The organism is Bacteroides intestinalis DSM 17393, from assembly GCF_000172175.1.
GTDB lineage: Bacteria > Bacteroidota > Bacteroidia > Bacteroidales > Bacteroidaceae > Bacteroides > Bacteroides intestinalis.
The window spans coordinates 3,054,241-3,111,911 of sequence record NZ_ABJL02000008.1 but is presented as its reverse complement, the minus strand read 5'-3'; the positions used below and the strand labels follow the sequence as shown (position 1 = coordinate 3,111,911).

Sequence of the window (57,671 nt, the reverse complement as noted above, 5' to 3'; positions counted from 1 at the left end):
CTGCCGGTTGATGGAGATGGAGTGGCGTTTCTGAAGTATCTTGCCGAACCTCTCGCTGAGGGTTTTGGCCGTTTCCCCTACGACCTGTCCTGAAAATATGTTGCCTACCGTGTTGATGATCACCTTCGCCTCCTTGTCGGTATAGTCACGGATAAGCTGGCTGAAATCCTGAAAGCCGAGCAGCACAGCGACCTTGTTGCTGCGTGCGGTGGCTATCAGGTTGTCCAGTCCCTTGATGAAGATGGTGGGTAGCTCGTCGATGATGATGGAACTCTTCAACCTGCCCTTCTTGTTGACAATCTTTACAATACGGCTGTTGTACAGGCCGAGCGCAGCACCGTAGATCGCCTGCCGGTCGGGATTGTTGCCTATGCAGAGGATTTTCGGCTCGTCGGGATTGTTGATGTCCAAAGAGAACTCGTCGGCGGACATCACCCAATAGAGTGCCGGCGAGATCATGCGGGACAGGGGAATCTTCGCACTGGCGATCTGGCCCATGAGCTGGTCGGCAGCTCCCGCCAGCCACGCATCGAGGAAGGGGCTGAGGTAGTTCTCCAGTTCGGGATAGGAGGACATGATGGGAAAAATCTGCTCGTAGGGCTTGTTAAGGAACTCGACGGCATGGGGGAAGGTACAATACCTGCCGTCCTTATACACCCGCAGGAACCAGATGATGGCGGCAAAGAGAATGGTGGGCGACTCGACGAAGAAATCGCCCTGCTTCGCCGCCCACGACCGGTTGAGGTTGAGCATGATGCTGTATGAACTCTCGTAAGCATCGGAGATGTCGGTCATGAACTTCGGATTGAGGGGATTGCAGCGGTGGCTGCGTGAGGGATCGTCGAAGTTTATGACATAGAACTTCGGCGGCACTTTATACCCCTCCAAATGACCGATCAGGTGGTTGTAAGCAATGGTGGAGAGGTCGGGAAACTTGAAATCGTAGATATAGGCGGCATAGCCTTTCTCTATCTGCTGTTTGATGTAGGAGTTCACCACCGCAAAGGACTTGCCCGAACCGGGCGTTCCCAGCACGATGGAGGCACGGAAAGGGTTCACGACATTGATCCATCCGTCGTTCCACTTCTTGCCATAATAGAACCGTGTCGGCAGATTTACGGAATATTCATTTTCGATAAGCCTTGTTTCCTGCATGAAACTTTCGTTCTCGTTGTTGAACACATCGTCCATGAGGTTCTGTTTGAGCAGGCGGGAAATCCATACACCGGCGGCGAGCAGGCAGAGATAGCCGACAGCAAGAGTGAATATATAAAAGGCGGTGCGTGCCAATAACGGTACGGGCAGGCAGAGCAGCCACCAGTTGAAAAAGAAGAGGACGACACCTGCGGAAAGGGCTGTCCAGATATGCACCCATTTGATTTTTTCCTCCTTTACACCCTTCGTGCCCAGACACGAGAGGGCAAGGAAGGTAACGGAGAAAAGCTTTGTCCAAAGGATGGAGCCGAACAATCCGGTCGTGCGCTGGAAGTTCAGCAGAATCCTGTCCACCACTCCGATATTGACGTTCCATTCCCGGATGGACGGATAGCAGAACCAATAGATATTGACAACTACGAATAATACGCTGAGGGCACGCATAAAGTCCATGACTTTCGCCAGTCCCCTGAGATCATCTTCTTGTGACATAATACTGAATTTAAAAAAGTTATCGTCTTGATAATTATGTAATACGGGTCAGTCCTGACGACCGTAACGCCGGCGGCATTTCTTCTTGTCGGGCTTCAGGAGCCTGGGATGCCGGGGGACATAGTTCAGCTCCGGCTCCATATCGGAAAGCAACCCTCCCGGAATTTTTTCCCCGTTTCCGGAAGCCACAGCGGACGGAACGGGCGGCAGAAGTGGCGACAGGGAATTTGGCGGCTGTTCCTGAAAGTGTCCGTTGAGCATGTTCGCCGAGAATTCCTTGCCCAGACGTGAGCCGTTAAGTACGGTGCGGCTGCGGTGGTCTATAAAGGTAACGCCGTAAATCCTGTCGGTTCCGTTGCGGCGGAGAACCAAGTCTATCTGTTCTTTCGCCAGGCGGTCACGGAAATCCCGTTCGTCCACGGACTGGCGCAAAGCGTCGGCCACTAACGGTCGAAGCCGTTCACGGCACGGATCGGACTTGATCTTTGCAGCGAATTCCTGCATCTTCTTATCCAGCTGCTGTGCACCGGTCATTCTGCCCAGCCGGGAGGACTTTATGGGAGTGGCCGCCGTTTCGCCGTTGCCGTCCAAAGCGGTATAGAGTATGCCGTGGTAGGTGCGTCCACCAATTTCCCCCTTCACTTCTTCCACACCTATATTATACAGGGAAAGCAGGGCACGGAGTTCGCCCATTGTGCGGAAACGGTAAAGTTGGATCAGGGGTTTGACCGTACAGGCGATCTGCCGTTTGATGTCCCCTTTGGCAACATCTACCGGCTTCAGCTGCCACTCTTCGCCTTTCTTCTGACCTTCCGCCGGATGCAGTCCGTATTTCTGTTCCAGAAGTTCGGTAATCTCCTTGCTGCGGCGGTATTCGAACTTGTCGGAAACCTTCCTTCCCTCACTGTCGACACGCAGGGAAACGATGTGGATATGATGCCGGCCGATGTCCTCGTGCTTGAAGACAAGATAGGGCTGGTTACCGTAACCGAGCTGCTGCATGTATTCCCTGCCGATTTCCGCCAGCTGGCTGTCGGTCAGCACGTCGTCGGGATGCGGATTGAGGGAGATGTGTATGACCGGCTTCTCGGTGCGGTAATGGTTCGGCATCCATTCGAGAAACTGCCGCATGGATTCATCCGGACGGAAGCGCCCGTCTTCGGGATAGCGGAGGAGATGTGCCGAAAGGACTTTTGCCCCGTCTTCATCGACCTTGTTCTGATTGTAGGCCAGTGCGCCGTACAAGTTCTTACCCACGCTGATCCTGGCTACCATGTGAGGCGAGTTTTTGGGAAAGTTCGACAATCCGGCGGTTCAGCTCTACGAGTTCAAGGGTGAGCTTTTCAAGTCTGTAGAGCAGTGCCAATGCTTTCTTTTCAGTGAAATGGATGTGCAATTCCTTGACTGCCTGATTGTAATTCACTCCTATGGCACGGAACTGCCGGAACAGTTCCGTGAGCTTGACTACATACTCCATTGTGGCACGGTCTGTCCGGATCACCCTGAACTCTTCGTTGAAGATCCGTGCTGCGATGAACTTGGATTTGGACAACAGACCGGACTGCTCAAACATGGTGAGAAACCGTGCATGGCCGGCTTCGTCCAGATTGACCGTCTCACGGCGGATGGCCGGGTTCGGCTTGGGTAACCTGCCCCCTTTTCCCCGTGTGCGGGGACGCTTTTTCTCGTTGTTCATATATACGTTTTTTATGTGGTACAATTCCACCGGGTGGAATTGCCTCCGTCAGCTCCCCCTCCCACAATTTGCGACTTCGGAGCAAATTGCAGCCCCCCTGCAAGGGCAAGCGTTTTTTGCTGCAAAACGGAGTGGTGCTGCAAAAAACACAGCTTGCTATGTTCTGGCGAACATAAATCTTTCCTCTTTGGAGAGGAAAGAGCGCTTTCGGGGAAAGCGGGGATTGGTGACCGACGGAAGGCAAACTGCCCATTCCCGGTTGGATGGCGCAAAGTTAGGAAGTGATATAATCAGTTGTATATCACTAACATTAGCCACATTATGCCAAATGGAAGCCACTTGTGCACACGGGTGGAACAGGAGGAAAAACGGGCGGCCGATGATGGCTGAATCAGCGGTTGAGGATGTGCCTGAATGGGATGCGTAATGACGGACTGAATGACCAACCGGTCAGATAACCAACCAGACGGTCAGCCGTTGCAACGTTGGTGCGGTCGGCTGGCTGACCAGCCAACCAAGCGGATAAAAGGCTGTCTGTCCGGCGGGATGATTAGGCAACCGATTATCTTCCTGTTTGTCCGACAGGCTATGCAGTCCGCCGGATTGTGTCATGTATGGTCAGACCGTCGGTCGGCCAATCAGACGGACAATACTTCGGTCGGTTGGCTGTTCAGTCAGCCATTCCACGTCAGGAGCCGGCCACTTGAACCCCGCCGTTCCCAAACCATGAATTTCCCTTCTTTTTCCTTCTTTATTTGCGGCGTTGATTCAAAAGTATCATTTGTAAACAAACTGCATCATGGAAAAAGAAACACTCTTTATCGCCTTTTCCACGCAAAAAGGCGGAGCGGGAAAAACAACGCTGACCGTGCTGGTGGCAAGTTACCTGCACTATGTGAAAGGGATGAATGTGGCGGTGGTGGATTGCGACTACCCGCAACACAGCATTGCCGAGATGAGAAAACGTGACCTGAAAACGGTCATGGAGGACGAGCATTACAAGCTGATGGCGTACAGACAACTGCAACGGATAAGGAAGAAAGCCTATCCGATAGCGGAGAGTACGGCTGAGGACGCTGTCACGAAAGCGGACGAACTGCTGGAAAAGATGCCGGAAACAGACATCGTGTTCTTCGACTTGCCGGGCACGGTAAACAGTACGGGCGTGTTGAACACGCTGGTGAACATGGACTATGTCTTTTCCCCCATTGCCGCTGACAGGGTGGTGATGGAAAGCACACTCCGCTTTGCGAGCCGGCTGAATGACACGCTGATCGCTACGGGCAAGACGAATATCAAAGGGCTGTACCTGCTGTGGAACATGGTGGACGGCCGGGAGAAATCGGAACTGTACAAAGTGTATGAACAGGTGATCGGCGAGCTGGGACTGAAAGTGCTGAAGACCTTCCTGCCGGACAGCAAACGGTTCCGCCGTGAGCTGACAGGGGGACATAGGGCATTGTTCCGTTCCACGCTGTTCCCCGCAGACGGTACGCTGGTCAAAGGCAGCAACCTGAAAGAGATTACGGAAGAGCTGTTGTCCATTATCAGGAAGTAGGCTATGGGAAACGAACGGAAAAAAATAAACCTGACGGACATTGACGAGAACTCCATAGTCGCCTCGTTCAAGGAAGGCCGGCCGGCGGACGGGCAGGCGCAAGCAGCCGGGAATAAGGGACAGTCCGGTGAAGAGAGCGGATATGTCCGTCTGTTCATCCACGAGTCACCGGTCTGCGCACGGCTTGGCAAGACAATCTATCTTCGTAAGGAGTTTCATGAACGGATTCAGAGGATCGTCCAGACAATCGGGAACAACGAGATGTCCATTTTCAGCTATGTGGACAATGTGCTGGAACAGCACTTTGCCGCCTATCAGGACGAGATCACGAAGGAATACAGAAAACGAAGTACCGAACTGTTTTAAACCCCGGAAACCATGTCAGCAATCTTATTCTTACTTATCGGTAGCTATCTGTTATGGATAGCCGCCTACCTCTTCCACGAGCGGAACAGTCGGAGGAAGAGAGCGGAAAAAGCCGGGCAGATCCTTACCCGGATGACGGTGGACGTGAGCGAGATTTTAGGCAAAAGTACATTTTCCCTTAGCCACTCCACGCCACAAACGCCCGAAAAAATTGAAAACGAAAAATCTGTAAGCGAAGCAGGTATTTTTGTACCGGAGAAGGAAAAGTACCCGAAAATAGTTTCTGCCGAGGAACTGGACAAGCTGTTTGCCGAAGGGGGTCCGCTGCCGGAAGATCTTGAACTGATGGAAGATATGGATGTCCCGTTGGAGTTCCGGGGAGAACCGGCGGATGACAATCCTCGGATAGACGATGACGAGCAGGACAGATGCCTGCCGGGATGCACGCCGCAAGCCACGGGCATCCGCTTCGAGGATATGGGACTGGCGGTGCGTGTGACGGTCAGCGGTGAAGCGGCCAGTGAAGAGGAAAAGCTTCAGGCCGGAAAGACACTGGCTGAACTGCGCAACACGCCGATGTTCGACAAGCTGACCTTCGGCGATGCGGAGCGTGAGGAACGTATCGACTCGCTGATAGAGCTGCATCTTGCGGCATGCCGCAGACGGAATAGCCCGGACAGCGAAGCGGCGACAGAAACCATACCGGACACTTTCTCCATAAATGATATTGTTTAACGAAGTAAAACGTACATGAAGGAAAGAGATTACGGATAGCTTGTCTATTCATTTTTCACGAGAAGAAACCCAAACAAATTTAATTAACAACGGGGGACGGCGGACTTTTCCATCTGTCGTGCCCACATTCAAATTCAATTATTTTATGAATACGAAACAACTTGTGTTCGTGGCGGTTATGTTAATCGCCACAGGCTCGCTCTATGCGCAAGGAAATGGATCGGCCGGTATCACGGAAGCGACGAAAATGGTCACAAGCTACTTCGATCCGGGAACGAAATTGTGCTACGCGATCGGAGCTGTGGTAGGTCTGGTCGGCGGGATTAAGGTGTACAACAAGTTCAGCTCCGGCGATCCGGATACCTCGAAAACGGCGGCGAGCTGGTTTGGTGCGTGTATCTTTTTAATCGTGGCTGCCACTATTCTTCGTTCATTCTTTCTCTAAGAACCGGATTCACCTATATATAATAATGTATATGAATTATGAACTGAACAAGGGAATCGGCGAGAGTGCGGAGTTCAAGGGACTCAAGGCTCAATATCTTTTTATTTTCGTCGGTGGGCTGCTGGCTCTGTTCGTGCTGTTTGTTATTCTTTATATGGCCGGCGTGAACCAGTGGTTCTGCATTGCTTTCGGCGTAATATCCGCATCCGTATTGGTCCGGCTGACTTTCCATCTGAACGGCAAGTTCGGGGAACACGGACTGATGAAGCTGCTGGCCAGGAAACAGCACCCCCGCTACCTGATCAACCGGATCAGTCCCCGGAAACTATTCACGATTAAAAAGAAGAACGTATGCGTAACACACTAAAGGCTGCCACATTGGAAAGCAAGTTTCCGCTTCTCGCCGTCGAAGCGGACTGTATCATCTCCAAAGATGCGGACATCACCGCCGTCTTTGAGGTGGATCTGCCCGAACTCTTCACGGTGACGGCAGCTGAATACGAGGCTATCCATGCGGCATGGGCAAAGGCAATCAAGGTATTGCCCAATTATACGGTGGTACATAAGCAGGATTGGTTTATCCGGGAGGATTACCGCAGCCAGACGGACAAGGAGAATCTAAGTTTCCTTTCCCGAAGCTACGAGATGCACTTCAACGAGCGTCCTTTCTTGAACCATAAATGCTATCTGTACCTGACCAAAACGACGAAAGAGCGCATGAGGATGCAGAGCAGCTTCTCTTCGCTGTGCAGGGGATTCATCATCCCCAAGGAGGTGGACAAGGATACCACCGCCCATTTTCTGGATACGGTGGGGCAATTCGCCCGTATCGTGAACGATACAGGGCTGGTACACCTAAGACGGCTCGTCGGTGATGAGATTACCGGCACGGAGAATAAGGCCGGACTGGTGGAGAAATATTTCTGTCTGTCAATGGAAAATACCACTGCACTGGAAGACATCGAACTCGGAGATGACGGCCTGCGTGTCGGTGACAAGCACGTTTCGGTACATACGCTCTCGGAACTGGATGCGTTGCCCAGCAAGGTGGGTACGGACTGCCGGTATGAAAGGCTATCGACGGACAAAAGCGACTGCAAGCTGTCATTCGCCAGTCCGGTAGGCCTGCTGCTCTCGTGCAATCACCTGTACAACCAGTATATCTTTCTGGATGACAGCGGCGAGAACCTGCAACGTTTTGAGAAGAACGCACGCAACATGCAGTCGCTCTCGAAGTACTCACGGAGTAACCAGATTAACAAAGAGTGGATCGATCTGTACCTGAATGACGCACATTCGTTCGGGCTTACCTCGGTGCGTGCCCATTGCAACATCATCGCATGGACGGACAATCCTATGGAGGTGAAGAATATGCGTAATGACGTGGGCAGCCAGATCGCTATGATGGAATGCAAGCCACGCCATAATACGGTGGACGCCGCCACGCTGTACTGGGCGGCGATACCGGGGAACGGCGCTGACTTTCCGGCAGAGGAGAGCTTCTACACGTTCATCGAACAGGCTCTCTGCTTCTGGGTGGAAGAAACGAACTACCGCAGCTCCGTTTCACCTTTCGGACTGAAGATGTCAGACCGTATCAGCGGAAAACCGCTGCACGTGGACATCTCCGACCTGCCGATGAAACGTGGCGTAACCACCAACCGCAACAAATTCGTATTGGGCGGTTCGGGAAGCGGCAAGTCATTCTTTATGAATCATTTGGCGAGGCAATATTATGAACAGGGCACGCACGTGGTATTGATCGACACGGGAAACAGTTACCAGGGGCTTTGCTCGCTGATACACCAGAAGAGCGGTGGAAAGGACGGTATCTATTTCACTTATACGGACGAAAACCCGATAGCGTTCAACCCTTTTTTCACGGATGATAAAGTTTTCGATATTGAGAAGCGTGAGAGTATCAAGACACTAATCCTCACACTCTGGAAAAAGGACAATGAACCGGCGACACGTTCGGAAGAAGTGGCTCTGTCCAATGCGGTGTCCCTGTATATCAGGCGCATCAAGGAGGATGAAAGCATCGTTCCCTCGTTCAACACCTTCTACGAGTTCGTGAAAACGGACTACCGGAGGATACTGGAAGAGAAAGAAGTCCGGGAAAAGGATTTCGACCTTGCGGGGTTCCTGAACGTGCTGGAGCCTTATTACCGTGGTGGAGAATATGATTTTCTGCTTAACTCCGACAAGCAGCTTGACTTGCTCGGTAAGCGGTTTATCGTCTTCGAAATTGATCAGATCAAAGATCACCCCATTCTTTTTCCGGTGACGACTATTATTATTATGGAGTTGTTTATCAACAAGATGCGTCGTCTGAAAGGGGTACGCAAGATGATCATCATAGAGGAAGCGTGGCTGTGACATGTAAGTCTTGTATATGATTGTTCAACTTTCATTCCACGAGTTGGGAATAGAACGATTGAACCTGTTGTTCCGTCAACAGTAGCCTATGGGAACGTGCGGTATTAAGCAATGAACCCGTGCGGTAACAGAACCAACAATGAAGCCCTTCCGAAAGGAGAAGTCTGAACCGTGAGGGGATGACAACTGCCGTTAGTATCGAACGACAGGGGAGCCAGGCTGAATGGTATGAATAACGTAATGTGAACCGTTGATAAACGTCGTAACTTCGAATGAGCTGCTAATGATACTGGGCTCTAACCCAAAAGGGATGCAGTCGGTTAACCTTCTCCATGCTAAGGTTACACGGACATAACGACTGCCGGCGGATAGACGGATTCTAACCCATTCGTTTGTCATATACAAGAAACATGGTAAACCCGTACTTCTCCTGTGTAACAGCAGGTAAGCAGACCGTAAGTGAAGCCGAATGGAGTGCGGGCAGAGGAATGCGGAGAAAGCGAATGCCGTTCTGTAATGGGACGGATAGAGGTTGAAACATCACCTCACACGAAAGTGGGCAGACTTCCGCATGGTGGATGTTTTACAAGAAACTTATAGAACTTATTAAAGGAGAAAAGCAAATGAACGAAATTAAAACATCGTGTGCATCTACTGACCGTAAATGGAGCACTTGGGAAAGCATAGACTGGAACAAGTGTGTGATAGCGGTTAATAAGCTACAAGCACGTATTGTAAAAGCTCAAAAGGCGGGCAAACACGGCAGGGTGAAATCCTTGCAGTGGGTGCTGACGCATTCGTTTTACGCTAAGGCTTTAGCCGTAAAGCGTGTTACATCAAACAGTGGCAGTGACACCGCAGGCGTTGACAAGGTGAAATGGTCAACTCCCAATGCCAGATTCAAGGCTATCGGTGAACTGAAAAGAAGAGGCTACAAGCCCCAGCCGTTAAAAAGGGTCAATATCAAAAAGAGTAACGGGAAATTACGTCCTTTAGGTATCCCGACAATGAAAGACAGGGCTATGCAGGCATTATACCTGCTTGCGTTGGAACCTGTATCGGAAACAACTGCGGACAGTAATTCCTACGGTTTCCGTAAAGAGAGAAGTACCGGAGATGCAAGGGAACAATGTTTTTGTGTCCTTGCGAAGAAAGCTTCTCCCGAATGGATTATGGAGGGTGACATCCAAGGTTGTTTCGACCACATCAGCCACGAATGGCTGCTGAACAATATCCCTATGGATAAAGTGATGCTGCGGAAATGGCTCAAATGCGGTTTCGTCTTCAACAAGGAGCTATTCCCCACGGAAGAGGGCACTCCACAGGGCGGTATCATTTCACCAACTCTTGCGAATATGACACTGGACGGACTGCAAACTATGCTTGCAGAGAAGTATCACAAGAAATTTGTAACCAGGAAAACGACGACCTACTATCCTAAAGTACATCTTGTACGCTATGCGGATGATTTTATCATCACGGGTAGAAACAAGGAAGCTTTGGAAGAAATCAAACCGTTAGTAGTGGACTTTCTCAAAGAAAGGGGATTAACCCTGTCGGAAGAGAAAACAAAGATTACACATATTGATGACGGATTTGATTTTCTTGGGTACAATATCCGAAAATACAAAGGAGTGCTTCTAATCAAACCGTCCAAAAAGAGCCTGAAGAAATTCATGCAGAAAATCCGAGGAATCATCGATTCCAATAAAGGAAGCAAACAGGAATCACTTATAAGGCTCTTGAATCCTGTGATAACAGGCTGGGTAAACTACTACAAGAATTGTGTGGCTTCTGACACATTCAGAAAAGCTGACTACCTGATATTTGAAAAGTTATGGCAATGGGCTACAAGACGACACCCCAAGAAAGGCAAATATTGGATTGCCGACCGATACTTTACACGGGTAAAGAACCGTAACTGGTGCTTCGTGGCAAACTTCAAGAAAGGCAAGACTGATGACAGGATTGCTCTGAAAAGGCTGTATGACACAAAGATTACCCGATATGTCAAGGTAAAAGGTGAAGCAAATCCCTTTGCCCCCGAATGGACAGAGTATTTTGAAAAGCGCAAGACTTACAAGATGCTACAGTCGCTCAACGGTAGAAAATCGTTGCTGTACATGTGGGAAAGACAGAACCATTTATGTCCCGTATGTGGTAAACCCATAGACAAGGAACATCCTTGGGGAACTTCCCAACAAACAGTCAACGGCAAGAAAGTAAATAATCTGCTACATGACAGTTGTAGAAGAAAAGTCATTCAAACTAATAAGATGTAACTATGAGCTGGTTTCTATTAAATAGAAATTTAACACTGCTTGAGCCGTATGATTGGAAACTTTCACGTACGGTTCTGAGGGGGGAAAGGGGCAGTAATGCCTCTGACCTACCCGGCAAGGCCATTGCCAAAGAAGGGATGGCGGACTATATCCGCTACCTGTTCAAGACTGTCCGCAAATTTTACGGAGAGGCGGTTGTTGTGACGCAGGAAGTCGATGACATCATTTCCTCTCCTATCGTGAAGGAGTCCATAGTGAACAACAGCGACTGCAAGATTTTGCTTGACCAGAGGAAGTATCTTAACAAGTTCTCGCAGATACAGTCCCTGCTGGGTCTGACGGACAAGGAAAAGGCGCAGATCCTGTCGGTGAATATGTCTAATGATCCAAGACGCAAATACAAGGAGGTCTGGTTTGGGTTGGGGGGTGTGCAGTCAACAGTGTACGCCACGGAGGTATCACTCGAAGAATACCTTTGCTATTCGACCGAAGAGAGCGAGAAGGTGGAACTGGAAGGGCTCACAAAGGAACTGGGCGGCAATATCGAACTGGCTATCCGAAGGCTTGCGGAAAAGAAACGGAATCAAAACAATGAAATACCGTAAGTGCTTATGGAGTATGAAACCTTGTTTCCGCTCTACTGGATATGCGGGGAGTGGAAAAGCAGCCGCAAGTCGCCGCCCGTCACCGTATTCCGTGATGGTGGTACATACAAGATTGCCCTGACCTACCACCTTGATGCGGTGGTGGTCGGCACGATCCACCAAAGCGGCGGCATCATCTGGGCGGATCTTCTGGGAAGGGTGCAGCTCGCTTATGACCGGGAGGAAGACCGTCTGGTGCTGGCTACCGAAGAGATATATGTACGTGCGGATGATTCATAAGAAAAAGGAGAACTCCGGTTCTCCTGTAAATGGAAAGAAAACTATCCGATTTATTTAACGTTAAAATTTTAAAAGACATGAAACGAATAATGGCTGTCTGTCTGGCCGGGCTGCTTTGTCCGACTATGGCGGTAAAGGCGCAATGGGTAACGTTCGATCCCTCGAACCTTGCACAAAGCATCGTGAATACGACCCGTAACGTGGTGCAGACCACGACGACGGCAGAAAATATGGTGAAGAATTTTCAGGAAACAGTCAAGATCTACGAACAGGGGAAGCGTTATTACGACGCTTTGAAAGCGGTCAACAATCTGGTGAAAGATGCCCGTAAGGTGCAGCAGACCGTTCTCTTGGTCGGTGAAATATCGGACATCTATGTAAATTCTTTCCAGAAAATGCTGACGGACGGGAACTATACGCCGGACGAGCTTTCGGCAATCGCCTCCGGATATGCGAAGATGCTGGAAGAAAGCAGTGGTATGCTGAACGAGATGAAGATCGTTGTGACCTCCACCGGCCTTTCTATGACGGACAAGGAGCGCATGGACGTGATAGACCGTGTGTACCGTGACGTGAGAAACCAACGCAATCTGGTCAGGTATTACACGAACCGGAACATCGGTATCTCTTACCTGCGTGCGAAAAAGAAGAATGATACCCAAAGGGTGCTGGACTTGTACGGAACGGACAATCAAAAATACTGGTGACATGACAGGCGAGGAAACTTTCGGCAACCTTCACGAAGTGTTGCGTAACCTTTATGACGAGATGATGCCGCTCTGTTCGGACATCACGGGTGTGGCTACCGGAGTGGCTGCGCTGGGTGCGCTGTTCTATGTGGCCTCACGGGTGTGGCAGGCTCTTTCGAGAGCCGAGCCGATTGACATTTATCCGCTCTTCAGACCTTTTTGTCTGGGGGTGTGCATCATGTTTTTCCCCACATTCGTTCTGGGGACTATCAACGGTATCATGAGTCCGGTGGTCACCGGCTGCCACAGTATCATGGAAGGCCAGACACTGAACATACGGGAGTATTCCGAGAAGCGGCAGAAACTGGAATACGAGGCGATGACGAGAAATCCGGAAACGGCGTATCTGGTCGATAACGAGGAATATGAACGCCAGATCGAAGATCTGGGATGGTCGCCTTCGGATTTGAAGGCCATGGCGGGCATGGCGGCGGAACGCCTCAAATACCAGGCCAGGCAGAGCGTGAGCAATTTCTTCCGCAGCTTTCTGGAACTGCTGTTCCAGTCGGTTTCGCTGGTACTGGACACGCTGAGAACCTTCTTCCTGATCGTATTGAGCATTCTGGGACCTCTGTCATTCGCCATATCGGTGTACGACGGCTTCCACAATACAATGATCCAATGGATTTGCCAGTATATCAGCATCTATCTGTGGCTGCCCATATCCGACCTGTTCAGCTCCGTGCTGGCAAGGATTCAGGTGCTGATGATCGAGAAGGACATCGCCGCACTAAGCGATCCCGCCTATGTGCCCGACGTGAACAATTCCGCTTACATCATCTTCATGCTGATAGCCATTGTGGGCTATTTCACCATTCCGACAGTATCCACATGGGTGATTCAGGCATCGGGAGCCGGCAATTACGGCAAGCAGGTCAACTCGTGGTCACTGAAGGGCGGACGTGCGGCTGCCGCCATCACCGGTGCTTCCATCGGGCATATAGCCGGCAAGTTAAGAGGAAGATGAACCAACGTAAATATTAGAGATGTATGGAATTTAAAAGTTTAAAGAATATAGAAACGAGCTTCCGGCAAATTCGCACGATGGGGATCGTGTTCGTTTCGCTCTGTGCCCTGGTTACCGGCTATGCTCTCTGGAGCTCCTACCGGTTCGCCGAACGGCAGAGGGAGAAAATCTATGTGCTGGACAATGGGAAGTCCCTGATACTTGCTCTTTCCCAAGACCTTTCGCAGAACAGGCCGGTGGAGGCGAAAGAACATATCCGGCGTTTCCACGAGCTGTTTTTCACCTTGTCGCCCGACAAGGCGGCTATCGAGTCGAATATCCGCCGGGCGTTGTTCCTGTGCGACGAGAGTGCGTTCCGCTACTACAAGGACTGGGAGGAAAAGGGGTATTACAACCGTATAATCTCGGCCAATATCAACCAGAGCATCCGGGTGGACAGCGTGGCGTGCGATTTCAACAGCTACCCGTATGTGGTGACAACTTACGCACGGCAGTCGCTCGTCAGGTCGAGCAACATCACGGAACGGAGCCTTGTAACCCGTTGCCGGCTGTTGAACTCGGTCAGGTCGGACAATAACCCGCACGGCTTCACGATGGAGCAGTTCAATATCGTGGAGAACCGGGATTTGAGAACCGTTGAACGATAACTTAAAAAAAGACAGGAAATGAACCGATTGAAAAAATGGATCAGGTACGTGCCTGACAGGATAGACGCCGGACTCCGCTATCTGTGCGGACGGATGTCGCCCGATGTACGGCTCGTCTGCGTGGTGGCCATGCTCACCGGCTTCGGCTGTCTGTCGATATACATGACGGTATCTTCGATATACCGCATCGGCAGGCATGAGGGGGAGCAGTTGCAAATGGAGCATATCAGGCGGATGGAACTGTACAGGGGGATAAACAAGGATAGTATAAACATTAAAAATCAGGTGGATTATGGAGAACCTAAAAAATCAGGAACGGCAACCGGCGAACGCTGCAACGTCTGAAAAAGCGGAAGAGAAAGGGCAAACGCCGAAACAGGGGAAGAAAGAGGCCAGACCTCTGACTCCGGAAGAGATGCTCAAACGAAAGAAGATGCTCGTGTATCCGTTGTTCTTTCTCGTGTTTCTGGGAGCGATGTGGCTGATATTCGCTCCTTCTGACAGCGACGAGCCATTAAGGGAGGGATTCAACGTGGATGTCCCGATGCCGGAGGACAAGGGGCTGCCGTCGGATAAAAAGACCGCCTACGAACAAAGTGCCTTTGAAAAGAAACAAAAGGAGAAAATGAACACGCTCCAGGATCTGGCGGTATCGCTGGAACAGGAAGAGCCGGTGGCGGACGAGGTATTCCTGACGGAAGAGGACACGGACAACGGCAGTCCGTCTATCCGTTCCTCCGCCAATGCCTATCAAGACATCAACCGGCAGTTAGGCAGTTTTTATGAAATACGGCCTGCGGAAGATGACCAGAAAACGCTGGAACTGGAATGGCGTATTCAGGAGCTGGAGCGTCAGGCGGAGGAAGAGCGCAAGGCCAGAGAAAACGGTGAGGAACAACTGCGGCTGATGGAGAAGTCCTACGAGATGGCGGCAAGATACATGCCGGGCGGTGGTGAAACCAAACAGGTCGCCGTGTCCTCCTCTACGGGTAAAATGCCGGTCTGCCCGGTTACGCAGGTAGCGGAACGGGTGGTTAGCCTGCTGGCCGCACCCTTGTCCGATGAAGAGTTCGCCAGACAGTACGGCAAGCCCAGAAACATGGGTTTCCACACGGTGGGGACAGTCCGGAGCCGTACGGAAAGGAACGGTATCCGTGCCTGCGTGTACAGGACGGTAACGGTTTCGGGCAGCGATGGTCAGGAGGTGGGACTCCGCCTGCTGGAGCCGGTGCAGGCCGGAGAGTTGTACATACCCGCCAACACGATACTGACCGGCACGGCGAAAATCAGCGGTGAACGCATGGAAATCACCGTTTCCTCGGTCGCCTTTCAGGGAACAATCCTGCCGGTGGAACTGGATGCTTATAATACGAGGGGCATGAAGGGCATTGAGGTCAGGGGATCGCAGGAGCTTACCGCCGTCAAGGAGATGGCGGCCAACATGGGTTCGGCAATGGGAAGCAGCATCAATATCTCCAGCAATGCCGGTGCACAGCTGGCTGCGGACTTGGGCAAAGGGGTGATACAGGGCGCATCGCAATACCTTTCCACAAAGTTCAGGAGTGTCAAGGCGACTTTGAAGGCGGATTACGAGCTATTGCTCGTGTCAAGACAATAAACGGTTAAAATCAATTTATTAATCAAGAAAAAACAACAAGCATGAAAAAAGTAATTTTAATGATGGCTTTTGCCATTGGTATGACCGGTGCGTATGCACAAAAGACCGTGAAAGTGGGAAAGACGGGAAATGACACGGAAGAAACGGCGGATTCCGGAGAAACGGGAACCACGCCGCTGCCGGATAAGGAGGACGCAAGGCGCAGCCCGTCCACCGGTGATTTGTTTGACGGGCTGACACGTCCGGTGACATTCGACCGGATGGTTCCTCCATACGCCTTGGAGGTGACATTTAATAAAACTGTACACCTTATCTTCCCGGCTGCTATCAAGTATGTGGATCTGGGATCGGCTGACATTCTTGCCGGCAAAGCGGACGGTTCGGAGAACGTGCTTCGGGTGAAAGCGGCGTTGAGGGACTTCTCCCGTGAAACGAATCTGGCGGTGATCACGGATGACGGCAGCTATTATACATTCAACGTGAAGTATGCGGACGAGCCGGCCAAGCTGAATATCGAGATGAAAGACTTCATCCATGATGGCGAGGCGGTGAACCGGCCGAACAACTCGCAGGAAATCTACCTTACGGAACTCGGCAGCGAGTCCCCGCTGCTGGTACGGCTGATCATGAAGTCCGTCTATGACAACAACAAACGTCTGGTGAAGCATATCGGCTGCAAGCGCTTCGGTATCCAGTATATCCTGAAAGGGATTTATACGCACAACGGTCTGCTTTATTTCCATATGGAACTGAAAAACGCTTCCAACGTGCCATTCTCCGTTGACTTTGTCACTTTTAAGGTGGTGGATAAAAAGGTTGCAAAACGTACCGCCATTCAGGAACAGGTTATCGTGCCGCTTCGTGCCTTCAACTATGTGACGGCGGTTGACGGAAAGAGCACGGAACGGACGGTATTTACCCTGCCCAAATTCACCCTTCCGGATGACAAGCAGCTGGTTGTTGAGATGAACGAACAGAACGGGGGAAGGCATCAGCGGTTTATTCTGACTAACGCCGAGCTGATCCGTGCCAGAGTCATTAACGAGCTGAAGGTGAAATAGTATGAAAAGGGTATCTGTTATTATATGTATGTTTTTGTACTTTGTCCTGACGGACAAGGCACATGCCCAACGTTGCCTGCCCGGTACAAAAGGGCTGCGTATTACCGCCGGCATGACGGATGGCTTTCACACTGCGGACAAACGTAACGAGCTGGGTTACCATTTCGGGATGGGAATGGACAGGTATGTGAACGGCTGCCATAAGTGGGTATTCAGTGGCGAGTATCTCCAGAAGTATTATCCATACAAGGACATACGTGTCCCGGTTTCCCAATTCACTGCGGAAGGCGGCTATTATTATAATTTCCTTTCGGATGCCAACAAGGTGTTTCTCTGCTATGCCGGCGGTTCGGTGTTGGCGGGATATGAAACCGTGAATTGGGGCACAGGCATGCTGTTCGATGGTTCACGCCTGTGTGTCGGGGATGCATTTGTCTATGGCGGTGCGGTATCGCTGGAGATAGAAACCTACCTTGCCAACCAGGTGGTATTGCTGTTCCATGCCCGTGAGCGTTGCCTCTGGGGAAATGACAGCGGACACTTTCATTTCCAGTTCGGGGTGGGATTGAAAATTATTTTGAATTGATAAAACAATAATAGAATGAAAAAGATGATTGAAAGCATGATTATAGCAGGTGGTATGCTGGTAGCCTTGTTATATATGACCGCCTGTTCTGACAAATTGGACGTTCAGCAGATGTATGAGTTTGATCTGGCGACCTTGCCGGTGCAGACGACAATCGTAAAGGGCGAGGAAGCGGAAATCCGTTGTCAGCTCGTAAGAAGCGGCGAGTATCAGGACACCAAATACTTCATCAGGTACTTCCAACCGACAGGCAAAGGGGAGCTTCGCATGGAGAACGGTACGGTTTTGTTGCCGAACGACCTGTATCTGTTACCGGAAGAAACATTCAGGCTCTATTACAGGTCATTTGGCACAGACCAGCAGAAAATAGACATTTACATTCTTGATTCCTTCGGTCAGGTTGTGCAAAAGTCTTTTGCCTTTAATAATGAAGCGGAAGATGAAAAGGAGGATACCGAATGATTTATGCCGGATATACCCCGAAAAAAAAGCAGCGATAACGCTGAGTAGAGAAACTGAATGAAAATCTAATAAGATAGCTCCCCTTACCGGTTTCCATTCCGGTAAGGGGAGCTTGTTCCTGTATTATTTCTTGTCCTCTTTCTTTTTAAGCCACTCGTTGCATTGTCGCCTGCACTCTTCCAATGTGGGCTTCACACAGGAGAAAAGTTCGTTGTCTGCCGTATCCCTATAATCATAGTGATAGAACGTGCGCCTTTTCCGTCCTACGGTCATTTGGAATTTTTCATATTTCTCACCCGTCTTGCAGGTTGAAACTCCGTTCTCGTTCATTTTTGTTGCCATAACTTATGATTTTATAGTTCGTGAATATTAAAACAGACTTAACTGTCGGGGCTGTGTGTATTTCCGCTTGATTTCCAACAGTTTTCCTTTCAGACTGCGGATAACCTTTGGGTTGTAATTGCTTCTGTCGGAAACAGACCAACGTTCCGCTTTGTTGTATTGTCGCTCCAACAGAAGGATTCCTTGTCGGACAGCTTCCTTATAATCTCTGACAGGTTCATCCCAAACGGACGGGTGGCTACCGCCTCCGGCTGTGCCGGTACACCAGTCGATGGCTACCGCATACGTCCCGTCAACGGATTGCCCGATATGGATCGTGTTGAAGGTGTCTAACTTGATTTCCTCTATTATCGGCAACATGCCATTTATCCAACCGTGTTCGTTGAACTGCTTGCCGACATAACCGAAAATCATCCCTCTTTCATACGTGCGTACATTGAGTATGATATGTCGTACACTCTTGCCAAAACTCTCGAAATAAGCGATTTGTTCCGTGTCATTACGGCGTACTGCCAACAAGTAACGGAGGACTGCACTACGCTCTACCCTGCAAGGGTTGTACTCTACAATCTCCTGCAATTTCTCTTCTCGTGTCATTTGGGATATTGGTTTCATATCATTTATGTATTAGAGGGTTAAAATGTTGCAATGAATAACCGGCTTTGGATGAACTGCATACTTCCTTTGGAAATGCGCTGGTTGCACCAGAAATGGTGTGAGCCGTAGCCGTAGGTGAAAAACTCGTCCAGTTCGGCCGTTTCCCGAAGTTTGTTAATGGATTGACGGAGTTCCTCTTCTGTCCGGCAAAAGAGAAGGGTGTTTACCAGTCGGATAAGGAGTGCAGGGATTTTTTCATCCCATGCACAAATTGTGGTTTCAAACGTTACGTTCATATTTTTCTGATTTATTCATTAGACAGTCATTTTCAAAATCTCTCTCCAGTATATCGGCTCCACCTCACTGAGAAGGAAATCGATAAAATCTTTTCTCGCTTCTTTGCACAATTCCTGGTAAAGCTCTCCAAAGGTGGTGATGTTGCCGTTCAGGTAGGTTTCCACCATGTACTCGAAAATGTTGCTTACCTCGTAATATCTGCACTGCTGTGCGACAGTCCTGCTGTATCGTTTCATAAGGCTTTATTTATAAAGATTTATAATGATTCTGTTCACCATCCGTGCTTTTCCTACGGTATAATAAGTACCGCCATAGGGCTGCTTGTCCCAATAGGCTAAAACAATCTCGGAGTTGTCAATCAGGTAGTCGTTCCTGTGGTGGAAGCAGCCTTTGCGGTAATCTTCTCGGAGAATGACCGTTTCATCGGCAGTTTTCATTATCCGGTCGTATAAGGACTTGTTCTCCGGCCGGTATCTGTTTGACTGCCGGCTGAACGGCACAACGGCAATGAGTCGAATGTCCGTGTATTCCGCTTTAAGGGCAGTTACCGCTTGGGCTGCAAGCAAATCGAAGCCTTCCGCCATTCCGCTTAGAAAGTAACGATAGCCCAGACTATACAACCTTTTCACTTGCGAAACTATATCCAGATAAAGATACAGCATACGGACTTGGAGGATACGCTCTGAACGGTGTCCGGTGAACGCTACTGATTTTGTAATATCCATTGTCATAACTGTGTGTATTAAAGTATTAATAACCAAATGATAATCCCGACTACGACAGCAAAGGAAAGAATGGAAACCAGATAACCCCATGCGAAGCGGATCACGTCCGTTATCAGTTCTTTTACGAGCCACAGACCGATAAACCACGCCAAAAGACTGCCACCGTACAGACTCCAACAGAAGCCTGAAAGAATGAGCCGAACCGACCAGCCAAACAATTTATGCAGAGGCAGATTGAGTCTGTTCTTATTTCCGTTATGTATTTCTCTTGCTGTTTTCATAATCACGACATTTTTTTTATGCATTGACGAGTTGAGCTGACTTATTTCATGTGCGTCAAAAGGTAGGGTTCAGGAAAAACAAGGTTTTTGGAAAAAATACCTCGTGCCATTTATGGCGCAGGGAAGATTTTTTTCAAAACCGGAACGGCTTGACCTTGTTTTTCCGTTAAGAACCCGAAGTACCTTTGCACTTGAATAAGTTAGTTTAATTCGTTCCTTTGCTTTAAATGTGGAGTGATGGCTACTGAAAACAGTGAGAGAAATACCCCGAAGGAAGTTAGCCTTAAACTTTGCTTAAAATCGTTGTGTTATAAATCCCTTATACATAAAGCGATGATTAATACGAAAAAATTCTACCTTTGTGTTAGCGCTGCAAATAGCATCGTGTAATGTGTTCGTTTACCGTAGTCCAGAAATCGCCAATTTCAAAAATACAGAGGTAAATGAACCGGGTAGGTTATATACTTTGACGTAACCTGTCGGTTCACTCTGTATTGAGCGTTTGGCGATGCTTTGGACTTGTGACTGGCAGCGTTACGTCAATTTAATATACTAACGTTATTGTTATGGATTTACAATCGACTCCCCTGAAAGGAGTAGTCCGGTCTTCAGAAGATGGGCTTTTCTATCTGTTTCCCATTCAGAGTCTATCTACATTGCAAGAGATGAAAGGGCATTTGACCTGTGCGATAGATGTCTTGAGCAATCCGGATGAAAGTGATGTGGAAAAGCGTTTGGACGCAGTTCGGACATTGAACAGCCTTGTGGCTGCATTGAGTGTTAATGACGGTGATCACTATGATGTGATAGATACTGCCTTTGAGGAGATCAGAGAGTAAAAAAACAGAGCGATATAATAAAAGCCTTCCTATTTCAAAACCGGAAAAAAGAAAGGTGTTGTACTGTCCAATGTGTGATTCATCGCGCTTGTTTGTACAACACTTTTCTGCGGTTTTGTATGGATGAAAGATTGTTCCGGTTCCGGAAGAATGGGAACGTTCTTTCTACTGATAATAATGTGGCTTTTATTCCGTTATTGGGGTTGGGGATTGAAATGTAAGAACTTCATCTGTTCCGTTATTAATCTGTTCCTGTTCACGCTCTTTACGCCGTATTTCTTTTTCCTTCTTTTTGGTTTTAGTCTTTATTTCCTGTTCTTTAAGGATTTGCTTTAGGGGCTTTACTACATCAGGACGTTCCTTTTTGAAACGTTTATAGAAGATCTCTTCTATAAATTCCGGTAAGGGGGCTTTCCACGGTTCTTGCCGGTGGTTGTCTATCTTGCCGAGTTTATCGGGATTGAGTCCAAGTTCACGGGCCATTTGTACATGGGTGTCCGATAGCCGGTGTCTCTTTTGGGCGGCTATCCATTTTTCGATTTGGGATTTCTTGATTGTCATATTACTTTTGATTTTCAGACTTTATTGTTTTACCTAAAAACAAACCGGTAACGGATTTTGCACCGAGTTGTATCAGTTTTCGTTTCATTTGCGTGAAGTTCTCGCCGGAAGAGATAATGTCATCTATTAAAAATACGTCCCGGCCTTTAAAATAATCGGGGTGAAAGATCAAGTTGGATAACTTGTCTTGTCCGTGAGTTCCTTTCATCTGCTCACGGTCTTCTTTTATCCATGTGGCACGAAATCCGTCCACGACTTTAAGCCGACGTGAGAGAAGGCTGCAAAAACGGGCGAAGCGGGTGATGTTCCGTTCACGGGTTGCCGCTGGTATGGGGATCAGCACGGCGTTGGCGGCTTTCTCCTTAAAGAACGGCATCCGGGCGATACAAAGCGAGAAGATCTTGGCGACAAGGGCTGCTTGTCGTCCTTCTTTAAATCTAAATACCAGATTGCTCGTCTTTCTGTCAGATACCGATATGTCCTTGCATCTGGTCGGGTAATAATCGTGGATATAGAAACACAAGGCTCCGTCGATACGCATCTTGCCTTTGAAATGGGTATTGTATGGGAAGAACCGGCGCACGAAATCGCTCTCGAAAGTAAAGTGGAGTATATCACGCCAAAGGGTGAGCGTGGTTTCATCCTGTACCCGATAGAGTTCTCCGTTGATACTTTCTTTATCCGATAAACCAATGCCGATTATCAGGTGGTCATTGAAAGTGTCTTTTGATACAATATACCAATCAAAAGATTGGCAGATGCTCACGATGTCACAGTTATTGGTGCAAAGGAAGTAGAAGGTATTGTCAGACCTTTGGATAATCAGAAACTCGCCGGACATTTCGGAAAGGCGAAAATAGTTGCTGATATGGGCTTCCTCCACCTCGCTGAAGGATACGGATATGGTGAGGTTTTCTATCATGACATTGTTATTTGGCGTAAAGATAGAAATTTCGGGAGAAAAAGAGGCCTTGCCCGTTGGATTTTCGGGTAAGGCTCGCTATTTACAGGTTTCTATGCACGTTAGTTATAAGAAATGGTAGTCCGGTTGCTGTCGGGATGGAAAACAACAAGGACTTCGGGCTTTTTCTCTTGCAGGCGTTTGTACTCGCACAGGGAGTTGAGTACCCACTCACGAAACAGCTTCGTGCAATAGGTGTTGATGCGGAAGCTGAGAAATATGATCGCTTCCAGATTATAATAGGTAACAATGCTTTTGTCCTGTTTCTCGGTTATGGTCACGTCGCCGTCGTAAAGCAGGCGGGATTTGAGGATGGAGCGCACATTGGCGTCTATTGTCTGAACGAACACTCCGAACAGACGGGCAAGTTCGTGCTTGGTCATCCATACGTTGCCGTTCTCTATCTTTACACTGACGATGGGTTGTTCATCCTTGTTTTCCAAACCGGTGATGGTGATGTATCCTCTATTTTCCATAAGGCGTTGTTTTTTAAATGGTGTGACAATATAATGATTTGTTTATTCATACAGCGTTTTGCGTCGTACCTTTTTGCATATTTTTTAGTTTTCGATCCAGCATATTCATGTCATGGCTCAACTTTCTGTCCACCACACGGGCATAAATCTGTGTGGTCTGAATGTTGGTGTGTCCGAGCATCTTGGATACGCTTTCAATGGGAACGCCTTTGGTAAGGCAGATTTCCGTGGCGAACGAATGCCGGGCGAGATGGTAGGTGATCCGTTTGTTGATTTGGCAAATTGCGGCTATCTCCGCCAAATATTCATTCATCTTCTGGTTACTGATTACCGGAAGCAATCTTCCATCTTTCAACTTGCCCTCGTATTTGGCGAGAATATCCAACGGTATTTGCAGTAGGGGAATGAATGATTCCACGCCGGTTTTACCCCTGTCTTTCATAATCCACTTCTTGCCGTCCACCCCGATCTTTATGTCCTCGCTTGAAAGCGTATAGATGTCACAGTAGGGCAAACCGGTATAACAGCTAAAGATGAAAGCGTCACGCACGTGTTCCAACCGCTTTGATTTGAACTCCTTATAATAGATCGTGTCAATTTCCTCCTGCGTGAGATACCCTCTGTCGGTCTTGTCAAAATTGAACCTGAAATTCCCGAAGGGATCAATGAAGCTCAATCCGCTTTTCTGGGCAAACAACAGTATCGTATGGAAACGTTGTACAAATTTCATGGCGGTATTGTTGCTTACCTCACATTCCTGACGCAAATAAAGGTAGAAGTTCTCGATGTGGGTGACGGTGATTTCCTTCACGGGAATGTCCGACAACTTGTATTCCTTTTGCAAGAACTCTATCATCCGCTGCTTGGTCAGTTCGTAGCGGGAATAGGTCTTTTGCGTGGCAGTCTTGCCGACCTTCTTTGCATACTGTTCATTGTGCTGGGTGAAGTAACTGATGAGTGTTTTCTCCTTTTCCTCCAATCCCAGGAATGCGTTCCTGATTTTTTCCGGCAGTGCGTAACCGTCCACGTTCATCATGCGTGTGTAGTGCATGGTGATGGCCGAACGTATCTCGTCCAGTGTCTTGTTAAGTGAGGATACCCTGAGGTTTTCTTTCTTGTCCGCACTCTGTTTGTTGATGACGGCTCTTCCCGTTTTCGTGTCCCAGTTATCGGGGTGTATATCCAACTTGCTGCTGAATTGCACCTGATCACCGTCCACCGTGATACGTACCATTATTACTACATGACCGTTTTTCTTCGGTTCGTTCTTCTTTAAATAGAAGAGTGTCTTGAATGTCGATTTCATACCGTAACTCCTTTCTTGTTGCAAAGTTAATTTGTTCATTCCGTAACGGCTATGACTTTCGACTGCCAATATTCGACAAATGAGCGACTTACCTATAAATTCGTTACGGTTTTTATCGTAACGGAAAACCGTAACGAATTAGTAACGATTAATCTTCACAGGGTGGCTTTTTGAGGTCTTTTTTCTGTCGTAGGCGGGTAAGAAAAAAGCTCCTTAAACCACTGGTTTAAAGAGCTTTGTCTTAGTTTGTCGGAGTATTTTCATTTCTTCTAAGTGATCCGCCTGGGGCTCGAACCCAGGACCCCAACATTAAAAGTGTTGTGCTCTACCTGCTGAGCTAGCGAATCAAACCTTTATTGCTGTTAAGCGGGTGCAAAGATAGGTACTTTTATTTAATTTGCAAGGAATATGAGGAAAAAAGTTTGCATTATTTTTCTTCTATACCTTCTACTGGTTGATCCTCAGTGGTTTCTGTCTTATAAATATTTTCTTGATTAATGATGTATCGTTGATAATAGGAGAGCATTAGAGTGGTCAGCGGCAAAGCTATAATCATACCCAACATTCCCATTAACGATCCCCAAATAGATAGAGAGAGCAGGATGATGGCTGGGTTCAAACCGGTAATCTTTCCCATGATGCGAGGAACGAGATAGCCATCTTGTATGATTTGTACCACTATGAATACAGCGGCAGCCGAAGCTATGATGATCCAGAAATTATCACCGGTATCCGCAGCTTTCAGAATGGCAAGCATGATGGTGGGGACAAAACCAATGATTTGTAGGTAGGGCACCATATTCAGTGCACCGATGAATAATCCCAAACCAATGGCTAGCGGGAAATCAATAATCAGAAAGCCAATGCTGAATAGAATGCCTACGCACAAAGCTACTAATGCCTGTCCGCGGAAATATCTGTTCATGCCGTCTTTTACATCATTCAGTATGCCGGTTACTGTTTTCCGATATTTCTTTGGCATCAGGTGTGCCCAGCCTTCGGAAATGCTTTCGTAATCAAGCAGAATAAATACTATATATAATAGGATAAGGAAGACGGTGAAGAACCCGAATAAGAGGTTGATAGACTCCGATATAAGCGACCATAACTTAGGAACGGTTACTTTAAGGGCATCCAATATATTCTCCTGGCTGAACATTTGCTCTAAGATGTGCAGGTCAATATTTTGCCGGATAAATTCGGAGAGGGTAGTGGGGACATTGCTTGCTGTATGAGTGGTGCTGAAGTATTCTATCAATAAATCCTTTACCCGCAGGAATTCCTGAATCATGGGCGGCACAAGCAGATAGAACGCAACGCTTCCTATAACAGTGAGAGTAAGCAAGGCGCAAAAGATAGATATTATTCTGTTTTTTAGCCGTAGCTTATGCTGGAAGAAGCTTACTAATGGGTATATCAGATAAGCAATAAGCCAGGCAAGGAAGAACGGAAGCAATACGCCGCTCAATCGCTTCAGGAGCATTAATACCCCAATGATGATAGCACCGAGAATGACAGCACGGATAAAGCTGTCGAATGTAATTTTCTTACGCTCCATAAGGCTTTTGCTTTTTTATAGTTTATTCACCGGCGGCAGTCCGGTCTCCCTTTATTGCCCGCAGATAACATTCCCGACAGAGGGGTTCGTATTCAGCTGTTTCTCCCAAGAGGACTTGTTTGTCGTTCTTGACAGTGCGGTGTGAGAAGGAGGCTAATTGTCCGCACTTCACACAAATAGCGTGGACCTTGGATACTTCATCGGCAATGGCACAAAGTCCGGGCATAGGGCCGAAGGGAAAACCGCGGAAGTCCATATCCAGACCTGCTACAATAACACGTATGCCATTATTGGCAAGTTCATTACATACATCAATCAGACCATTATCAAAGAATTGTGCTTCGTCGATACCTACTACATCGATTTCTGAAGTGAACAGCAGGATACTTGCCGATGAATCAATCGGTGTAGAGGCAATGGAATGGCTGTCGTGAGATACGACCTCTTCTTCCGAATAGCGTGTGTCAATGGCAGGTTTGAATATTTCTACACGCTGTTTGGCGAATTTAGCGCGCTTCAGACGGCGGATCAGTTCTTCTGTCTTACCGGAGAACATTGAGCCGCATATAACTTCAATTCTTCCTCTACGATTGGTTTCCTGTATATGGTCTTCCGAGAATAATACCATTGTTTTAAAATGTTTATTTTAGCCGCAAAAATAACACTTTTAATGGCTTTCCGATATTTTTTCATTATTTATTTCTACATTTGCGGCATTAACATTTGTGATGCGAAAGGAAATGCAGACATTATTGGACGACATAGAACTGGATATTCAGGAACTGAAATATTTAATGAAAGTTCTTGCAACAGACGCCAATCCTACATTGAAGGTGGTAGCTAAACGGAATATACAGCAGATGCGTGCGCGACTGGATGCTTTGCAGAAACAGCTGGACGAAACTCCCGTAGAGGTAGTTGTTATTCCTGAAGCTCCTGTCGCTTCAGTGGTTATTTCCGAGCCGGTCGTTGCTCCTGAACCGGTAAAGCCGACTCCTGTAGAACCGCTCGTTGTTGAAATCACCAAGCCGGTAGAGGTCGTATCTCCCAAGCCTGAGTCCGAATCCAAACCCGAGTCTGAACCGTCCGCAATAATATCTTCTGCATCGCCTATTTTAGCAGAACGGATAAAACCGGCTACTGATCTGCGGCATGCTATCAGTCTGAATGACTCATTTCGCTTTGCCCGCGAGATTTTTGGTGGTGATACCGCCCGTATGAATGAAGTGATACGCCAGTTGGGTGCTGCTCCTTCATTGGAAAAGGCATTGGAACTCTTTTCTTCTACCGTTAATCCTGATGAAGAGAATGAAACGGTGGTTGATTTTATAGAACTTCTTAAGAAATACTTTAGTTAAAGCAGTTACGGATATGGGAAAACTTTATGTAGTGCCTACTCCGGTAGGAAATTTGGAAGATATGACATTCCGGGCTATTCGTATTTTGAAAGAGGCGGATTTGATTCTTGCCGAAGATACGCGCACTTCCGGAATCTTACTGAAGCATTTTGAAATAAAGAACGCAATGCAATCCCATCATAAGTTTAATGAACATAAAATGGTGGAAAGTGTTGTTAATAGAATAAAGGCAGGTGAAACTGTTGCGTTAATATCGGACGCAGGTACACCGGGAATTTCTGATCCGGGCTTTCTGGTAGTGCGTGAGTGTGTTCGCAATGGTATTGAAGTACAATGTTTGCCGGGGGCTACAGCTCTTGTGCCGGCTTTGGTTGCTTCGGGTTTGCCGAATGAAAAATTCTGTTTCGAAGGTTTTCTTCCGCAGAAGAAAGGACGCATGACACGTCTGAAGATATTGGCAGAGGAACGCCGTACCATGGTGTTTTATGAGTCTCCCCACCGTCTGGTGAAAGCGTTGGCTCAGTTTGCAGAGCATTTCGGTGCGGAACGTCAGGCATCTGTATCCCGGGAGATCTCGAAGATGCACGAAGAAACGGTGCGTGGCAGTCTGACTGAATTGATTGAGCATTTCACAGCTAATGATCCGCGTGGAGAAATAGTAATAGTAGTAGCAGGAATAGACGATTAAATAACTTCATTAACCAACGTAAAACAAAAGCGTATGAAAAAGTTAGCAGTTTTAATTGTATGTGCGGCCGTTATGGCATCGTGCGATGGCTTGTCAGGTGGAAGTAAAGACCAACTGAAAGCTGAAAATGATTCTCTTTTGATGGAACTTACCCAGCGTAATGCTGAACTGGATGAAATGATGGGTACTTTCAATGATATCTCTGAAGGCTTCCGCCAAATCAATGCCGCCGAAAGCCGCGTAGACTTGCAGCGTGGTGCGGTTTCAGAAGGTTCTTTATCAGCTAAGCAGCAAATAGCCACTGATATTGAATTTATCCAGAAACAAATGCAAGAAAACAAAGAGCAGATCGCTAAACTGGAAGCTATGCTGAAAAGTAGCAAGAATAACTCTACCCAGTTGAAGAAAGCTGTAGAATCTCTGACCCAGGAATTGGTAACCAAAACCCAGCGTATCGAGGAATTGCAGGCTGAACTTGCCTCTAAGAATATTCGTATTCAGGAACTGGATGCAGCTGTGACTGGCCTGTCAACTGACAAAGAAGTGCTTACTGCCGAAAATGAAGCGAAAGCCAAAACCGTAGCTGAGCAAGATAAGGCACTGAACACAGCTTGGTTTGTTTTCGGAACAAAGAAAGAACTGAAGGATCAGAATATTCTGACAAATACCGGTCTCTTCCAGAAAAAGCAAGTGCTTAAGGATGGTGACATCAATAAGGATTACTTTACTCAGGTTGATATTCGTACAACGAAAGAAATTAAGTTGTATTCCAAGAGTGCAGATGTCTTGACTACTCATCCGGCAGGTTCTTATGCTTTGGAGAAAGATGATAAAGATCAGCTCGTTCTGAAGATTACGAATCCGAAAGATTTCTGGAACGTATCCAGATACCTGGTTATCCAAGTAAAATAACTTAATTAAATTATAAGAATGGCGGGGAAAGGTTATCCCTGCCATTTTCTTTTTATATGCAGTACAAGAATATTTTTTTCGACCTGGATGATACTCTCTGGGCCTTTTCTTTTAATGCCCGTGATACATTTGAGGAAATGTATCGCAAATATGAATATGATCGCTATTTTCGGTCTTTTGAACATTTCTATGAACTCTATGAGAGGCGTAATATCGAATTGTGGGCAGAATATGCAGATGGAAAAGTGACAAAAGAAGAATTGAATCGTCAACGTTTTCTCTATCCGCTGGAGGCAGTAGGAGAGGGGGATACGGCTTTAGCGAAAGCTTTTTCTGATGACTTTTTTGCGGTTATTCCTACAAAAAGCAGATTGATGCCCCATGCGCAGGAAGTGCTGGAATATTTGGCACCTAAATATAATCTTTATATCCTTTCCAATGGATTTCAGGAACTGCAATGCCACAAAATGCGTTCTGCCGGAATTGACCATTACTTCAAGAAAGTAGTTCTATCAGATGATATTGGTGTCCTAAAGCCATGGCCTGAGATTTTCCATTTTGCCATGTCGGCTACTCAGTCTGAACTGCGTGAATCGTTGATGGTAGGTGACAGCTGGGAAAATGATATAACGGGTGCTCAGGGTGTAGGCATGCATCAGGTGTTCTATAATGTAACGGGACGTACCGAGTTTCCATTTAAGCCTACTTATCAGATTACAGATTTGAAAGAGTTGCTCCAATTGTTGTGACATTGAGGGATTAGTTGTAATTTTGTCAGCGTAAACACATAATTTGCAGCTATGGATACTATTTTACCTTTCGCTTTGCTTTGTTTCACTTCTTTCTTTACGTTGACAAATCCTCTCGGGACTATGCCCGTCTTTCTGACTATGACCCATGGAATGACGGATAAGGAGCGACAGTCTGTAGTGTCTCGTGCTACATTAGTAGCTTTCATCACGATTATGGTCTTTACCTTTGCAGGTCAGTTCCTGTTCAAGTTCTTTGGGATCTCTACAAACGGTTTTCGTATAGCAGGTGGTGTCATCATCTTTAAAATCGGTTTTGATATGTTGCAGGCACGTTATACACAAATGAAATTGAAAGATGAAGAGATTAAAACTTATGCCGATGACATCTCCGTCACCCCTTTAGGGATACCGATGCTTTGCGGTCCCGGTGCCATAGCAAACGCCATTGTGTTGATGCAGGATGCCCATACTATCCAAATGAAAGGTGTACTGATTGGTATGATCGCCTTTATCTACTTGATTACATTTTTCATCTTGCGTGCCTCTACGCGACTGGTAAAGGTTTTAGGAGAAACGGGAAATAATGTGATGATGCGCTTGATGGGGCTTATTCTGATGGTAATTGCTGTGGAGTGTTTCGTGAGTGGGGTAAAGCCGATATTGGTGGATATTCTGAAAGAAGGAAGTTTAACTATATAATAATATAATAGAAAGGATGAATTCTTGATTGATCAAGTGAATTCATCCTTTTTATTTGTACGGATATTTAATGTTTTGGGTTGTACAATACTTTTAGACTATTCTTATCTTGTCTTATAATATATAGTCCACTTTGTGACAATGGAACGGTTATTTGTGTCCCTTTTACGCTCGTTATCTTAACTCCCTGACTGGAGAATATATCAATAAATTCGTTGGAATTTTCACTTGTGATCTCCAAACCTGTATTTGTAGGAATGACCTTTAACACTTCAGAAGATTCGGTTTGCCCAATACCTGTTTCTACATCTTTAATTGTGAAAACCAGTCTTAATTCACTGTTAGTAAATTGTTTCCAGGTGTCATCTTTACGGTAACTTCCTATAGCATAGTATTCTCCAGCTGGTAATTCGGGGTTTCCTGTGATAGTGATAGTGCTGGAAGTATTACTTGGTATTACAGTATAGTCGCTGATGCGCGTGTAAGGGAGCAATGCTCCGTTCTTACGTATATATATAGCAAAATCATCTTCATATTTTAAACCTTTATTTTCGATTTGTATTTTGAAAGATATATCTTTTCCCTCTACAGCTTCACCAATAAGTTCTGCAGGAGCAAGTTGATACAAATCGGAATTGTTTTCTATGCTGCTTAGTAGAATACTGTTAGCAGTAATCTCTACACTATAACAGATGCTTTTACCTTCAAGACCACGTAACATGCTTGGTACTTTTTCACCATCTTTTTGTGAGGCAAAATGAAGTTGATAGTTGCCGTTAGGTACAGTAGATGGAATTGTGCCGCTGAATGTAATACTATTCCAACCACTTCCTACGTCAATGTTGGAAATTGAAGTGGGTGTTGTAAGAAATGTGATGAATTCATCTCCTTGATATAGAGCTAATCCGATAATCCCACTCATAGGAGTAGAAGTGTTCCATATTTTGGTAAACTTTGCACTGATACTTTCATTTCTTTCATATTGCTTTTGTGTAATATCCATGCTTCCCTCTAATGTAAAGCCACTAATAACTTCTCCTGTTGTCTTCGGTTGTACAAGGAGCATAATATATTGCATATCATTATAGGCGCCACTTCCACTTCCTGTGCCGCCTGATCCTGGATTCAGGGAGCTTAAGGAATAATATCCATTTGCATATCCGCTCCATCCCCAGTTAAAATGATACATGTCATTCTCATCACAACCATCCAATACAAATGCATGACCTCCTGCGGTGCTTTGTCCACTGTATAGAACAGGGCGCCCGGCAATCAATTCTTTTTGAATCATATTTTTCCAGCGTCCTTCAGTATTATAATCACGTCCTTCAAAATATATATTAGGATTATACCCGAAGAATTTCGTCAGGGCATTATATTGTTTGAATATGCCTGCTCCACTACCACCAGCTGCACTTAGGTTATAATCCATATCCATAGCTACGCCGCAGTGGAGCATCAATTCGGCTACAGCTTTCTTTTGTTCTTCAGTTGCCGCATTTGTGTATTGAGGCAGCATCAGATCCCATTTATAGTTGGCCTCTTCAAAGTTTACGGAAAGTGATTTTTTTAAAGTTGCGGTTGTATAACTGTAACTTCCTGTTCCGTGTTTGGGATATTCATAATATTTCATTACCATGGCAAGTGCCGTAGCAGCACAGCCAGTAACAGTGAGTTCTCCTTTTTCTTCCGGACAATCCAGATTATAAGGATTTCCTTGGTCCCATTCTATTTTGTCCAATAGAGGTGTGACTACTGGAGGAATTACTCTTGTTGCCGAATTTTGAACTTCAGTTGGGTTCTTCACAGAATTGCCGTTTGTATTCATTCGTTTTATTTCAGCAGTATAGAAATCCAACCAATACCTAACGTTGGCAGGTAAATATTCATAATTCAGATTTCCTTTATCTGAATATGCTAGTACTTCCCGTGCACAATCATCCCCTGAAATGATGACGAATCCACTATCATTCCCTGTATTGATGATATAATAAGCAGGATAAATCATAGTTCGTGTCTGTATGTTTTGTCCATTTGTCAGTCTTAACTCCTTTGTATCAATGTGTTTCATATTGACATGAGAACGTACAAATGTGCGGGCAACTTCTAATGCTTGCTGCGGAGTGCGCGGAGCTGCAAAAAGCCGTCCTGAACAGACCAGGAAAGCCAGAATAAGGATGATAATAGCTTTTTTCATATTTTCAATCTTATTAATGATGAAAAGGCTATGCCATAAAAGTAGCATAGCCTTTTTCTATACATAAAGTCAATTATTCAAAGAACAATTTATTTTTTGACCATGTAGCATTCTGCATATACAGCCCAATAGCCTGCATACTCTCCGGAGTCGAATACACCTACACCGATAATTCCGTTAGGATCAAAGTCAATCCTGTCGAATGTTTCATTCCAAGTTCCTTCTAGGGATTTGGATAATGCTGCAGTAAGATCCATTGGACATACCCGTACTTCACCCACAAATCCAAAATTGTATTTTGCATAAGTCGGTCCTTGTACTACAGAAAGTGTTTCAGAAGCTTTATTATAATCTACAGTCCAAGGTATGGTTGCATCATATCCCTTTCCATCTGTAAATCCATTGAAGACATAACTCTTTTCTAGGTTTGCTTCATCTCCGCCATCAGAGATTGTTACAGTAAAGCTAACTGCACTACCGTCTGTTGCTTTTACAGCATTAAATGTCCAAGTGCCCATCAGTTTGAAATATGGATTCTTATCCACATCTTTTAGTATAACATTGCATGTAGAGGTTGCTCCTGTCTGTGCACCTTCTACATTTTCAATAGTTACTTTCAGATTACGGTCATCATTCTCAGTCATACCATCATCTAATAAACGAATCTCGCAACCAAAAGTATCATTGGCATCAGTAGGAATATAAACGGTTGTAGTGGTAACAATATAATGTTCGTTTACAATGGCACTGCCATCTTCAACTTTAAATGTTACTTTAATCATTCCATTTCGTTCGCCCTCAATTGTTAGAGGAACTTTTACTATACCGGCATTCTCATTGAACGTCACTTCTGATTGTGTAAATGAGACTGTCGTACTTGCACTGTTCATTGCTGGATCATCATCCGAACATCCGACAATAAAGATTGTCAATAAAGCCAATAAATATATATTCAAATATTTCATATTTCAAAAGTTAAGAATTCAACAAATTAATATCCGGGATTTTGTTGGCCTTTGATCTGCGGATTAACGTCTGTTTCCGATTTAGGAATGGGCCATACCATTCGGAAGTCATCAGCTGTTTTAGTTAAAGCTGTTGTATTGGTACCACCAGGCAATAAAACCAAAGCTGCGTCCTGAGTTGCATCTTCACGATTTACTCCTAATCCCCACCGTTTCAAATCTGTCAGACGAAAACCTTCGCCAACTAATTCTTTGTGACGTTCGTCTTGGATATCAGCTAATAAAGTGTTCGGGCTATTATAAGTAACATCTACATAATCTACAAGGCGACTAGCTCTTAGTAAGTTCAGATACTTTGCTCCGTTAACGATGTCGTTGTTACCTACATAGGCTTCAGCTGCAATCAGATACTGTTCTGAAATCCGGAAAGGCTTCGATTTATTAGTATAATGATTGTCAACGCTTACTACATTATAAATATCCGGATTACCAGGATATTTGTCGAATACGTAAATATCTCCTGTTGCACCGGTAGAAACTTTTAATGTGAAAGGAGCAAAATAAGCAGCAAAACGAATATCACGATCTTGTTCATAAAGGTCGATAAGCTTTTGTGAAGGAATGTAGTCCATTACTTGTGAAGAAGGATCATCTTTTTTATACTGTCCCCAGAAACTGGTTCCTGTGGCGCTTCCCAATTCATCTGCACTCATGTAAATTTGCCAAATTACTTCAGAACCAGTATCTTTTACCCACATATTACGGAAAGCTTCTCCTCCATCTTCCGAGTTCAATAAAGGGTATTTCCCTGTATTGATCAGCGAAGTCGAGTTACTGATAGCTGTTGTATAATCTTTCATTTGCAATGCAACGCGTGCTTGAAATGCTGTTACTATATCTTGCGAAATATAGTTTAAAACGTTTTGTGCTTGAGTAACTGTTTTACTTGCATTTACAAGTTTCTTAGCCTCTGTCAAATCACTGAGGATTTGTTCATAGGTTGCTTTCAAAGAAGAACGTCCCGGATAAGCACTTGCATCTGATGTCGGAGAATAGACCAATTGTAGGGGTAAGCCTAAATCACTTTCTGCAGTTGCAGGGTTGTAAGCTTTGCAAAAATACCCCACTAATTGAAAGTAGTTATAAGCTCTTGTGAAATATGCTTCACCAGCATAAGCTGCAATAAGTTCTTTATTTGCATCACTCAAATCGGTGACAGTACCATCCAGCACTTTATTGTAACCATCAATAAAGTAGTTACAACGTGCAATGTGTGCATAATGATTTTGCCATACACCTTCTACGTTGCCGTCTGAAGATTGGAAGTCCCAGCGATACTGATTACCATATGAATTGGAAAAACCAGCTGTGGCATGGAAATCATCGCATTGTAATTCAGGGGTTAATATGTACCCACCTGTCGTTATGGAACGATAGTAGGAATATATTCCGATACGTGCATTTGTAAAGTCGTTCATTGTTGCCAGGTATTGAGACTCTTCAACTGAGCTGTATGGGTATTTTTCCATATCGCAGGAAGAGAGACCTGTAACAAGCAATGTTGCTAATATGATATATATTTTCTTCATTGTTTTTATCTCTTTTGTAGTTAATGTTTAGAAAGTAAGTTCAAGGCCGAATGAGAATTGCTTCGTATTCGGATAGTTTCCTAATTGCATATTACTGTTGATTTCCGGATCGAATCCTTTGTATTTAGTAACAGTTAATAAATTACGTCCTACAAAGAATATTTTTGCATCTTCAATGAATCCAGTCTTTTTCATTATACGTTGAGGCATAGTATAACTTACTGTTAAATTTTTCAGACGCATAAATGAAGCATTCTCTAATAAATGAGAATCAAACTGCATAGGGGAGTCTGGAGTTGAGATGTTAGTTATATCACCGGGCTTTTGCCACATAGTCAACATTTCAGTGGTTTGATTGCGGCTGTTGGCCATTTGTGGATTCTCTGTAAACCAGCGTTCGTTATTTACCATGTACTGTCCAAGCATAAATGAGAAATCAGCGCTGACCGTTATACCTTTCCAAGCGAGTCGAGTACCGAAACCACCTGACCATGGAGCATAGCGTTGCTTTCCTAAAAAGACAGCATCATCTGCGGAATAAGTTTTAGTTAAATTCCCATTCTTATCATACCACGTATTGTAACCATCTCGTGGATCGACACCTGCCCATCTGGTATAATAATATTCTCCGTATGGTTTGCCTACCTCAAGTTTCAGACCGGTATTTGCTAATACATATTCGTCCAGTCCATTAAATAATTGAGTAATTTCATTCTTGTTATAGTTCACGTTAGCTGAGATAGTCCAGTCAAAACCGTTCACATCTCTTAATACATCTACATTTGCAGTAATATCTACTCCTCGGTTACGCATATTTGCTACGTTACCCCAACCCGATGCAAAACCGGTTGTAAAAGAGTAAGGGATTTCCATAAGCATATTTTCTGTCATGCGGTTATAGAATTCTATATCCAAACTTACACGATCAAACAGGCGAGTACTTAATCCGACATTTGTAGATTTAACAACTTCCCAAGTCAAATCGGGGTTGGCTGGATTGGCAACTGCAGTACCACTTTGTCCACCATATAATGGACCTGTTCCAATTAGACCAAATGACATATAAGGGTCAAGACCTGAAGAGTTACCTACAGAACCGTAACTAGCTTTTAACTGTAATTGATTCAACCAAGAGATGTCACTCAGGAAATTTTCTTTCTTTAAATCCCACATTGCACCTGCAGACCAGAAATTACCCCATTGAGAATTCAAACCAAACAATGATGAACCATCTCTACGATAAGTAAGGTCTAAATAGTACTTTTCATCATAATTATAGCTGAAAGTAGCAAAGTAAGAATTAAAAATCTTATCATATTTTGAGTGAGAAGGCATTGTTGCATTACTTGCTGCACTTAATAGCATTAAACGCGGATCAGTTAACCCCTCTACCTCAGATGTAAATGATTGGTTTTTGGTAATAATAGATTCTTGTCCTATTAGGGCACTGAAATTATGATTATTCCATGCTGTAAATTTATACTCTGCAGTATTAGTATAGGTAAATGAGTAATAGCGTTGGAAAGACTCTGTTGCACTACCTGCACCTTCAAACGGGCCAATAGGTAAAGCTTTATAAGAGTATCGATAATCAAAAGCTTCAACAGCTTGAGCTGCACGAATATTCAATCCTTTGATTGGATTGATATTGATAAATGTATTGCCATTGATACGTGCCATATCGCGTGAAGCAGGTTGTATCTCTGATAAATAATATGGATTATAGTAATTTAATTTATCGAAGTAGTCCAAGCGGTCACCATAACCAATGAAATTTCCATTGTCATCACGTAAAACTTCATAGTAGCTCTGGTCCGGGCGATAAACGCGGGCTGCATATGCTTTATTATATACTTGATTAGCAGTAGTACCAAAAGCGGCTGTAGCATACTTTTGATATGATAGATTTAAATTTACCCCTGCCTTTAACCATTTAGTAATATTTGTTTCGATGTTTGAGCGCAGTGTCTCACGGCGTAAATTAGAATCATCCATTATACCATCGGCATCATAATGTCCGAAGGATAAGAAGTAATTTAAACTTTCCGTTCCACCGGAAATACTCAAGTCATATTGCTGCATAGGTGCTGTACCCCCAAAGAATACATCAGCCCAATCTGTAGAAATTCCGTTTTTAATATAGAAATCCTTTTCGCTTTGAAAAGACTGATTTGTTTTCAATGATGGGTCAAGTACTTCCTGCAAGTTTAGCCATTGTTCGGCATTCATCATGGTAATGTTATCTCCAGTCATTTTCGATACACCATATTGGGCACTTATCGTAATTTTGGCCTTTTCTCCTCTTTTTCCTCTTTTAGAAGTTAAGATTACAACACCGTTTGCTGCACGTGAACCGTAAATGGCAGTTGAAGATGCATCTTTCAATACGGTCATACTTTCAATATCATTGGGATTTAATGCAGTAAATGCACCGGAAGAAATAGGAGAGCCATCCAATATAAATAATGGTTCAGAACTACTATTAATAGAACTAACACCACGCAAGCGCATTTGTACCGTTCCACTAGGTTCTCCGCTAGGGGTAAATACTTGCAAACCTGCAACTTGTCCTTGCAAAGCATCCCCGATGTTTGCAACAGGTTTTTTCTCCAGTTTTTCACCACTTACAGCTGTAACAGAACCAACAACTGACCCCAGCTTCTTACTAGAACCATATCCTACAATAACAACCTCGTCTAATAAGGCTGCATCTGCCTTTAATACGATCTTTAAATTAGGTTTAATTGCCACTTCTTGCGTCTGCATACCAATGTACGAAACCTGCAAAGTCTTCGCAGAACTTGGTACGTTCGATAAAGTAAAATCACCATCTACACCGGTAATAGTACCAAGTTGAGTACCTTTTACCAATACAGAGGCTCCAATAACTGGCTGCCCATCTTCTTCAGAAATCACAACACCCGTGATGGTCTGAGTTTGGGCAGTTACTAGGCCTATTCCAACAAAAAGACAGGCCAATAACAGCATTAATTTTCTTTTCATAAATTCTCTCTTAAAGTTTAACTTTACATTAATTGTTTCTTTACTCTAACAAAATGCAAATATATTAATAAAACTGAAACGAACAATTATTTTGTTGAAAAAACCTTGTAAATCTATCAATTTGTTAACTGAATGCTTGTTTTTATGCTTAACAGCAGCTTTTTTGCACTAAAAAAACCTAAATGACTATTTAAATGCTATCACTATGAAGCCCCTTCTTGACTGTTATTCCTTAATATGCCCCTTCTCTTTTAAACAAAAAGTGTTAATAATGCGTGTTGGAGGAATAAAATTGAAAGCCATTTTACGTAGATTTACCTTTTTTATAAAGGAAATACAAAATAGAAAAACTCTTTTGGGGCATAGTTTTGCAGATATTAAGCCTTATTTAGTTCTTCTATAGCACATTATCCCGTCTTATTTGTTCATAGTATTAACTAAAACAACTAATGATGAACAAGATTATTTACAGTTTGGTGTACAACAGGAAAAAGAGCCTTAACAAGAAAGGTATGGCTCTGGTGCAGGTAGAGGCCTATCTGAACAGGAAAAAGAAGTATTTTTCGACAAAAGTCTACTTAAGACCCGACCAGTGGGATGCAAAGAAACTACTAGTTAAAAACCATCCTAATGCAGACGCTTTAAATCGATTAATTTATGAATTTGTCGCAATGATAGAAAAGCGTGAACTTGAACTCTGGCAACAGGGTAAAACTATTAATTTGGATGTTCTAAAAGATGTACTTTCTGAAAAGCAAGAACAGGAAGATAAATTTTCGTTTATTCCTTTTTTTAAGCAAGAGGTAATGACTTCTGGCTTAAAAGAGAGTACTAAACGCAATCATTTGTCTACGCTTGCTCTTTTACAAGATTTTAAGAAAAACGTAACATTTTCAGATCTAACTTTTGAATTTGTATCCTCTTTCGAATACTTCCTGCAGTCAAAAGGATATCACACCAATACGATAGCCAAACACATGAAACACTTGAAACGCCATATTAATGTAGCCATTAATAAAGAATATATGGATATACAAAAATATGCCTTCAGAAAATATAAAATTAAAACTGTAGAAAACGGCCATACACATTTGTCTCCGGAAGAATTGGAAAAGTTAGAGACCTTGCAATTGAAAGGACGCTATACGAAATACCAGAAAACATTAGATGCATTTTTGTTCTGTTGCTATGCTGGTATGCGATATTCTGATTTTGTAAATATGAAGCCCGATAACATTGTAGAGATGCATCAGGAGACATGGCTGATATATAAATCTATTAAAACAGGTACTGAAGTTCGATTGCCACTATATTTACTTTTTAGTGGAAAAGGAATTCTAATTTTGAATAAATATCAGGCAAACCTACAAGACTTTTTCCATTTAAGAGATAACTCAAATGTGAATAAAGAATTAATAATAATTGCCCGGTTAGCAGGAGTGGCTAAAAAGGTGTCATTTCATACTGCTCGACATACCAATGCCACATTATTAATTTATAATGGTGTCAATATCACAACAGTGCAGAAGCTTTTGGGACATAAGAGCGTGAAAACCACACAAATATACACGAATGTAATGGATGCGACAATAATAAGTGATTTGGAAAAAAATCATTCATCGGTTCATCGCAAAAAAGGAAAGTAAATTCTATTAAAGTTTAAGGTGTAACCACTTATCATGTAGCTACTGGAATATTGGATAAATGGTTTACACCTTTCCTTGTAAATCTGTTTGCTAAACATCTTGGTTATTTTGTTCTATTTCTCTTATTTCTTCTGTTTTCTTTTTTTGTATTCTTTATGTCTACCCAAATGCTATTACTGGGTAACAGCATCTAATGTTAACATAATACCCCTTTTCCTATTTGTTTTTATACAATGTGCCTTACATGTATATTGCTTTATTTCATGCAACCACAATTGTGGATTTGCTGACTCATAACCATGAAGCACGTACTTCATGGTTGTAGGCAATAGTAAAACATTGTTTATTAGCAAAATAAACATAGGTAGTTGTCTCAATGAACATGGGTGGTTGATACTTACACTCCCTGCTTAGAATAGACGTAAGTAGGCAAATAATGGAATGCCATATAGTGAAAATTGCTCTAATCCGGAACATTTTAGCAGAAAAAGGCAGGAAAATGCGGAGATTATGAAATAATCTTTTTTTGCTTACAAAATGATTAACTAAAAGGTAATCAGTAATATATGCGTGTTTTAGAAAGGTATAGGCAAATTTGCCTACACCCTGTTTTTTATTTACCTGCACTACCTCTCAATGCCGATGGATATGGCAGTACGGAACACAAGTGCAAGCGTGTAGGTAAAAACAAGTATAAACTCATAGTAAGCCCTATATCATGCAAAGCGTTTTTTTATTAATATGGCAGTTTCATGAAATTACAGTTAATTAGTTGATATTTGTTTATATAGACTTGTTAACTAAGTTGTATAGTCTCTACTCCGTAGCTCATTTATATTCTTAATTAAATGTCAATGCACTGATAATAAGTACATTAATTGTTTGAAGTAGAAGAATGATGGTAGATATGAATAAATATATATCATATTTTATATAATTGTAAATCAGTATATTATAAATCTACACCGTTTATATACAAGTTCTTTGTTTATATTTATGTGCCTGTTTATCAGCGTTATAAGACAGGATAAGTTCTGCGAAAACGCTTCAAATTACGTATATTGGTATGCAAGCACAGGATGTTGCAATAAAGCCGAACGTAAAGGTTATCATGAAGTCGGATACTGAAATATTGGATGAAGTAATGGTTATAGCCTATGGTACCACAAAGAAAGAGTCTTTTACTGGTTCTGCGGAGGTCATCAAGTCTGAGAAATTGAAAGAAAGACCTGTTGCAAACGTTACAAAAGCATTGGACGGTATGGTTGCCGGTGTACAGACTACTTCAGGTTCAGGACAGCCAGGATCAGGTTCTTCTGTAGTTGTTCGTGGTTATGGCTCTATCAATTCATCTCAATCACCGTTGTATGTAGTGGACGGTGTTCCCTATGATGGTAACATTTCTGCAATCAATCCTAATGACATTGAAACGATGACAGTGCTTAAAGACGCTTCAGCAGGTGCTCTTTATGGTTCTCGTGGTGCGAATGGTGTGATTATGATCACTACCAAAAAAGGTAATTCCGGTAAGGTAAAAGTAAACTTGAAAGCAAATTGGGGTGTTTCTTCACGCGCTATTCCACGCTATGAAACGATGGACGAAGCCGGCTATTTGGAAACAATCTTCCAGTCATATAAGAATAATCAGATTATCAACGGTGGAGTTTCTCCGGAATTAGCGGGTGCTGCCGCATTAGAGGCTATGAGAAGCGGATCCACTGCTATGTTGGGCCAGAATGAACAGTACAACCCTTTTAACTATAGTATTACAGAACTGATCGATCCAGTGACAGGAAAAGTACGTAGTGATGCCAAATTAAGATATAGTGAAGACTGGATGGATGAAGCTTTAAAAAGCAGTCCTTTACGTCAAGAATATGTTGCCTCATTCAGTGGTGGAAGCGACAAGACCAAATATATGTTTTCTTTAGGTTACCTTGATGAAGAAGGTCTGCTGAAGACAACAAAATTTAACCGATATAATGGACGTCTGAATATAGACTCTGAAGTTACAAACTGGTTGAAAGCCGGAATGAGCGCCAACTACTCTCGCAATGAGAGCAATACAGCTGTTGAAAATTCGTCCGGTTCATCCAATGTTTGGTACAGTGCACAATTAATGGCTCCTATTTTCCCGGTCTTTGAGAAAGATGCCAATGGTGCTACCATTTATGACAATTTGGGAAATGCCGTTTTTGACTATGGTAAGAACAGACCCGCTGGTGCCAATTCAGAGTGGAACACAATTGCTACTTTATATGATGATATGTATTCTACTCAAAGTGACAACCTGAGTGGACGTGTATATGCGGAATTGGGGGATTTGAAAAACACATTCCTGCAAGGATTGAAATTCTCCGTTAATTATGGCTTTGACTTAATCAATTCAGCCGGAGCAACTTATTATAATCCGTATAACGGTAACTCTGTAGCAGTAAAAGGTACTATACAGAAAGCTACTGCACGCACATTCAGCTACACTTTTAATCAATTGTTGACATACGACAGAAAGTTCGGTAATCATCATTTTGAAGCTTTGGTTGGACATGAATTTTATAAATACAGATATGATTATTTGTCAGCAACCAAGACAGGATTCCCATTTGGCGGGCTTTATGAACTGGATGCAGCTACAACCATTACAGGAGCATCTTCTTATCAGAACAATTATGCAGTTCAATCTGTGTTATCACGCTTGAATTATGACTTTGCCGATAAGTATTACCTTTCTGCCAGCTTTCGTACGGATGGTTCTTCTCGTTTCTATAAGGATAACCGTTGGGGTAAATTCTGGTCGGTTGGTGGCAACTGGCGTATCTCTCACGAATCTTTCATGAGTGATATTACTTGGATTAATAATCTGTCATTAAAGGCTAGCTACGGTGTACAAGGTAATGATGCCATATTGAGTGGTACCAAACAGAATTTTTATGCTTGGCAGTCATTTTATGATTTGGGGTATGCAAACTCGTCGATGAGTGGTGCGGCCGTAACCTCCTTGGAAAATAAAGAACTGAAATGGGAAAAAAATGCCAATCTGAATATTGGTATTGAAGCAAAATTGTTTGATCGTGTTTCTGCTACTATCGAGTGGTATCAACGTAAGACTACAGACATGTTAATGTCATTTCCAATGGCATCTTCACTCGGTTTTGATGGCTACAACAAAAACGTCGGTAGTATGCGTAACACAGGTATTGACCTTACATTAGGAGTTGATATCTTTAAGGATACTCCGTTTACTTGGAACTTAACACTCCTTGGTTCTACTATCAAAAACAAAGTTTTACAGCTGGCGGATAAACCGGAAATCATCTCCGGATCTTATATCATTCGCGAAGGTGAAACTTTATACTCATTCTATACTGCAACAGCCGCCGGCGTTGACCCCGCAACCGGAGAACAATTATATTGGGCATGGGATACCGATGAAAACGGAGTGAAAGGCAAAAAGTATATAACTAACGATATGGCCAAGGCTACCGCATGCAAAGAAATTCAGGGCAGCCGTATTCCTGATTTATATGGTTCTATCAATAATACATTCAAATATAAAGGATTTGATTTGAGTATCCTTTGCACATATTCTATTGGCGGCAAAGTATTGGATGGTATTTATAATAACTTATTATATGGCAATTATGTAGGACAGGCAAAGAGTAAAATGCTGGAACGTGCATGGAGAAATCCGGGTGATATCACAGACCTCCCGCGTATTGAAATCGGAAAGAGTTACATTATTACTGATAACAGTTTGATTGACGCTTCCTATTTTGCTATTAAAAATATTGCTTTAGGATATTCCTTGCCTTCAAAGTGGATGAAATCTATCGGATTCGACTCTGCACGCCTGACTGCAACAGCAGACAATGTCGTGCTGTTCAATCGACTGAAAGGTATGGACCCTCAATATAATTTCACTGGTGGAACGGATTTTGGTTACGTACCTGTCAGAACAATTTCATTCGGAATTGACATTACTTTCTAAACCTGATTAAATAATATAAAAGATGAAAAAAGTATTATATATATTTTCTTTAATCGGCCTTCTTGCATTCAGCTCATGCGCCGATGAATTGAATACGGAACCGACTGACAAGGTATCAGGTTCTACGATATTTGCAGATGCAAGTAGCGCGGAAACTGCTATAAATGGTATATACCGTATGTTATATGTAGCAGGATGGAGTTCAAACTGGGGCTCGGAAAATTGTGGACAGACAGCTATCCAGCTGCTTGGAGATCTGATGGCTGAAGATCATTTAATGAAAGAGCAGGGACAAGGCTGGTTTTATGAAGATTATCGTTTGAATGTTCATGGCGATTACTCAAATAAAGCAGGACGTCCTTATTCTATTTGGAACTTCTATTATACTATCGTTAGTAACGTAAATTATATCATTGCCTCAGAAAACACAATGGGAGGTGATCCGGAACTTAAGAACAGCGTTGTAGGACAGGCCTATGCAATGCGTGCTTTTGCGTATTACTATCTGATACAATTGTACCAACAAACATATAAGGGACATGAGGATGCGCCCGGTGTACCTTTATATACAGGAGCAACGGTTGCCGGTTCGGAGGGAAGTCCTCGTGGAACCGTTCAGGGAGTTTATACTCAAATCAATTCTGATATAGAAAAAGCTATTGATCTGTTAGGAAGTATCGGTAATAAAGTGCAGTCACATGTATCTCATATAGATTACTATGTGGCTAATGGAATTAAAGCCCGTATTTGTCTTACTCAGCATGACTATGCAGGTGCTGCTTCGGCAGCTGCCGAAGCCTTGAAGAAACCTTCATTGAAAGTTGCTACTATAGCCGAATTGGGCGGGAACAATAGTGTAAAAACAGCAGATGTTTTGTGGGGAATGGAAATTATAGCCGATCAGTCCAGCGGTTTTGCAAGCTTCTTCTCGCATATGGATGCTGACGCACCGGGTATGTATGCTTCTAAAGCACGCCAATGTATAAGCACTGGGTTGTATAAACTGATTTCTGACACAGATGAGCGTAAAACAGCGTGGTTCCGTGGAGCCATTCCTTCTGATGAAGAGAAGGCAGCTTCATCTTATACGAGCTACTGTCAAATTAAATTTAAGATGGCAGACTACACGACCCGTACAGGCGATTACTTGCTTATGAGAGCAGAAGAGATGATATTAATCAAGGCTGAAGCCGAATGTCATCAGAAAGAATATAGTACTGCCCGTACCACAATAAAAGCTTTAGGAAACGCAAGAGACAGTAAGTTTGAAGAACGTTTGGCAGCCCGTACAGATGCCAATACTTATAACTCTGACACTAATGCTCCTTTGGCAACATTAATGGATGAAATTTTATTCCAACGTCGTGTTGAACTTTGGGGTGAAGTGGGGCGTATCTTCGATATGCAACGTTTAGGTTTGGGATATAATCGTAATTATGAAGGTTCTAACCATACAGAGAAGGTAACGACAAAGAACACTAATGCCGCTTCTCCATTATTTATCCTTCCTCTGCCGCAATCTGAAATTGACGGTAATGAAAATATTACCTCTGCGGATCAGAATCCTATAGTTCAATAATTTATAAACCTACATAATGAAGGAAAATATGAAACTATATACAATAAAGAAATATGCTGCTATATTGTTCTGTTTAGCAGCTTTTACCTCCTGCGATACAGATGCGGAAGGTAAGAAATATGGCGTAAACGGAGTTGAGGCAGCTTTTGCATCTACTCAAATGAATGTGGAAGTGGATGCTGAAAACAATGGCGTCATCCGGGTTCCCGTATATCGTGGAAATACAGTTGTAGAGGCTTCAGTCGGCATTAGCATGGATGAAGCTACGGTAGAAGAAGGTGTGTTCACCTTGAAAAGTTCCAATATAGCTTTTGCAAAAGGCGAAGCAGTGGGGTACGTGGAATTAGCTTTTGGATCTATAGATGACTTGAGCGCTACCGGCAAATATGAAATTACACTGACCATAGATGACAAGAATGCATTGTCACCCTCCAAGTCCGGAAAGATAACAGTGACCGCTCAGAGAAAGTTAACATGGGAGGATTACGGAACCGGAATATATACTTCAGAGCTTTTCGGTCAGTCATGGGAACAGCCTATATTGAAAGCTAAAGAAGGTAATATATACAAGTTGCCGGATTGTATAACAGAAGGTTATCCCATGGTATTTACATTGAGTGAAGACGGCCAAACTCTGATGAATTGGGACTTACAAGCTACCGGATATAAACATGCTACTTATGGGATGGTGTATTTTACTCCTACTGACATGCAACGTCAAGGTAATAAGTTGCTATTTGCAATGCGTGGAGCTGTTGCTGTAGAAGGAGGATATGGAATTTTATACAGTGGCTTTACAGAAACATTGGAATTACCTGAATAAATTAAAGGATAAATCACTAATAGATATTCGCATATCTAATAGAAAAACAGTTAGCAAGAGGGCGCTTTTTTATAGGTGCCCTTTTTGTTTTTCCCACTTGTCGTGCCCCTCGGGGGATAAGCGGTTTGGTATTCACTGTCTTTCCATTTCTGCTATTTTGCTAATATTTTTTTGTATCATACTGGTTATTCTTTAGTTCATCTCATTATAACATACTTTGCTAACTTTAGAGAAGGCTTTCAATCTAAATACAAAGACAACATAAAAACATATTCGGAGGATGCTTTGGGAGTAAATCATACAAAATCGGAGGATGAACAATAGAAAAGTGATCAAAATCAGAGGATATCAGAAAGCTAAATACGATAAAAACATCAATTGTAATTGAAACTTTTACCGTATTTACTAAGTTTGCATATCATAACCTTGTGTAAATATTATCGACTGTTATAACCAGAATTCAACCTCTCTTACACAAAGAGATACGTCCTATATTAAAAATGTAACCATTTCCATGCCGGCAGAATATGTATTATCTTATCTCCGTACTTCACCTCTTCTTCATGGGTATTTGTGACTATTGTTCCTTCCAAAAGATGGTATGTATCCATAGCATCCCGAATGCCGCAGATTTCCCTCTCACGGGTGTCGGAACTGCCCAATAAGTAACAAACCTGAATTGCCTGCACAACACGAAAACCATCACGAACCACAAAATCACACTCGGTATTTCCTGAATTATGATAAAAAATTTCTCCGCCTCGGCGACGTAATTCTATGTAAACCATATTTTCCAACAAGCGCCCTTCTTCACCAGAAAAATGGAAGCCCAAGCGAGAAACTAAGGCATTATCTATTGCATAAACTTTTTTGGGATTACGGAGCTGGGCTTTGACGGAACAATCGATTTTCGATAAAGAGAAGAGTAAATATGTATTCTCAATATACTCCAGATAATTCTTTACTGTCGTGGGATTTTTCACTCCAATCACTTTTGCCAATGAAGTATAAGTTAACGGTTTCCCTATATTGCTGACTGTATAATAGACCAACTCTTTTACTTCACGTTCATTTACAATTTGGTTGCGAACCATAACATCCTTATATAGAATGTTATCATACAGTGTTTTCAGAACAATGCCATCTTCAGACTTCAAATAAATAGGAAATCCACCCTGTTTTAAATAATCGTTAAAAGCCGATTGTATTTCTCCACGCGCAATTGTGCCGGATATATCTCCCAACAAATGTTGCTGTTCACGGAAATTTAAGAATTCAGAAAATGAAAAAGGATAGAGTTCGATCGCAATATAGCATCCGGTCAGGTAGGTTCCCAACTCCTTACTTAGCATACGAGCATTGGAACCTGTTATAAAAACCTTTTTTCCTGAATTATACAGTCGCTTGGCAAAATGCTCCCATCCTGCAATATTCTGTATTTCATCAAAATAGAAATAATTTTGTTCTCCATATAGTTCAATGAACACTTCATACAATTGCTGAAAGTTCTCTATGGTAAAGTTACCCAAACGGTCATCATCAAAATTGAAAAAATAATCTTTTTGGGGAAGCCTGTCACGTATTTGTTGTAGCAACACAGATTTACCACAACGACGAACCCCTGAAATAATAATAATTTCTTCATTATTCAGATATTTTTCAGAAAAACTACGAATTATAGTTTTCTTGCTTGGCAAAAAAGACTTTTGGTCAATTATGATATCCTTTAAAAGTTGTTTCATAAACTCGATGGTATTTTATAGTACAAATATAGTGTTTTCTATTAAGAATAGAAATAGATATGATTTTATTTCCATTTTTAATAGTGATAAATTGTATTTTTCTCTATTGCAAATAGAATAAATAAACAAATGACCATCATGTGACTTTGAGAAAGCTATACAATACACTGCCTAAGGGGAGGAATGTTAGTTAAGCTCTTGTTTGCATAGCGAGTTATATAAATGTATCTGATCGTTATAGTATGGTTCCGACAACTTTGTTCTATTTTTCTTTTTCACTTTTCTCATTAGGGATATTACACAATGAGCATAAAGAAGAATCTTTATTGAACAGCTACAGGTCGATAAATAAGTATAGAAATAATAGTCTATTTATCGCTTTTATCTATATTATCATCAAAAATTTGCGCATATAGATATATTAACGTCATATTTAGCTATACAAATCATTTCTGAAGTAAATGTTCCGAACAGAAACATGCATCCATTATTAATATGGCAAGTTTGCGGAGTTTCAGTTGAAAAAATTATCATTAATTACATTCTCAGTTGAATTAAACGCATAGTACTTGTTTTATAGCTCATCAATGCTATCCATAGATAAATAATACACTGATAATAAAATGTTTAAATGATCAATACAGTATATTTGTGGTAAGTGCTAATGCATTTTATTGTTTTTTAGATGCTTATAAATCAATGTATTACAAATTGTTTTACTAAAATAGAAGTTCTAAGCACACGCATAAAGTACTGTTTGCCAAATATATAACGCACACCAAGTTCTGCGAAGACATTGCAAATTTCTTACATTGGTATGAAAACAGAAGAAGTAAGTATCAAGCCACGCTTAAAAGTTACGATGAAAATCGACAGCGAAATGCTTCAGGAAGTTGTGGTTACTGGTATGCAGCGTATGGACAAACGTCTCTTTACTGGTGCTACATCAAAATTATCTGCCGATGACGTAAAATTAGACGGCCTGCCTGAAATAAGCCGTGCGCTGGAAGGTCGTGCTGCTGGTGTATCCGTTCAGAATGTCTCCGGCACATTTGGTACAGCTCCTAAAATCCGCGTACGTGGAGCTACTTCTATTTATGGTAGTTCTAAGCCGCTGTGGGTAGTAGATGGGGTTATTATGGAGGATGTTACCGAGGTTAGTGCTGATGATTTGTCATCCGGTGACGCAGTTACGCTGATTAGCTCAGCCATTTCAGGATTGAATGCGGATGATATTGAAAGCTTCCAGATTTTGAAAGATGGATCAGCCACTTCTATCTATGGTGCACGCGCAATGGCTGGTGTAATCGTTGTGACAACAAAGAAAGGTAAGGCCGGTTCCAACAAAATTAGTTATACCGGCGAATTTACGATGCGAATGAAGCCCAGCTATACCAATTTCAATATAATGAATTCACAAGAACAGATGGGAGTATTCAAGGAGATGGCAAACGCCGGTTACTTAAACTTTTCGAATGTTTATCGCGCATCTGACAGTGGCGTTTATGGCAAAATGTATCATCTGATTAATGACTATACTCCAAATGGTGGATTTGGTCTGCCAAATACAACCAAGGCAATCAATACCTATTTGCAACAAGCCGAGTACCGAAATACAGATTGGTTTGATTATCTGTTCAATAGTTCTGTTTCACAAAACCATGCAATCAGCATGTCAAGTGGTACAGAAAAAGCCTCTTATTACACATCACTTAGTGTCATGAACGATCCGGGATGGACCAAACAAAGCTCGGTTCAACGCTATACAGCCAATGTAAATGCCTTGTATAATATCTACAGCAATTTATCATTGAACCTGATAGGAAATGCTTCGTATCGTAAACAAAAAGCTCCCGGCACTTTAGGTTCAACACCTAATTATGTAACCGGAGAAGTATCACGCGATTTTGATATTAATCCATACTCATATGCATTAAATACCTCACGCACATTGGACGCTAATGAAACCTACGTCCGCAATTATGCTCCGTTCAACATTCTGCATGAACTTGAAAACAACTACATGGACTTAAATGTAGTTGATATGAAATTTCAAGGAGAATTAAAATGGAAAATACTCAAAAATTTAGAAGCTTCTGCTCTGGGCGCTTATAAATATTCTACAACGACACAATCACACTATGTTAAAGATTATTCTAACCAGGCTTGGGCTTTTCGTGCAATGGATGATGCTACCATGCGTGATGCTAATCCCTGGCTGTATACCGATCCGGACAAGGTGAATTCTCTACCCGTCAGTGTATTACCGGTAGGTGGATTTTATCGTGAAACAAAATATGGAATGAATAGTTGGGATTTCCGTGGAACATTGAATTATAACGATGTATTTGCAGAAGATCATATTATCAACCTTTTCGGCGGTATGGAAGTGAATTCTATGAATCGCACGAAAACATGGTTTAATGGTGTAGGCATGCAGTATGAGATGGGGATGCTCCCTTCTTATGACTATCAGTACTTTAAGCAGGGCAATGAAGAGAACACAAATTATTATACTGTAGAAGAAAGCCGTTCACGTGAGGTGGCATTCTTCGCAACAGGTACTTATTCATATAAAGGACGATACACTGTTAATGGTACTATCCGCTATGAGGGTTCCAATAAGTTAGGTAAGAGTCGTTCTTCTCGTTGGTTGCCTACTTGGAATGTGTCTGGTGCCTGGAATGTACATGAAGAAGCATTCTTTGAAGATTTGCGACCGACATTATCAAACCTGACTTTAAAGGCATCTTATTCACTGACCGCAGACCGTGGTCCGGCAAACGTAACCAACTCTCGGGTAGTGATTAGTAGTTTTAATCCTTGGCGCCCATTTACTTCAGTGAAAGAATCGGGTTTACAGATTGACGACCTTGAGAATAGTGAACTTACTTATGAAAAGAAACACGAACTCAATATCGGTGCTGAGATTGGTTTTCTGGACAATCGCATCAATTTAGCAGCTGATTGGTATAAACGTGATAATTATGACTTGATTGGTGCTATTAACACAATGGGTATTGGTGGACAAGTGATGAAGTATGCCAATGTAGCAAGTATGAAATCGCATGGCATAGAGTTTACATTGTCTACACGCAATATTGTAACTAAGGATTTTAAATGGAATACAGACTTCATCTTCTCGCAAGCTAAAAATGAAGTAACGGATTTGGAAACTAACACCCGTATTCTGGATATGGTGATTGGTTCCGGTTTTACAATGAAAGGTTATCCCGTGCGTTCTCTGTTCTCTATTGACTTCCAAGGGTTGAACGAAGAGGGTCTTCCTACTTTTATTAATGAAAGTGGCACACTGACTGTGACAGATCTTAACTTCCAATCACGCGTAAAAGACTATTTGGTATACGAAGGGCCTACAGATCCGACTATTACTGGTAGTTTTGGAAATACCTTTAGTTATAAAGGTTTTAAGCTGAATGTATTCATGACCTACTCATTTGATAATGTTATCCGTCTGGATCCGGTTTTCAAAAACTGGTATTCTGACCTGGCAGCCATGCCCAAAGAATTCAAGAACCGTTGGACGCAGTCGGGCGATGAGAATACGACTAATATTCCTGTTATTGCGGACCGTCGTTTAAATCAAGAATATAATCATTTGAGTTATGCTTATAATGCTTACAACCGCTCTACTGCACGTGTGGCTAAAGGTGACTTCATTCGCATGAAAGAAATCTCATTATCATATGATTTTCCAAAATCCTGGATTGCACCATTAAAATTCAACAACTTATCACTTAAGCTTCAAGCAACCAACTTATTCTTGATTTATGCTGATAAGACGTTGAACGGACAAGACCCTGAATTCTTCAATACAGGAGGTGTGGCAGTCCCCGTACCACGCCAATTTACGCTAACCTTGAGATTAGGAATTTAACCATTAAAAAGAGAATAAAAATATGAAACATATATATATAGCGCTTATAGGAACTGCATTCTTGCTGGGTTCCTGCGATGATTTCCTCAATACGATGCCGGATAACCGTGCTGAAATTGACACGGAAGCAAAAGTAACATCTATACTTGTATCTGCTTATCCAAACAAGACCCCTGTCCTCATGATGGAATATAGTAGTGACAATGTAGTGGATCACGGGCCTCAGTATTCAGTCAATTATAAGGATCAAGAGGAAATCTATTTGTGGTCAGATATCACGAGTGATGGTAATGATGATCCACGTTACATGTGGCAAACTCATTATAGCGCCATAGCAGCTGCCAATCAAGCTATACAGGCAATATATGATTTGGGGGATCCCGCCAGTCTGGCTCCTCAAAAGGCGGAAGCTTTGATGTGCCGTGCTTATGCCCACTTTGTATTAGCAAATGTCTTCTGTTTACCTTATAACCCGGAAACGGCAGATAAGGATATGGGAATTCCCTATTCTGAAAAGCCGGAAACTCAAGTAATTGTGAAATATGAAAGAGGAACCATGGCAGAACTTTACGAAAAAATCAATGCGGACATAGAAGCTGCTTTGCCATATATCAGTGATGATGTTTACACTGTCCCTAAATATCATTTTAATAAAAAAGCTGCTTATGCTTTTGCAACACGCTTTAACTTATTCTATGTAAAACCTGATAAGTCAAACTATCAGAAGGTAGTGGAATACGCAACGCAAGTATTAGGAAGCAATCCGGATAGGGCATTGCGTCAAATGACCAATTACATTCCACTTGGAGCAGGTGACGTGACAAATGCCTACGTGCAGGCAAGTGAAAACTGCAACCTTTTAATTATTCCGGCATATTCAGCTGCTGGGCGAATCGGTTCCGGAAGTGGGCCACGTTACAATCATGGGCGGGAAATAACCACTTATGAGACTTATTGGGCCAAAGGTCCATGGGGTTCTTCAGGTTCCAGCAGTTTCTTGATTCTGGGTAGAAAACTTTATGGTTCGAATCAGACTGTACGCTTCCCGAAGTTGGATGAATTCTGGGAGTATACAGACAAAACATCCGGCACAGGTTTTGCGCATATTGTATTTGTTCCATTTACAACAAATGAAACATTGCTTTGTCGTGCAGAGGCTTATACATTTTTGGAGAAATATGAGGAAGCTGCTGCCGATTTAAATAGTTGGCAAGTTACAAATTGCCTTTCTTCGTATGTTGATGATGATGGCATGACTCATACTCTGCAAACATTGACTCGTGAAAGCATCAATAAATTCTGGAATGATATTAAATATTGCCCTATACCATCTATGGCTGATGGGGGGAGTGATCGTACTATCAAAAAAGAACTTCACCCTCAGGGATTTACTGTAGCATCAGGTGAGCAAGAGAATTTTATTCAATGTGTATTGCACATGCGCCGTATTGAGACAATGCATGATGGACAACGCTGGTGTGACATTAAACGCTATGGCATAGAAGTAGCGCACAACCGTTATGGATTGGCTACAGATATATTGAAAGTCGGTGATCTGCGTCGTGCCATCCAGTTGCCTTCGGATGTTATTGATGCCGGTTTGGCTGCTAACCCAAGATAATAACCTTTAAAAATGAAATAATTATGAAATATATAAAACTATTTTTATTGATTACATTCACTTTGTGCTTAGGGGCTTGCAGTGAAGATGATCTTGACTCAAAGAGTATTTTTGATACGGAAGAGCCGAAAATGAATGAATTCGACAATTGGCTGATGAAGAACTATGTAACGCCCTATAATATCAGTTTTAATTATAGATATGATGATAAGGAATCGAACATGGAGTTTAACCTGATTCCTGCAGACTATGATAAGTCTATAGCTCTGGCCAAAATGATGAAATATGTATGGATTGATGTTTATAAGGAAGTAGCCGGTGATGAATTCGTCAAAATGTATTGTCCACGAGTGATGCAGCTGTTTGGTTCTCCGGCGTACTATCCTAACACTGGTAGTATTGTGATGGGTACTGCCGAAGGAGGAATAAAGGTGACACTGTATAATGTGAACGTTATTGATATTGAGCATCCGTATATTGATATCGATAGCCCATTCCCTGATAAGAGTGGCAGTACAACAGACTTGAATTATTGGTTTTTCCAAACAATGCACCATGAGTTTACCCACATTTTGCAGCAGAAGAAAAACTATGATACAGACTTCAATTTGATCTCTGCCGGTAATTATAGAGCTACGGACTGGATTAACTTGAAAGATCCTGATGCTCCTAAATCCGGTTTTGTATCAGGATATGCTAGCAAGGAAGCAAATGAAGATTTTGCAGAAATTCTTTCTGTTTACATAACTCGCACAGAAGCTGCTTGGCAAAAGTTATTAGCAGCCGGAGTTGTTGGTGAAGATGAATCTGGTAAGCAGGCCATCCTTGATAAATTGGAAATTATAAGAGAATATTTAAAAGGTAGTTGGCAAATAGATATTGATGAGTTGCGTAAAGTCGTTACCCGTCGCTCTGCAGAAGTAGCTACTCTTGATTTAACAACACTTAATTAGAAAGTAATATGAAAAAAATATTTAATTTATTATTTATATCGCTTGCCGTCGCTCTTTATTCATCCTGCACACCAGAAGAGGAAAATTTATTTAATGATTCTTCTGCCAATCGTATTGAAGCGACACTAAAGGCTGATAAAGAGGTATTGACAAGTGCCAAGAATGGTTGGTTGATGGAGTACTATCCTTCCGCAAACCTAACTTATGGAGGTTATAATATATTAGTTTCATTTGCAGAAGATGGTACAGTACAAGTAGCAAGTGACATATATGATGCTGGAGCAAAGGTTGCCAGTACGTACGTATTAAAGCAAAGTGCTGGTCCGGTATTGAGTTTTGACACCCACAATGAAATAATGCACTTTTTCTCAGATCCGCATAATCCCGGAGGAATAGGCAGTGATGGAAAAGGTATGGAAGGAGACTTTGAGTTTACTATTATGGAGGCCACTAAAGATAAGGTGATACTAAAAGGAAAGAAGAATCTTACCAAAATCATAATGACTCCATTGGCTGAAACAGTTGCATGGAAAGATTTCTTGCAAGGTGTTCAGGATGCAGATGAAGTGTTTTCTCAATTCATAGCTTATAAATATACAGAGGGTGATTTTAAAGCGGATGTTACAGTTTCATATAGAAACCTTGCAATTACTTATACGGAAGGTGATAATGATGTTACAGTAGAAGCGCCATACATTATAACGACTGAAGGAAATATTAAATTCCGTGAGCCGGTGGTTTTGAATGGAAAGTCAATTGAGGAATTGAAATATCAGCCTGATGAAAAGTATGGTACCTTTTCTCCAACAAATGGTGTAAATGCCCTCTTTACTCCAACTTTCCCACTTAATTATCTTTTGCTCAACAACGACTGGTATTTTGCAATGAGTGGATTAGGAGATCCTCAAGCAATTGCTAGGTGGAATGCTATCAAAACTCAGGTAATGCCGGCATTAGGGGTTCCTTTGGATTATGCATTATTTACACCATATGATGCAACAACTACCGCTTTTTATTGGAGTTGTGGTGGTACAGTAGGATTCTTACTTTTCAATAACAAAACTGCGGGCGACAATCAAGTGAATTTTACATTTGCTTCCAGAGGTAATAATTTTGGTGTCACTTTATGGAATGATTATAATTGGAGCTATATGGTTTATCCATTTAATGGAAAGACTTTCACTTTGTCTGCCGATAGTGACGAAAATCCTACTGTAATAACAATGACAGATAATTCTAATTCTAAAAATACAATCAAATTATATAAAGAGGAAATATTAGGTCCATTCAATAAGTAGAGTCTTCTACTTTATAAGTATATTTGGGTATGTTTACCCAAAGTGTTTTAATTAAAGTGTTTTTAAGAAGGTGCCTGTGAAGGTGCCTTCTTTTTGGGTACACCAGCATGAGCGTACACTATAGGAGTACAAGTCCCGAATGAACCCTAATAGTGGGGATCCAATAACAGGGGGGGCATAGTGATGTACTGATAAAGATCTATATAGTTCTTGATGTCTACAAAGCCTACTAGCTCTTTGTTTATAAAAATAATATTCGCTTCCGGCATCTTTTATTATATCTGTGTCTACTTTTTGAGGTACAACAAAGGAGTAGAAGTTTTCATATTCAATCATTAGTGTCCCGTTAAAATCGGGACACTAATGATTGAATATGTAATGAAGATAAATCTGAGACTTTTAAAAAGGTAAGTTTTTTGATCTTAAGATTGTTTTATTGATAAATAATCTATACGTAAAATGCGAAGAATACTTTTATAGGATATTCTTCGCATTTTTGTATAGATATATTGTGGATGCAAGTAAATTATCTTGCATAAAATGACAATATAGTAACTTGAGACTAATTATAAATGCCTCAGAAATAGAATAGTTAATAGGTATGCATTTGTTAATCAACTGATTATATCTTGTTACAGTGCAATATTGGGTAGATCGTTATATAAGTATGCATGTAATGAGTGGATATATATACATCTAATTATCAGCGTAATATATAAATATACCTTTCCTAATAGATAGTTCCTGTCAAGTATATATATCGTTGATGTACAGTATGTTATTTTAGTGGTAGTTCTGCGAAGACTTTGCAGGTTTCGTACATTGGTATGCAGACACAAGAAGTGGCAATTAAACGCAATCTAAAGATCGTGCTTAAGGCAGATGCTGCTATGCTTGATGAAGTAGTAGTAGTGGCTTATGGTGCTGCAAAAAAGAGCTCGTTAACCGGTTCTGTTGAAATAGTAAAAGCTGATCAGTTGTCAAAAGTACCGGTAAACAGTGTAGACCAAGCATTGCAAGGTAAAGCAGCAGGTGTGCAAGTAACTGCTGCAACTGGACGTCCGGGAGCAAGTGCTAATATTAAGATTCGTGGTACAAGTTCTATATCTGCCGGTAGTGATCCACTATTCGTAATCGATGGTGTACCTGTTTCTTCTGCAGATTTTGCAGCACTAAACTCGAATGATATTGAATATATGTCTGTATTGAAAGATGCATCTGCAACCGCAATATATGGTTCCAGGGGCTCTAATGGTGTTATTCTTATCACAACCAAGAAAGGTCAAAGTGGTAAAACTACAATTGACTTAAAAGCCATTTTTGGAATTTCTACCAGAACCTTATCTGATAGTGATTTTACAATGATGAATGCACAAGAAAAGCTTACTTATGAACGTCAGCTAGGTATTGGCCGCGGTTCATCTGGCGGAGCTAATGGTGGAGCAATGACTGATGCTGAAATTGCTGCTGCTAAAAATACAAATTGGGCTGATGAAATTTTCCGTACCGGTACTACACAGTCTTATGAATTGAATGTGGCAGGAGGTACTGACGCTACTCGTTTCTATTTATCAGGCCAATATTTTGATCAGGATGCTATAGTACCTGGTTCTTACCTTAGAAGAAGTACATTGCGTGCTAATCTTGAGCATAAAATTAAAGATGTAGTGAAAATTGGCTTTAATTCTTCTGCAGGTATTTCCAAGGAAGGTTTGCTAAGAACAGACCGTAATGCTTTGAATCCGTTCAACTATATCTTTAACGCTAATCCTTATGATGCTCCTTATAACGAAGATGGTAGCTATAATACTGACATGAAGGTTGCTGGTAATCAAATTAATATTTTTGAGAATATTGCAAATAATCCTGCAAGCTTAAGTAAACTTAAAATTATTGCAGCTTTCAATTTGGAATGGAGAATTTGGGATCAGCTCA

Annotated in this window: 50 protein-coding genes, 1 tRNA gene and 4 pseudogenes (2 of these 55 only partly in view); 34 read left to right on the top strand and 21 right to left on the bottom strand. The window is 42.9% G+C overall.

The features are described 5' to 3' along the window. The 3 genes in view from mobC to mobA are tightly spaced (at most 45 nt apart) and all read right to left on the bottom strand, a layout consistent with a single transcriptional unit that may run on beyond the window. A protein-coding gene (mobC, locus tag BACINT_RS21910) for a conjugal transfer protein MobC (RefSeq protein WP_162303114.1) crosses the window boundary here: on the bottom strand, positions 1–1,650 show its 5' portion. 363 nt of this gene lie to the left of the window's left edge; only the first 1,650 of its 2,013 coding nucleotides appear in the window; its start codon is at positions 1,648–1,650; the stop codon falls past the left edge of the window. Between the two features lie 45 nt (positions 1,651–1,695). After that, positions 1,696–2,922 (bottom strand): conjugal transfer protein MobB, encoded by a 1,227-nt coding sequence (gene mobB, locus BACINT_RS21905; RefSeq protein ID WP_044155162.1) that lies wholly within the window; start codon positions 2,920–2,922, stop codon positions 1,696–1,698. Beyond that, on the bottom strand, positions 2,897–3,343 hold the full coding sequence (gene mobA, locus BACINT_RS24420) for a conjugal transfer protein MobA (RefSeq protein ID WP_005800214.1): 447 nt from the start codon (positions 3,341–3,343) through the stop codon (positions 2,897–2,899). The genes mobB and mobA overlap by 26 nt, the downstream gene beginning before the upstream one ends. Positions 3,344–3,356: 13 nt before the next feature. Here mobA and BACINT_RS24415 point away from each other — a divergent pair, with 13 nt between their 5' ends. The 19 genes and pseudogenes from BACINT_RS24415 to BACINT_RS21815 all read left to right on the top strand — a co-directional run bounded on the left by BACINT_RS24415 (position 3,357) and on the right by BACINT_RS21815 (position 18,082). Then, complete coding sequence (locus BACINT_RS24415; protein WP_007667384.1) at positions 3,357–3,770, top strand: hypothetical protein; 414 nt, start codon at positions 3,357–3,359, stop codon at positions 3,768–3,770. An 11-nt stretch (positions 3,771–3,781) separates the two neighbouring features. Continuing rightward, entirely contained in the window at positions 3,782–4,312 is a 531-nt protein-coding gene (locus BACINT_RS24685) for a hypothetical protein (RefSeq protein WP_008777066.1), read from the top strand. Then, positions 4,206–4,901 (top strand): ParA family protein, encoded by a 696-nt coding sequence (locus BACINT_RS21890; RefSeq protein WP_225629627.1) that lies wholly within the window; start codon positions 4,206–4,208, stop codon positions 4,899–4,901. Before BACINT_RS24685 ends, BACINT_RS21890 begins: the two co-directional genes overlap by 107 nt. A gap of 3 nt (positions 4,902–4,904) precedes the next feature. Continuing rightward, positions 4,905–5,267 carry a DUF3408 domain-containing protein gene (locus BACINT_RS21885; protein ID WP_005800212.1) on the top strand — a complete coding sequence of 121 codons (363 nt, stop codon included), beginning with the start codon at positions 4,905–4,907 and terminating at the stop codon, positions 5,265–5,267. A 12-nt stretch (positions 5,268–5,279) separates the two neighbouring features. Then, positions 5,280–6,002 (top strand): hypothetical protein, encoded by a 723-nt coding sequence (locus BACINT_RS21880; protein ID WP_007485388.1) that lies wholly within the window; start codon positions 5,280–5,282, stop codon positions 6,000–6,002. Between the two features lie 145 nt (positions 6,003–6,147). After that, complete coding sequence (locus tag BACINT_RS21875) at positions 6,148–6,447, top strand: DUF4134 domain-containing protein (protein ID WP_005800207.1); 300 nt, start codon at positions 6,148–6,150, stop codon at positions 6,445–6,447. Positions 6,448–6,478: 31 nt separating this feature from the next. Then, a complete protein-coding gene (locus tag BACINT_RS21870; RefSeq protein ID WP_007485389.1) occupies positions 6,479–6,814 on the top strand; it encodes a DUF4133 domain-containing protein in 336 nt (111 codons plus the stop codon). Further along, positions 6,799–8,820: pseudogene (locus BACINT_RS21865) on the top strand (TraG family conjugative transposon ATPase); the annotation flags it as partial. The gene BACINT_RS21870 and the pseudogene BACINT_RS21865, both read left to right, overlap by 16 nt. A gap of 629 nt (positions 8,821–9,449) precedes the next feature. After that, the gene (gene ltrA / locus BACINT_RS21860) at positions 9,450–11,108 is read left to right on the top strand and encodes a group II intron reverse transcriptase/maturase (RefSeq protein WP_007485391.1); all 1,659 of its coding nucleotides are present in this window, start codon (positions 9,450–9,452) and stop codon (positions 11,106–11,108) included. Between the two features lie 113 nt (positions 11,109–11,221). Beyond that, positions 11,222–11,713: pseudogene (locus BACINT_RS21855) on the top strand (TraG family conjugative transposon ATPase); the annotation flags it as partial. 6 nt (positions 11,714–11,719) lie between these two features. Further along, positions 11,720–11,992: a DUF3876 domain-containing protein gene (locus BACINT_RS21850; RefSeq protein ID WP_007485399.1), complete on the top strand. Its 273-nt coding sequence runs from the start codon at positions 11,720–11,722 to the stop codon at positions 11,990–11,992. 77 nt (positions 11,993–12,069) lie between these two features. After that, positions 12,070–12,699 (top strand): DUF4141 domain-containing protein, encoded by a 630-nt coding sequence (locus tag BACINT_RS21845; RefSeq protein WP_007485401.1) that lies wholly within the window; start codon positions 12,070–12,072, stop codon positions 12,697–12,699. Between the two features lies 1 nt (position 12,700). After that, positions 12,701–13,708, top strand: coding sequence for a conjugative transposon protein TraJ (traJ, locus tag BACINT_RS21840; RefSeq protein WP_005776801.1), 1,008 nt, complete (start codon positions 12,701–12,703; stop codon positions 13,706–13,708). Positions 13,709–13,731: 23 nt separating this feature from the next. Further along, positions 13,732–14,355, top strand: coding sequence for a conjugative transposon protein TraK (gene traK, locus BACINT_RS23955; protein WP_005776802.1), 624 nt, complete (start codon positions 13,732–13,734; stop codon positions 14,353–14,355). Positions 14,356–14,373: 18 nt separating this feature from the next. Continuing rightward, positions 14,374–14,700, top strand: coding sequence for a TraL conjugative transposon family protein (locus tag BACINT_RS23950; RefSeq protein WP_007485407.1), 327 nt, complete (start codon positions 14,374–14,376; stop codon positions 14,698–14,700). Beyond that, positions 14,648–15,973: a conjugative transposon protein TraM gene (gene traM, locus BACINT_RS21830; RefSeq protein WP_007485410.1), complete on the top strand. Its 1,326-nt coding sequence runs from the start codon at positions 14,648–14,650 to the stop codon at positions 15,971–15,973. Before BACINT_RS23950 ends, traM begins: the two co-directional genes overlap by 53 nt. Positions 15,974–16,185: 212 nt before the next feature. Beyond that, a pseudogene (gene traN, locus BACINT_RS21825) lies at positions 16,186–17,034 on the top strand (conjugative transposon protein TraN); the annotation flags it as partial. A 1-nt stretch (position 17,035) separates the two neighbouring features. Then, positions 17,036–17,620 (top strand): conjugal transfer protein TraO, encoded by a 585-nt coding sequence (locus BACINT_RS21820; protein WP_007667366.1) that lies wholly within the window; start codon positions 17,036–17,038, stop codon positions 17,618–17,620. A 15-nt stretch (positions 17,621–17,635) separates the two neighbouring features. Further along, positions 17,636–18,082, top strand: coding sequence for a DUF3872 domain-containing protein (locus BACINT_RS21815; RefSeq protein ID WP_007485416.1), 447 nt, complete (start codon positions 17,636–17,638; stop codon positions 18,080–18,082). A gap of 123 nt (positions 18,083–18,205) precedes the next feature. On the opposite strand, the gene BACINT_RS21810 is transcribed toward BACINT_RS21815, so the two are convergent. Genes BACINT_RS21810 through BACINT_RS21785 form a run of 6 tightly spaced genes read right to left on the bottom strand, consistent with a single transcriptional unit; the run spans position 18,206 to position 20,324 of the window. Next, a complete protein-coding gene (locus BACINT_RS21810; RefSeq protein WP_007485418.1) occupies positions 18,206–18,424 on the bottom strand; it encodes a DUF3873 domain-containing protein in 219 nt (72 codons plus the stop codon). Between the two features lie 27 nt (positions 18,425–18,451). Further along, complete coding sequence (locus BACINT_RS21805) at positions 18,452–19,039, bottom strand: hypothetical protein (protein WP_005776811.1); 588 nt, start codon at positions 19,037–19,039, stop codon at positions 18,452–18,454. Between the two features lie 20 nt (positions 19,040–19,059). Further along, on the bottom strand, positions 19,060–19,317 hold the full coding sequence (locus BACINT_RS21800) for a hypothetical protein (RefSeq protein ID WP_007485421.1): 258 nt from the start codon (positions 19,315–19,317) through the stop codon (positions 19,060–19,062). An 18-nt stretch (positions 19,318–19,335) separates the two neighbouring features. Further along, a complete protein-coding gene (locus tag BACINT_RS21795; RefSeq protein WP_005776813.1) occupies positions 19,336–19,554 on the bottom strand; it encodes a hypothetical protein in 219 nt (72 codons plus the stop codon). 6 nt (positions 19,555–19,560) lie between these two features. Next, a complete protein-coding gene (locus tag BACINT_RS21790; RefSeq protein WP_007485423.1) occupies positions 19,561–20,049 on the bottom strand; it encodes an SLOG family protein in 489 nt (162 codons plus the stop codon). A gap of 11 nt (positions 20,050–20,060) precedes the next feature. After that, positions 20,061–20,324: a hypothetical protein gene (locus BACINT_RS21785; RefSeq protein WP_007485426.1), complete on the bottom strand. Its 264-nt coding sequence runs from the start codon at positions 20,322–20,324 to the stop codon at positions 20,061–20,063. Positions 20,325–20,890: 566 nt separating this feature from the next. On the opposite strand from BACINT_RS21785, the gene BACINT_RS21780 reads away from it, so the two are divergent. Then, positions 20,891–21,163 carry a hypothetical protein gene (locus BACINT_RS21780; RefSeq protein ID WP_007485427.1) on the top strand — a complete coding sequence of 91 codons (273 nt, stop codon included), beginning with the start codon at positions 20,891–20,893 and terminating at the stop codon, positions 21,161–21,163. Between the two features lie 186 nt (positions 21,164–21,349). Here the strand turns inward: BACINT_RS21780 and BACINT_RS21775 are convergent, their stop codons facing one another. From BACINT_RS21775 to BACINT_RS21745, 7 genes are all read right to left on the bottom strand, one after another. Beyond that, on the bottom strand, positions 21,350–21,724 hold the full coding sequence (locus tag BACINT_RS21775; RefSeq protein ID WP_007485429.1) for a hypothetical protein: 375 nt from the start codon (positions 21,722–21,724) through the stop codon (positions 21,350–21,352). A 1-nt stretch (position 21,725) separates the two neighbouring features. Then, a complete protein-coding gene (locus BACINT_RS21770; protein WP_007485431.1) occupies positions 21,726–22,646 on the bottom strand; it encodes a ribonucleotide-diphosphate reductase subunit beta in 921 nt (306 codons plus the stop codon). A 101-nt stretch (positions 22,647–22,747) separates the two neighbouring features. Beyond that, positions 22,748–23,161 (bottom strand): hypothetical protein, encoded by a 414-nt coding sequence (locus BACINT_RS21765; RefSeq protein WP_005776822.1) that lies wholly within the window; start codon positions 23,159–23,161, stop codon positions 22,748–22,750. Between the two features lie 46 nt (positions 23,162–23,207). After that, positions 23,208–24,467: a site-specific integrase gene (locus BACINT_RS21760; RefSeq protein WP_005776823.1), complete on the bottom strand. Its 1,260-nt coding sequence runs from the start codon at positions 24,465–24,467 to the stop codon at positions 23,208–23,210. Between the two features lie 274 nt (positions 24,468–24,741). After that, positions 24,742–24,814: transfer RNA gene (locus BACINT_RS21755), tRNA-Lys, on the bottom strand. Positions 24,815–24,894: 80 nt separating this feature from the next. Continuing rightward, positions 24,895–26,025, bottom strand: coding sequence for an AI-2E family transporter (locus BACINT_RS21750; RefSeq protein ID WP_007667358.1), 1,131 nt, complete (start codon positions 26,023–26,025; stop codon positions 24,895–24,897). Between the two features lie 22 nt (positions 26,026–26,047). Next, positions 26,048–26,653, bottom strand: coding sequence for a thymidine kinase (locus tag BACINT_RS21745; RefSeq protein ID WP_007667357.1), 606 nt, complete (start codon positions 26,651–26,653; stop codon positions 26,048–26,050). 100 nt (positions 26,654–26,753) lie between these two features. On the opposite strand from BACINT_RS21745, the gene BACINT_RS21740 reads away from it, so the two are divergent. The 5 genes from BACINT_RS21740 to BACINT_RS21720 are packed head-to-tail and all read left to right on the top strand — an operon-like array spanning position 26,754 to position 30,434. Next, positions 26,754–27,383, top strand: coding sequence for a hypothetical protein (locus BACINT_RS21740; protein WP_007667356.1), 630 nt, complete (start codon positions 26,754–26,756; stop codon positions 27,381–27,383). Positions 27,384–27,396: 13 nt separating this feature from the next. Next, positions 27,397–28,071 carry a 16S rRNA (cytidine(1402)-2'-O)-methyltransferase gene (gene rsmI, locus BACINT_RS21735; protein WP_007667355.1) on the top strand — a complete coding sequence of 225 codons (675 nt, stop codon included), beginning with the start codon at positions 27,397–27,399 and terminating at the stop codon, positions 28,069–28,071. A 33-nt stretch (positions 28,072–28,104) separates the two neighbouring features. Then, a complete protein-coding gene (locus BACINT_RS21730; RefSeq protein WP_007667353.1) occupies positions 28,105–28,983 on the top strand; it encodes a Cbp1 family collagen-binding glycoprotein adhesin in 879 nt (292 codons plus the stop codon). A 56-nt stretch (positions 28,984–29,039) separates the two neighbouring features. Further along, positions 29,040–29,732, top strand: coding sequence for a YjjG family noncanonical pyrimidine nucleotidase (locus BACINT_RS21725; RefSeq protein WP_007667352.1), 693 nt, complete (start codon positions 29,040–29,042; stop codon positions 29,730–29,732). A gap of 51 nt (positions 29,733–29,783) precedes the next feature. Then, positions 29,784–30,434, top strand: coding sequence for a MarC family protein (locus BACINT_RS21720; protein WP_007667351.1), 651 nt, complete (start codon positions 29,784–29,786; stop codon positions 30,432–30,434). A 67-nt stretch (positions 30,435–30,501) separates the two neighbouring features. On the opposite strand, the gene BACINT_RS21715 is transcribed toward BACINT_RS21720, so the two are convergent. The 4 genes from BACINT_RS21715 to BACINT_RS21700 form a co-directional block, all read right to left on the bottom strand. Further along, positions 30,502–32,631 (bottom strand): C10 family peptidase, encoded by a 2,130-nt coding sequence (locus tag BACINT_RS21715; protein WP_021967109.1) that lies wholly within the window; start codon positions 32,629–32,631, stop codon positions 30,502–30,504. A gap of 89 nt (positions 32,632–32,720) precedes the next feature. Further along, positions 32,721–33,596 (bottom strand): Calx-beta domain-containing protein, encoded by an 876-nt coding sequence (locus BACINT_RS21710; RefSeq protein WP_007667349.1) that lies wholly within the window; start codon positions 33,594–33,596, stop codon positions 32,721–32,723. Positions 33,597–33,622: 26 nt separating this feature from the next. After that, a complete protein-coding gene (locus tag BACINT_RS21705) occupies positions 33,623–35,185 on the bottom strand; it encodes a RagB/SusD family nutrient uptake outer membrane protein (protein WP_007667347.1) in 1,563 nt (520 codons plus the stop codon). 27 nt (positions 35,186–35,212) lie between these two features. Continuing rightward, complete coding sequence (locus BACINT_RS21700; RefSeq protein ID WP_007667345.1) at positions 35,213–38,188, bottom strand: SusC/RagA family TonB-linked outer membrane protein; 2,976 nt, start codon at positions 38,186–38,188, stop codon at positions 35,213–35,215. A gap of 452 nt (positions 38,189–38,640) precedes the next feature. Between BACINT_RS21700 and BACINT_RS21690 the strand changes: the two genes are divergently transcribed. From BACINT_RS21690 to BACINT_RS21675, 4 genes are all read left to right on the top strand, one after another. Beyond that, positions 38,641–39,834, top strand: a complete 1,194-nt coding sequence (locus BACINT_RS21690) for a site-specific integrase (RefSeq protein ID WP_044155423.1) — start codon at positions 38,641–38,643, stop codon at positions 39,832–39,834. A 1,027-nt stretch (positions 39,835–40,861) separates the two neighbouring features. Beyond that, entirely contained in the window at positions 40,862–43,822 is a 2,961-nt protein-coding gene (locus tag BACINT_RS21685; protein ID WP_081450339.1) for a SusC/RagA family TonB-linked outer membrane protein, read from the top strand. A gap of 22 nt (positions 43,823–43,844) precedes the next feature. Continuing rightward, positions 43,845–45,401: a RagB/SusD family nutrient uptake outer membrane protein gene (locus BACINT_RS21680; protein WP_007667334.1), complete on the top strand. Its 1,557-nt coding sequence runs from the start codon at positions 43,845–43,847 to the stop codon at positions 45,399–45,401. Between the two features lie 28 nt (positions 45,402–45,429). After that, positions 45,430–46,224, top strand: a complete 795-nt coding sequence (locus BACINT_RS21675; RefSeq protein WP_021967104.1) for a hypothetical protein — start codon at positions 45,430–45,432, stop codon at positions 46,222–46,224. Positions 46,225–46,718: 494 nt separating this feature from the next. Here the strand turns inward: BACINT_RS21675 and BACINT_RS21670 are convergent, their stop codons facing one another. Then, complete coding sequence (locus BACINT_RS21670) at positions 46,719–47,966, bottom strand: ATP-binding protein (RefSeq protein WP_007667332.1); 1,248 nt, start codon at positions 47,964–47,966, stop codon at positions 46,719–46,721. A 778-nt stretch (positions 47,967–48,744) separates the two neighbouring features. On the opposite strand from BACINT_RS21670, the pseudogene BACINT_RS21665 reads away from it, so the two are divergent. From BACINT_RS21665 to BACINT_RS21645, 5 genes and pseudogenes are all read left to right on the top strand, one after another. Next, positions 48,745–51,864, top strand: a pseudogene (locus BACINT_RS21665) (SusC/RagA family TonB-linked outer membrane protein); the annotation flags it as partial. 22 nt (positions 51,865–51,886) lie between these two features. Then, positions 51,887–53,485 carry a RagB/SusD family nutrient uptake outer membrane protein gene (locus BACINT_RS21660; RefSeq protein ID WP_007667330.1) on the top strand — a complete coding sequence of 533 codons (1,599 nt, stop codon included), beginning with the start codon at positions 51,887–51,889 and terminating at the stop codon, positions 53,483–53,485. Positions 53,486–53,508: 23 nt separating this feature from the next. Continuing rightward, positions 53,509–54,438, top strand: a complete 930-nt coding sequence (locus BACINT_RS21655) for a zinc-binding metallopeptidase (RefSeq protein ID WP_007667329.1) — start codon at positions 53,509–53,511, stop codon at positions 54,436–54,438. Between the two features lie 8 nt (positions 54,439–54,446). Next, positions 54,447–55,736 carry a DUF4302 domain-containing protein gene (locus tag BACINT_RS23420; RefSeq protein ID WP_007667328.1) on the top strand — a complete coding sequence of 430 codons (1,290 nt, stop codon included), beginning with the start codon at positions 54,447–54,449 and terminating at the stop codon, positions 55,734–55,736. 806 nt (positions 55,737–56,542) lie between these two features. Then, positions 56,543–57,671, top strand: partial view of a SusC/RagA family TonB-linked outer membrane protein gene (locus BACINT_RS21645; protein WP_225663174.1) — the 5' portion only. The gene runs 1,643 nt beyond the window's last position; the window shows 1,129 of its 2,772 coding nt (coding positions 1–1,129); the start codon lies at positions 56,543–56,545; the stop codon falls past the right edge of the window.

Bases quoted from the DNA above. Each gene is read 5' to 3' on its own strand.
- BACINT_RS21690 (WP_044155423.1), top strand. From the start codon at position 38,641: ATGAACAAGATTATTTACAGTTTGGTGTACAACAGGAAAAAGAGCCTT.
- rsmI (WP_007667355.1), top strand. From the start codon at position 27,397: ATGGGAAAACTTTATGTAGTGCCTACTCCGGTAGGAAATTTGGAAGAT.
- BACINT_RS21655 (WP_007667329.1), top strand. From the start codon at position 53,509: ATGAAATATATAAAACTATTTTTATTGATTACATTCACTTTGTGCTTA.
- BACINT_RS23950 (WP_007485407.1), top strand. From the start codon at position 14,374: ATGAACCGATTGAAAAAATGGATCAGGTACGTGCCTGACAGGATAGAC.
- BACINT_RS21805 (WP_005776811.1), bottom strand. From the start codon at position 19,039: ATGAAACCAATATCCCAAATGACACGAGAAGAGAAATTGCAGGAGATT.
- ltrA (WP_007485391.1), top strand. From the start codon at position 9,450: ATGAACGAAATTAAAACATCGTGTGCATCTACTGACCGTAAATGGAGC.
- BACINT_RS21710 (WP_007667349.1), bottom strand. From the start codon at position 33,596: ATGAAATATTTGAATATATATTTATTGGCTTTATTGACAATCTTTATT.
- BACINT_RS21885 (WP_005800212.1), top strand. From the start codon at position 4,905: ATGGGAAACGAACGGAAAAAAATAAACCTGACGGACATTGACGAGAAC.
- BACINT_RS23420 (WP_007667328.1), top strand. From the start codon at position 54,447: ATGAAAAAAATATTTAATTTATTATTTATATCGCTTGCCGTCGCTCTT.
- BACINT_RS21720 (WP_007667351.1), top strand. From the start codon at position 29,784: ATGGATACTATTTTACCTTTCGCTTTGCTTTGTTTCACTTCTTTCTTT.
- BACINT_RS21715 (WP_021967109.1), bottom strand. From the start codon at position 32,631: ATGAAAAAAGCTATTATCATCCTTATTCTGGCTTTCCTGGTCTGTTCA.
- BACINT_RS21810 (WP_007485418.1), bottom strand. From the start codon at position 18,424: ATGGCAACAAAAATGAACGAGAACGGAGTTTCAACCTGCAAGACGGGT.
- BACINT_RS21875 (WP_005800207.1), top strand. From the start codon at position 6,148: ATGAATACGAAACAACTTGTGTTCGTGGCGGTTATGTTAATCGCCACA.
- BACINT_RS21820 (WP_007667366.1), top strand. From the start codon at position 17,036: ATGAAAAGGGTATCTGTTATTATATGTATGTTTTTGTACTTTGTCCTG.
- traK (WP_005776802.1), top strand. From the start codon at position 13,732: ATGGAATTTAAAAGTTTAAAGAATATAGAAACGAGCTTCCGGCAAATT.
- BACINT_RS21780 (WP_007485427.1), top strand. From the start codon at position 20,891: ATGGATTTACAATCGACTCCCCTGAAAGGAGTAGTCCGGTCTTCAGAA.
- BACINT_RS21790 (WP_007485423.1), bottom strand. From the start codon at position 20,049: ATGACAATGGATATTACAAAATCAGTAGCGTTCACCGGACACCGTTCA.
- BACINT_RS21795 (WP_005776813.1), bottom strand. From the start codon at position 19,554: ATGAAACGATACAGCAGGACTGTCGCACAGCAGTGCAGATATTACGAG.
- BACINT_RS21765 (WP_005776822.1), bottom strand. From the start codon at position 23,161: ATGGAAAATAGAGGATACATCACCATCACCGGTTTGGAAAACAAGGAT.
- BACINT_RS21675 (WP_021967104.1), top strand. From the start codon at position 45,430: ATGAAACTATATACAATAAAGAAATATGCTGCTATATTGTTCTGTTTA.
- BACINT_RS21815 (WP_007485416.1), top strand. From the start codon at position 17,636: ATGAAAAAGATGATTGAAAGCATGATTATAGCAGGTGGTATGCTGGTA.
- BACINT_RS21880 (WP_007485388.1), top strand. From the start codon at position 5,280: ATGTCAGCAATCTTATTCTTACTTATCGGTAGCTATCTGTTATGGATA.
- BACINT_RS21850 (WP_007485399.1), top strand. From the start codon at position 11,720: ATGGAGTATGAAACCTTGTTTCCGCTCTACTGGATATGCGGGGAGTGG.
- BACINT_RS21760 (WP_005776823.1), bottom strand. From the start codon at position 24,467: ATGAAATCGACATTCAAGACACTCTTCTATTTAAAGAAGAACGAACCG.
- BACINT_RS21740 (WP_007667356.1), top strand. From the start codon at position 26,754: ATGCGAAAGGAAATGCAGACATTATTGGACGACATAGAACTGGATATT.
- mobA (WP_005800214.1), bottom strand. From the start codon at position 3,343: ATGAACAACGAGAAAAAGCGTCCCCGCACACGGGGAAAAGGGGGCAGG.
- BACINT_RS21700 (WP_007667345.1), bottom strand. From the start codon at position 38,188: ATGAAAAGAAAATTAATGCTGTTATTGGCCTGTCTTTTTGTTGGAATA.
- BACINT_RS21730 (WP_007667353.1), top strand. From the start codon at position 28,105: ATGAAAAAGTTAGCAGTTTTAATTGTATGTGCGGCCGTTATGGCATCG.
- BACINT_RS21845 (WP_007485401.1), top strand. From the start codon at position 12,070: ATGAAACGAATAATGGCTGTCTGTCTGGCCGGGCTGCTTTGTCCGACT.
- BACINT_RS21745 (WP_007667357.1), bottom strand. From the start codon at position 26,653: ATGGTATTATTCTCGGAAGACCATATACAGGAAACCAATCGTAGAGGA.
- traJ (WP_005776801.1), top strand. From the start codon at position 12,701: ATGACAGGCGAGGAAACTTTCGGCAACCTTCACGAAGTGTTGCGTAAC.
- BACINT_RS21870 (WP_007485389.1), top strand. From the start codon at position 6,479: ATGAATTATGAACTGAACAAGGGAATCGGCGAGAGTGCGGAGTTCAAG.
- BACINT_RS21670 (WP_007667332.1), bottom strand. From the start codon at position 47,966: ATGAAACAACTTTTAAAGGATATCATAATTGACCAAAAGTCTTTTTTG.
- BACINT_RS21800 (WP_007485421.1), bottom strand. From the start codon at position 19,317: ATGAACGTAACGTTTGAAACCACAATTTGTGCATGGGATGAAAAAATC.
- BACINT_RS21680 (WP_007667334.1), top strand. From the start codon at position 43,845: ATGAAAAAAGTATTATATATATTTTCTTTAATCGGCCTTCTTGCATTC.
- BACINT_RS21750 (WP_007667358.1), bottom strand. From the start codon at position 26,025: ATGGAGCGTAAGAAAATTACATTCGACAGCTTTATCCGTGCTGTCATT.
- BACINT_RS21725 (WP_007667352.1), top strand. From the start codon at position 29,040: ATGCAGTACAAGAATATTTTTTTCGACCTGGATGATACTCTCTGGGCC.
- traM (WP_007485410.1), top strand. From the start codon at position 14,648: ATGGAGAACCTAAAAAATCAGGAACGGCAACCGGCGAACGCTGCAACG.
- BACINT_RS24685 (WP_008777066.1), top strand. From the start codon at position 3,782: ATGACCAACCGGTCAGATAACCAACCAGACGGTCAGCCGTTGCAACGT.
- BACINT_RS21785 (WP_007485426.1), bottom strand. From the start codon at position 20,324: ATGAAAACAGCAAGAGAAATACATAACGGAAATAAGAACAGACTCAAT.
- BACINT_RS21660 (WP_007667330.1), top strand. From the start codon at position 51,887: ATGAAACATATATATATAGCGCTTATAGGAACTGCATTCTTGCTGGGT.
- BACINT_RS21770 (WP_007485431.1), bottom strand. From the start codon at position 22,646: ATGATAGAAAACCTCACCATATCCGTATCCTTCAGCGAGGTGGAGGAA.
- BACINT_RS21775 (WP_007485429.1), bottom strand. From the start codon at position 21,724: ATGACAATCAAGAAATCCCAAATCGAAAAATGGATAGCCGCCCAAAAG.
- mobB (WP_044155162.1), bottom strand. From the start codon at position 2,922: ATGGTAGCCAGGATCAGCGTGGGTAAGAACTTGTACGGCGCACTGGCC.
- BACINT_RS24415 (WP_007667384.1), top strand. From the start codon at position 3,357: ATGTGGTACAATTCCACCGGGTGGAATTGCCTCCGTCAGCTCCCCCTC.
- BACINT_RS21705 (WP_007667347.1), bottom strand. From the start codon at position 35,185: ATGAAGAAAATATATATCATATTAGCAACATTGCTTGTTACAGGTCTC.